The organism is Eubacterium oxidoreducens, from assembly GCF_900104415.1.
Lineage (GTDB): Bacteria > Bacillota > Clostridia > Lachnospirales > Lachnospiraceae > Eubacterium_C > Eubacterium_C oxidoreducens.
Map to the genome: position 1 here is coordinate 113670 of NZ_FMXR01000008.1, position 57671 is coordinate 171340.

The window sequence follows — 57671 nt, forward strand, 5'->3', positions numbered from 1 at the left end:
ATTCGGACAGGAATTTGTCTGCTGAAGCAGACTCGAATCCGGCGCGCAAGACTCGCGAGCGAGTCTTGACATAGATAGTCATATTTAGCGAAAGGATGTTTATTATATGGAAGTTTCAAGCCTAAGCAGTAGTTATTATACATATTCTGATTATACTTCATCGAGTAATTATGCAACGGATGCAGCAGGCGCCACAATTGAGGAAGCAATTACAACCCAGACCAATGGTGCTGTAGCCGGTTCGAATAATATTGCTTCCGCTCAGTCATTGCTCAATGTATCAGATTCTGCTCTTGCAAGTGTTCAGGATTATCTGCAGTCGATTCGGGAGCTGGCAGTACAGGCATCGAATGCGACATTATCTGATTCGGATAAGGCTGCTATTCAGTCTCAGATTGAAGAATATTTGCAAGGTATTTCAGATGTGGCTGGGAATACAACATACAATACACACAATCTTTTGGATGGAACGGATTCGCAGTACAAGATTGCGACGGATTCTAATGGTGGTGAAACAACGATAACAACCGGAAATGCAACGTTGGATGCTCTTGGGCTTACAGGACTGGATGTGACATCTGATGATTTTGATTTATCTGTAATTGATGATGCGATTTCGACAGTGTCTTCTCTGCGTTCACAAGGGGGAGCACAGTATAATGCCCTTAGCTACGCATATAATAGTAATCAGGATAAATTATTACAGCAGGCAAAGGATGCGGATGAGCAGCTAGAGAATATGATTGAAACTTATCAAAGCCGAAAGAAGGAAAACCAGTTAGAACAATATCGGATTCAAATGCAGAAGAAGCAGCAGGAGAATGAGCAACAAACGATAACCAATCTTTTCGTATAATTTAACTCAGTCGGAGAGACGGGGGGAGTAAAATGAAAGAATTAATTACCGTCAATGATGATTTGCTGGCGGAAAGTTTGTTAAGTGAGCTGAAAAAAAGTAACATACCCGGATACATCAGTCATGAGGGTGCCGGGCAATATTTAAAAATACTCACGGGAAATTCCATTTACGGGAAGACAATCTGTGTAAATGAAACGGATTATGAGAGGGCGGTGAAGCTGCTCAAACAACTGAATTTTATAGATTCGACATAGGAAACCTTATCCGTAAAGACAGGAGTTGAAAGAAAAAATATAAATGCGAGACGGCGTATTTTCAGCTGGATTGTTCTTGCTTTTTTGGCGGTAGCAATTACGATTGTAATTTTGTCCGGACGATAAATTCTAGAGAAAGTCCTTCGTTGGAAGGGCTTTTCTTTTGCCTCTGATTTTTTTGTAAAATTAGTCGTTTACTCGGTTTTTGAATGTGATAAATTAAATGGAAGTTGTGCGAGTATGACAGCAAGGAAGATCAGGCCGCAGCCTATTAATTCTTTTGTATTCAATGCTTCACGCAAAATAATCCATCCAAACAAAGCGGCAAATACCGATTCGAGACTCATAAGCAAGGTGGCAACCGTGGGGGAAGTTCTTCGCTGTCCAAGAATCTGTAGGGTATAGGCAATACCGCAAGAAAGAGCACCTGCATATAATATGGTGATTTTGGCATCCCAAATACTTTGCAAAGTTGGTGTTTCAGTAAAGCACATGATGACGAAAGAAATGATTCCGGCAACAAAAAACTGTACACATGAGATGATAATGCCATTGGTATTTTGGTTGGTAAAGTAATCGATTACAATAATGTGAATCGAGAAGCAGATTGCACATATAAAACATAGGAAATCGCCAAGTGTTATTTGAAATCCCTCTTTTATACATAACAGATAAAACCCTGTGATTGCAATGAATATACATAACCAGATGATTTTAGGAAGCTTTTTCTTTAAGATAAATACACTTAATATGGGAACAATAATAATATAAAGTGCTGTGATAAAACCGGCTTTACCTGCAGTGGTCATGCTGATTCCGACTTGTTGAAAATTACTTGCGATAGCCAGTACGATGCCACAGAAGATTCCACCGATTACAGAGCGTTTTGTACGGTCATGACGTTCTTTTACCGATAAAGACTGCTCATAATCACTTGTGTGTCTAAATATTAAAATGATAGGAATCAAAACAATGAATCCTATGAAATTTCTGCTCATATTGTAAGTAAATGGACCAACATAATCCATGCCGGCACTTTGGGCGACGAATGCAGACCCCCATATCAGCGAGGTGATTAAGAGCATGATGTTACCTTGCGTTGTTTTTCTCATGATATTCTCCTACTTGTTTTGGCATAGTACCTATTTTATAATAAATCATAAGAAAAGAAAAGCTAACTTTTGTGGTGGATAGCATTAAGTATAACTTAAAGGAAGGGGAGAAAATGGATACAGCAAGATATCGCGCTTTTCTAACAGCAGCAGAGACCGGAAGTATTCGAAATGCAGCAGATGTGCTGGGGTATACATCATCCGGGGTGTCACAACTGATTAAATCATTAGAAGAAGATCTGCAGTTAATCTTGTTTTTTAGAGGGAAAAAAGGGGTTACGTTGACTTCGGCGGGAGAGATGGTTTTTCCGGTAATTCATAAAATTGTATCGCAGGAGAATCATCTTATGCAGCTTGCGGCGGATCTTAATGGTACGGTATTTGGGACCGTGAATGTTGATACTTATCATTCTCTTGCAGCTGCATGGATGCCGGAGATTATCAGCGCATTTCAGCAGATTTATCCGGAGGTTCGAATTAATCTGTTTGAAGGCACACAACAAGACATTGTAGAACGATTGCTGACAGGAAGAAGCGATGTTGCGATATTTAATGATTCGGCGATGAGTGGTAAGTACGATTGGATTCCACTTAAGGAAGATCCGATGTTGGCGGTTGTGCCGATTACGCATCCGATGGCACAAGAAGAAGTTTTTCCAATTGAGAAATTTGAAGGGGAACGCTTTATCATGCCGGAACATGGCTATGATTTTGACGTGATGAGAATCCTCGCACCTTATAAGATTAAGCCGGATATTTATCTGTCTACATTTGATAGTTATATTGTGCTTGAGATGGTAGAAAAAGAGCTGGGTATCAGCATGGTTAACGGGGCATGTATGAAGGATCGAGAGCAGGATGGAAAATTAAAAGCGCTTCCACTTGAGCCACCAAATAGCCTGGAAATGGGGATTGCCGTAATCTCCCTAAAAGATGCTGCACCTGCAGTTTTAAAATTTATTGAATATACGGAAAAAATTATGAAAGAGCTATAAGAAAATCCGGACTCATTTGCAGATGAGTCCGGATTTTTGCGACTGGGCAAAAGCCTTTGTAAGGATTTGCAAGACGTATGGTTTATGCTCCGACATTTTCTTTTTCCATTTTATTTTTAGCAGAAGAGAGCATCAGTTTAATACGATTAAGCTGGTTGACTTCTGAAGCACCAGGGTCAAAGTCGATTGCGACAATATTGGATTCTGGGAATTCATGTCTTAATTTCTTAATTACACCCTTACCAACAATATGATTTGGCAGACATGCAAATGGCTGCGTACATACGATATTTGGTGCACCGGAATGAATAAGCTCTACCATCTCGCCGGTAAGGAACCAGCCTTCACCGGTCTGATTACCAATCGATACAAATGGTTTCGCGTATTGTGCAAGCGTCTCAATGCGAGTAGGCGGTTCAAAATGAACACTTTGTTCAAAGGCGATTCGTGCCGGTTTTCTAAGCCATTCTGTTGCCTTGATTCCAAGATTGGACATGCGCATGGACTTTTTCGACATACCAAGAATCTTGTATTTAAAGTTGTTGTTATAAAAACAATATAAGAAGAAATCAATGAGGTCAGGTACGACCGCTTCCGCACCTTCTGCTTCTAATAATTCAACCAGGTGGTTGTTGGCAGCCGGCATGAATTTTACAAGGATTTCTCCAACAATTCCGACTCTTGGTTTTTGAATATCAAGAATCGGGAGTTCGTCAAAGTCTTTGATAATGCTTCGCACAAGTTTTTTGAATTTGCGATGTGAAGGAATCTTTTTACTGGTTAAAAATTCAATCACTATTTTTTTCCATTTTTCATGCAACGCATTCGTAGAACCCTTTACGGCTTCGTAAGGACGCATTCTGTAAACGCAACGCATAAATACATCACCGATTGCAGCGCCATACACACACTTGATTGCAAGCGGTAGAGAAATCTTGAATCCCGGATTTCGCTCTAAGCTTGACAGGTTTAGAGAAATAACCGGAACCTCAGGATGACCGATTCGTTCTAATGCACGACGAATGAATCCAACATAATTAGAAGCACGACATCCGCCGCCGGTCTGACTCATCATGATAGCCGTTCTTGATAAATCGTATTTACCGGAGGTGATAGCATCCATGACTTGTCCAACCACCATCATGGAAGGGTAGCAGGCATCATTGTTTACAAACTTTAAGCCTGCATCAATAGCCGCTTTATTATCATTGTCTAGAACTTCTAAGTTGTATCCGCAAGAGTTGAAGGCTGGTGCTAATAAATCAAAATGCATTGGCGACATCTGCGGAGCAAGAATTGTATAATTCTTACGCATTTCTTCTGTAAATATAGAACGACTATAGTTGGCCTGAACTACTTTGCGGTGTTCTTCTTGACGTTCTCTGACTTTGATTGCGGAAATCAGGGAGCGCACTCGGATACGAGCTGCGCCTAAATTATTTACTTCATCAATCTTAAGGCAGGTATAGATTTTGCCGGATTGTACGAGAATATCTCGAACCTGGTCGGTTGTAACAGCATCAAGTCCGCATCCAAATGAATTAAGCTGAATGAGATCTAGATTATCCGTTTTCTTTACATAATTGGCAGCGCAGTAGAGTCTTGAGTGATACATCCACTGATCAAGTACAATCAAAGGTCGTTCGATTTCACCTAAGTTGGAAATAGAATCTTCTGTCAGGATGGCAAATCCGTAAGAGTTAATCATTTCCGGTATACCGTGGTTGATTTCCGGGTCGAGATGATAAGGTCGACCGGCTAGAACGATACCACGTTTATGATTGGCATTTAGATAATTAAGCGTTTCTTTTCCTTTGTCATACATATCCTGACGTGCTTTGTCCATTTCTGCCCAGGCTTTTGCCGCAGCGGCCTTCGTCTCTGAGGCAGGAATATCAAATTCTTTGGCAAATACTTCCTCTAATCGTTCGGAAAGAACATCGAGATTTGTAAATGGCATAAATGGATTTAAGAAACGTACCTGTCCGCTCGTGATTTCATCTACATTGTTTTTGATGTTTTCAGAATAAGAGGTTACAATCGGACAATTATAATGGTTATCCGCATCATCAAATTCCTGTCTTTCGTAAGGGATGGCAGGGTAGAAGATGAAGTCCGGATTGTGCCGGATTAACCATGAAATATGTCCATGTGCCAGTTTGGCCGGATAACACTCTGATTCACTAGGGATAGATTCAAGACCCATCTCATAAATATCTCTCGTAGAAAGTGGTGAGAGAATATAGCGGAATTTAAGTTCGTTAAAGAACGTAGCCCAAAACGGGAAGTTCTCGTACATGTTAAGAACACGTGGAATTCCAACGCTTCCTCTGATGGCAGCTTCTTCGTCTAATGGTTCATAATCAAATATTCGTTTGAGTTTGTATTCGAACAGGTTCGGAAGTTTTTCTTTACTCTTTTCCTGTCCAAGGCCCCGTTCGCATCGGTTACCGGTAATGTATTGACGTCCACCGGAGAATTTATTAATGGTAAGCAGACAGTTGTTGGTACAACCTTTACATCTTGAAAGTTTGGTTTCATATTGCAAGTTGTTGATCTGTTCAATACTTAACATAGAGGAACGAGCGCACTGTTCATGTCGCTCTTTGGCTATAAGCGCAGCCCCAAAAGCTCCCATGATACCGGCGATGTCAGGACGTACGGCTTCGCAGCCGGAAATCATCTCAAAGCTTCGAAGAACGGCATCATTATAGAAGGTTCCACCCTGTACCACAATATTTTGACCAAGGTCGGAAGCATCGGTCAGTTTAATTACTTTGAATAAAGCGTTTTTAATAACGGAATAGGCAAGTCCGGCAGAAATATCTGCAACAGAAGCCCCTTCTTTTTGTGCTTGCTTTACCTTTGAATTCATAAATACAGTACAACGTGTTCCTAAATCAATCGGATTTTTTGCAAATAAAGCTTCTTTTGCAAAGTCTTGAACGGAATAATTCAAGGAATTGGCAAAAGTTTCGATAAAGGAACCACATCCGGAAGAACAAGCTTCGTTTAATTGAACAGAGTCTACCGTTTGGTTTTTAATTTTGATACATTTCATATCCTGACCACCAATATCAAGGATACAGTCAACATCAGGATTGAAAAATGCAGCGGCATAGTAGTGGGCAACGGTTTCTACTTCACCTTCATCAAGCTGCAAAGCAGATTTGATTAATGCTTCTCCGTAGCCTGTTGAGCAGGCATGCACAATGCTGCAATTATCCGGCATCAAGGAATAAATATCCTGGATGGCCTTGATAGAGGTTGCAAGTGGTGAGCCGTTGTTATTGCTATAAAAAGAATATAACAGTTTGCCATCTTCGGAAATCAATGCAATTTTGGTTGTAGTAGACCCGGCATCAATCCCTAAGTAGCAGTTGCCCTCATAAGTAGAAAGATCCTGTGTTTCAACATGATGTTTTCCATGTCTTGTACGGAATTCATCATAAGCGGCATCATCCTTAAATAAAGGTTCCATACGTGCTACTTCAAATTCCATATGAATCGGTTTGGATAATTGGGTTTCTAATTGCGCTAAGGTTGTGGTCTTTTCCTTGTCATAATTAAGAGCCGAGCCCATAGCAGCAAAAAGATGGGAATTATCCGGCATAATGGCATGTTCATCATCTAAATCGAGCGTGCGGATAAATGCTGCTCGAAGCTGCTCTAAGAAATGAAGAGGACCACCTAAAAAGGCTACATGTCCGCGGATTGGCTTACCGCAGGCAAGTCCTGATATTGTCTGGTTCACAATTGCCTGAAAGATAGAAGCAGATAAATCTTCTTTCGTAGCACCTTCATTAATAAGAGGCTGAATATCGGTCTTGGCAAATACACCACAACGAGCAGCGATTGGATAAATCGCTTTGTAATCCTTGGCATACTCATTAACACCGGTTGCATCAGTCTGGAGAAGAGCGGCCATTTGATCAATAAACGAACCTGTACCACCGGCACAGACGCCATTCATTCTTTGTTCGATATTACCATCTTCAAAATATATGATTTTGGCATCTTCACCACCTAGTTCGATTGCAACATCCGTCTGCGGTGCAATGTGTTGAAGCGCAGAAGAGACGGCAATAACTTCCTGAATAAATGGTATATCAAGATGCTTAGCAAGTGTCAGACCTCCTGAGCCGGTAATCATGGCTGCAATTTTTACATCGCCGGTTTTGGCAATTGCTTTTTTGACGAGATCATAAAGCGTTTCGCGAATATTTGCAAAATGACGCTGATAATCAGAAAAAATTAGTTCATTATTCTCATCCAGTAATGCTATTTTTACTGTGGTAGAACCTATGTCTACTCCCAATTTGAATAAAGATTCATTTAACATAAATTTCACCTTTTGTCCTTAACAATAGTTTCTAGTTATGATAAGATTAGTAAATAGCTTTTTTACCAACAGTTTTCAAATCTTACCTATTATACGATACCGTCATAAAAAAAACAAATAAACTTTGTATGAACTAAAGGTAAGACAAATTATAAATGCAGGAGGATTTTGGATGAATTTTCTTAATAAATTAGAAAGAACGTTTCTTGGGAAATTGGCAATTCCTAACCTGATGCGAGTCATTATTGGCGCATACGTGGTTGGTTATATTATTCAGATTATGAATCCGACGTTGGTTACCTATCTTACGTTGGAACCGTATTATATTATTCACGGTCAGATCTGGAGACTGATAAGCTGGATATTGATTCCGCCAAGTCGTGGGATTATATGGGCGATTATTATGATGATTTTTTACTATCAATTAGGCGGAGCATTGGAAAGAACCTGGGGGACATTTCGATTTAATGTCTATATCTGGGGCGGTTTTATTTTTACAATTGCAGGTGCGTTTCTTCTATATGTAATATATGGGTTGACGACCGGATATTCGGTATCTATGGGTTCGTATTTTAGTACGTATTATATTAATATGTCGATATTTTTGGCATTTGCTGTAAGCTACCCGAATATGGAAGTTATGCTATATTTCATTTTGCCGATTAAGATGAAATGGTTATCTATTTTCTATGTTGCATTGGTAGTGTATAATATGTTTACGACAAATTGGGCCGGACGTATGGCAATCTTTATGTCGCTTTTGAATTTCCTTGTATTTTTCCTTCTTACAAGGAATTATAAGCGTGTTTCCCCAAAAGAAATACATAGAAAGCAGATGTATAAAAGACAGACGCGTACGAATCCGCGTGCAACAATTACGAAGCACCGCTGCGTGGTATGTGGAAGAACGGAAAAAGACGATCCAAGTCTGGAGTTTCGATTTTGTTCAAAGTGTAATGGAAATTTTGAATATTGTCAGGATCATCTGTTCACACATCAGCATATTAAATAAAAGAGAGAGGAATTAGTATTCATGGAAAATGAAATGCAGGAAAAGGAAGAAAAGGTTTCTAGAAATTTTATACAGTTAGAAATAGATCATGATCTTGCGGAGGGTAAGTACGATTCGGTATGTACGCGTTTTCCTCCGGAACCGAATGGATATTTGCATATTGGTCACGCGAAGTCGATTCTTTTGAATTATGGATTGGCTAAGGAATTTGGCGGAAGATTTAATATGCGTTTTGATGATACAAATCCGACAAAAGAAAGAATGGAATTTGTAGAGTCTATTAAGGAAGATGTGAAATGGCTTGGAGCTGATTGGGAAGACAGATTGTTTTTTGCATCCGACTATTTTGATACGATGTATGAATGTGCTGTGAAGTTGATTAAGAAAGGCAAAGCCTATGTATCAGAACTTACTCCGGAACAGATGAGAGAGTATCGCGGTGATTTTAAGCATGGCGCGAAAGAAGATCCGGCAGCAAGTAGAAGCGTGGAAGAGAACCTTGCCTTGTTTGAAAAGATGAAAAACGGGGAAGTGGAAGATGGTAAGATGACACTTCGTGCGAGAATTGATATTTCTTCTCCAAATATGAATATGAGAGATCCGGTTATCTATCGTGTTGCACATATGACACATCATAATACCGGAGATAAATGGTGTATCTATCCTATGTATGATTTTGCTCATCCGATTGAGGATGCGATTGAAGGGGTAACACATTCGATTTGTACTCTTGAATTTGAAGATCACAGACCGTTATATGAGTGGGTGGTTCGTGAGACAGAATGGGAACATCCGCCAAGACAGATTGAATTTGCCAAATTGTATCTGGATAATATCGTTACGGGAAAACGTTATATCAAAAAACTTGTAGAAGACGGCATTGTAGACGGTTGGGATGATCCGCGTCTTGTTTCTATTTCGGGACTTAGAAGAAGAGGTTTCACACCGGAATCTATTCAAAAATTTGTAGAATTATCCGGTATTTCAAAAGCTAATTCGGTATCGGATTATGCAATGCTTGAGTATTGTGTACGTGAGGATTTAAAGCCGAAAGCACCTCGTTATATGGCTGTTTTGGATCCGATTAAAGTGATTATCGACAACTATCCGGAAGATGTAACGGAACAGATGGAAGTGACAAATAATCCGGAAAATGAACAACTCGGCAAAAGAACAGTACCGTTTTCACGTGAAATATATATTGATCGGGAAGATTTTATGGAAGAACCACCGAAAAAATATTTTCGTTTATATCCGGGAAATGAAGTGCGTCTTATGAGTGCTTATTTTGTGACATGCACCAGCTTTGAAAAGGATGCAGATGGAAAGGTGACTTGTGTGCATTGTACTTATGATCCGGCGTCTAGAGGCGGCAATTCTCCGGACGGACGAAAAGTTAAAGGAACGATTCATTGGGTAAATGCTGCAACCGCAATCGATGCAACTGTTCGCAATTATGAGAATCTTGTGGACGAGGAAAAAGGCGTATATGACGAAGAGGGAAATCTGAATCTTAACCCGAATTCCTTAGAAGTATTGACGCAGTGTAAGTTAGAGCCGACATTTGCAGGTGCACAATCTTATGATAGTTTTCAGTTTGTAAGACATGGCTTTTACTGTGTAGACGCAAAAGACTCTAAGCCGGATGCGCTTGTATTTAATCGAATTGTATCATTAAAGAGTTCCTTTAAGCTACCGAAATAAGCTTTGTGAACGATGAAAGAGAAGGTGGAAAATGATGTCAGAAGGAATTACTCCGCAGGAAAAAGAAACACAATATATATTTGATAAGAAATATACATGTCCTTGTTGTGATAAGGAATTTATATCAAAAACGCTAAAAAGCGGAAGAGTTCGAAGAGATGAAAGTGATATGGATCTGCGTCCAAAGGCGAAAGGGATTGATATCTTAAAGTATCAGGTAATTATGTGTCCGAATTGCGGATATTCAACCTTGGCACAAAATTATGGTCATTTATCATCTCTTCAGATTAAACTGATTCGCGAAAAGGTCAGTGAAAGTTTTCGTCCAAGACCGGTTGCTAAGACGCCGATTGTTACATATGATATGGCATTGGATGCATATATACATGCCATTAAGTGTTCGGAGGCTCGTTTGGGAAAACAAAGTGAAAAAGCATATCTTTCTTTGATTGTTCATTGGATTTTGGATTCGAAAGCTGAGATGGAAGAAAATGCAGATATGAAGAATATGTTTTTGGAAAAAAGCGAGATTTTCTATCGTTCTGCTTATGACGGATTTGTAAAAGCGATAGCGGAAGAATACTTCCCAATGGCCGGAATGGATGAGACAACGATTGATTATCTGGTGGCATATATGGCATTTCATTTTGGACAACTTGAAGTGGCATCAAAGCTTTTGTCACAGGTTCTTACCAATCAGATGGCGCCAAGGCGATTGAAAGATCGTGCACTGGAATTAAAAGATCGGATTATAGACCAGATTAAAAACGGTAAATAAATAGGACAGAGGATTCTATCAAAGTTGAGTAGATTCCTCTGTCCTTCTGATTATTTATTGTTTTTTTCGATTTCGGCCATCTTCATTGCGCGAACTTTTAATGGGAGTCCGAATAATGTAATGAAGCCTTCTGCATCGTGATGATCATATAAATCACCTGTAGTGAAGCTTGCAAGGGATTCACTGTAAAGGGAATATGGAGAAGTGGTACCGGCTTTAATGATGTTGCCTTTGTAAAGCTTGAATTTAACTTCTCCGGTTACATACTGCTGAGTGGACTCTACAAAAGCCTGTACAGCCTCACGAAGTGGTGTAAACCATTTTCCTTCATATACAATCTGAGCCATTAAATTGCCCATGTCTTTTTTGGTTCTTAAGGTATCGCGATCAAGAACTAATTCTTCTAATTGTTCGTGTGCTTCCATTAAGATTGTACCGCCCGGAGTTTCATAAACGCCACGGCTCTTCATACCTACAACGCGGTTTTCTACAATGTCAACGATACCGATACCGTGTTTTCCGCCAAGTTTGTTGAGGGTACGGATGATATCGGAAACTTTCATTTCTTTACCATTTACAGAAGTTGGTACACCTTTTTCAAATGTCATGGTTACATATTCGCCTTCTTGTGGAGCCTTTTCAGGAGAAACGCCAAGGACAAGAAGATGATCAAAATTCGGCTCAACTGCAGGATCTTCAAGTTCGAGACCTTCGTGGCTGATGTGCCATAAGTTACGATCGCGGCTGTAACTGGTATCTGCTGAGAATGGAAGATCAATTCCATGAGCTTTACAATATTCAATTTCAGCTTCACGAGAATCCATATTCCATTTGTCATCACGCCATGCAGCGATAATCTTAATATCAGGAGCAAGTGCTTTGATACCAAGTTCGAAACGAATCTGGTCATTTCCCTTACCGGTTGCTCCGTGGCAGATGGCAGTAGCGCCTTCAAGGCGAGCCACTTTGACAAGTGCTTTTGCGATTCCGGGACGAGCCATGGAAGTGCCGAGCAGATATTTGTTTTCATAAATAGCATCTGCCTGTACACAAGGAACAATATAGTCATCGCAAAATTCATCTGTGATGTCTTCGATATATAATTTAGAAGCACCGGAGAGCTTTGCGCGTTCTTCTAATCCGTCAAGTTCTTCTTCTTGTCCGCAGTCAACACAGCAGCAGATTACTTCGTAATCATAATTTTCCTTTAACCAAGGAATAATTGCTGTCGTATCAAGACCGCCTGAATATGCTAATACAACTTTTTCTTTTGCCATGATAATAGCCTCACTTTCTTTTTATACATTGATGCATAAAGCATTTGTTTTCTTCGCTTTCATTAATATACCTTATTTAAAAAGGGGATGCAAGGGACAAAATATACATTAAAAATGAATAAATATACAAAAATATGTATAATACTCATAAAGTTGATAAAAACTAAAGCTTGTAGTGATAAGCCCATTGATTTTGAAAAGAATTATATGTATAATTATGCAAGTATATGAAATTAAAAACACAATTATAGGAAAAGAAAGAAGTGACATAATGATGAAAGCAGGAATTATCGGAGCAACAGGATATGCCGGAGCAGAACTTGCAAGACTGCTTTTGGGACATAAAGAGGTAGAATTGATTTGGGCCGGTTCAAGAAGTAATGAAGGAACTGCATATACGGATATTTATCAGAATTTAAGAGGATTTACAAGTCAAGAATGCAAGGGAGACGACATTGAAAAACTTGCAAAAGAAGCGGATGTGATTTTCACCGCAACTCCTCAGGGGTATTTAGGAGGAGTCTTGACGGAAGATATCTTGTCAAAGGCTAAGGTAATTGATTTAAGTGCGGACTATCGTATAAAAGATGTGAAAGTTTATGAAGAGTGGTATAAGATTGAACATAAATCGCCGCAACTTATTAAGGAAGCAGTATATGGTCTTTGCGAACTGAATAGAGAGTCTATAAAAAATGCAAGATTGATTGCGAATCCGGGTTGTTATCCGACTTGCTCATTTTTATCAATCTATCCTTTGTTGAAAGCAAATGTGATTGATCCGAATACCATCATTATTGATGCTAAATCAGGAACAACGGGAGCCGGTAGAGGAGCTAAAGTGGACAATCTGTTTTGTGAAGTCAATGAAAGTATGAAGGCATATGGTGTGGCGACACATCGTCATACACCGGAGATTGAACAGCAGCTTGGCGTGGTCGCAGGTACGGATGTGACAATTAATTTTACACCGCATCTGGTTCCAATGATGCGAGGTATTCTTGTGACGGCTTATGCAACGATGACAAAGAAGCTGACACAAGAAGAAGTTGATGAGCTTTATATGGAAGCATATAAGGATGAATATTTTGTAAGAGTATTAAAGCATACGGTATGTCCGCAGACGAAATGGGTAGAAGGAAGTAATTTTGCCGATGTTACTGCAAAAGTGGATGAAAGAACCGGACGTGTTATTATGATGGGAGCAATTGATAATCTTGTAAAAGGCGCTGCAGGCCAGGCAGTTCAGAATATGAATCTCATGTTTGGATTTGCAGAAAATGAGGGTCTTAAGCAGATTCCGATGTTCCCATAGAAAGGGAGAAACTCTATGGAGTATAAGATCCGAGAAATGAAAAATGAAGACTATGATGAGATCTTTGCACTGTGGGGAACGATTCATGGGTTTGGCATTCGAACGATAGACGATTCAAAAGAAGGCGTAATGCGTTTTATAAAACGTAATCCGACTACTAGTATTGTGGCAGAATCCGATGGCCATATTGTAGGTTCGATTTTGTGCGGACATGATGGCAGATGCGGTTGCTTTTATCATGTCTGCGTTAAAGAAGAATATCGCAAACATGGAATTGGAAAGGCAATGGCAGTATATGCGATGAGAGCATTGCAAAAGGAACACATTAATAAGGTGGATTTGATTGCATTTCGTGAGAACACGGGAGGAAACGAATTCTGGATACATGTGGGCGCTAAAAAACGTGAGGATGTCAATTATTATGATTTTAATTTGAATGAAGAAAATATTACCCGCTTTAACAGCTGATGGAGGTAGATAATGAAGATAATCAAGGGCGGTGTAACTGCTGCGAAAGGGTATTTTGCAGCAGCGGTTGCAGCAAAAATCAAATATGAAGGCCGAACAGATATGGCAATGGTGTATTCAGAAGTTCCATGCGTCAGTGCAGGTACATTTACCAGAAACATTGTGAAAGCAGCGCCGGTAAAATGGGATCGTGATGTGGTTTATTCGCAGGCGAAACCGCAGGTGGTTGTGGTAAATTCCGGGATAGCGAATGCCTGCACCGGAGAAGAAGGTATGGGATATTGTAAAGAGACGGCAAAAGCCTGTGCAAAAGCTTTAAATGTAGACAAAGCAGGTGTGCTGGTTGCCTCCACAGGTGTAATCGGGATGCAACTTCCAATTGATCGTATCTGTAATGGAATAGATGCTTTGGCAAAAGAACTTGATCGTTCTATCGAGGCCGGTAATAAGGCGGCAAAAGCAATTATGACAACGGATACCCATGAAAAAGAAGTAGCGGTCACAATTGAGATTGACGGAAAAGAAGTTACCATTGGTGGCATGAGCAAGGGAAGCGGAATGATTCATCCGGATATGTGCACAATGCTGGGATTTGTTACCAGTGATATTGCAATTGCAAAAGAGTTATTGCAAGAGGCTGTATCGGAGATTGTTGACGATACCTTTAATATGATTTCCGTAGATGGTGACACCTCGACAAATGATACACTGCTGGTACTTGCTAATGGTATGGCAGGAAATGTAGAAATTACGAAAAAAAACGAAGATTATAAGAAATTCTATGAAGCGCTTCGATATGTCAATGAAGAACTTGCGAAGATGATGGCAGGAGACGGTGAAGGCGCAACGGCTCTGTTTGAAGTGAAGGTCATCCATGCAAAAACCAAAGATGAGGCTAAGGTAATCAGCAAATCGGTGATTACCTCATCGCTGACAAAGGCTGCAATTTTTGGACATGATGCAAACTGGGGAAGAATTCTTTGTGCAATGGGATATTCCGGAGCGCAGTTTGATCCGGAAAAGGTGGATCTTACATTTGAAAGTGCAGCCGGCAGTATGCAGATTATTGAAAATGGCGTAGCACTTGATTATTCGGAAGAAGAAGCAACCAAAATATTATCGGAGCCGAAGGTGACGGTTATAGCAGATATTAAGCAGGGCGAGGAAACAGCAACGGCTTGGGGCTGTGATTTGACCTATGATTATGTGAAAATTAATGCGGATTACCGTTCGTAAAAAAGAAAGGACTTTAAATCAATGTCAGACGATACGATGAAACAAGTAATGGAAAAGGCGGAAGTATTAATAGAAGCTCTTCCTTATATTCAAAGATTTAACCGAAAGGTTATCGTTGTAAAATACGGCGGAAGTGCAATGATTGATGAAGAACTTAAGATGCATGTGATTCAGGATGTGACACTTCTAAAGCTGGTTGGATTTAAGCCTATCATTGTACATGGTGGGGGAAAAGAAATCAGTCGCTGGGTCGGAAAAGTCGGAAAAGAAGCCGAGTTTGTCAATGGGCTTCGTAAGACAGATGAAGAGACGATGGAAATAGCAGAGATGGTTCTTGGACGTGTAAATAAATCACTTGTTCAGCAGGTGCAGCAGCTTGGCGTAAATGCAGTCGGAATCAGCGGAAAAGACGGTGGCCTTTTAAAGGTGAAAAAGAAATTGTCCGAGGGACAAGATATTGGATATGTCGGGGAAATAACACAGGTGAATCCGAAAGTGTTGTATGATCTGTTAGAAAAAGATTTTCTGCCGATTGTTTTTCCGGTTGGTCTTGATGACGAGTTTAATACCTATAATATTAATGCTGATGATGCAGCTTGTGCAATTGCAAGTGCAATGAAGGTTGAAAAACTTGCATTCCTTTCTGATGTGGAAGGTGTCTATATGGATCCGAATGATAAGAGTTCCTTGATCTCGGAACTGACTTGCAAGCATGCAAAAGAATTAATGGAAAGCGGCAATATCAGCGGTGGTATGATACCAAAGCTAAACAATTGTATTTCTGCAATTGAAAGTGGTGTGTCAAGAGTTCATATTTTAGATGGAAGAATAGCGCATTGTTTGTTGCTTGAAATATTTACCAATAAAGGAATAGGAACTGCAATTCTGGATGATGAGCAGGAAAAATTCTATCACCCACAGGGAAAGTAAGGAGTATTAATAACATGAATCAACAAAATTATATTGACGAAGTAGAAAAAAGTGTTCTTCATACATATAACCGTTTTCAGATGGTGATTGATCATGGTGACGGTGTTTATCTGTATGATACCGATCAAAATCAATATCTTGATTTTGCTGCAGGGATTGCAGTAATGGCATTGGGATATAATCATAAAGAATATAATGAGGCATTAAAAAATCAGATTGATAAAGTTTTGCATATTTCCAATTTATATTATTCGGTTCCTTTAATGGAAGCTGCAAGTAAGGTTACGAAGGCGGCTGATATGGAACGAATCTTTTTTACGAATTCGGGAACGGAAGCGATAGAAGGTGCGATTAAGGCAGCTAAGAAATATGCATATACAAGAGATGGACATGCCGGTCATGAAATTATTGCCATGCAGCATTCGTTCCACGGACGAAGCATCGGCGCATTGTCGGTTACTGGTACAGAAAAATATCAGATTCCATTTGCACCATTACTGCCGGGAGTGAAATTTGCAACGTATAATGATCTAGAATCCGTAAAAGCGCAGATTACAGATAAGACTTGTGCAATCATTATGGAAACCGTACAGGGAGAGGGCGGTATCTATCCGGCACAGAAAGAATTTATAGAAGGTGTTCGCAAGATTTGTGATGAAAAAGATATTATCATGATTCTCGATGAAGTACAGTGCGGTATGGGACGTTCCGGCAAGTTGTTTGCATGGCAGAATTACAATGTTAAGCCGGATATTATGTGTCTTGCAAAAGCACTTGGATGCGGCGTTCCGGTTGGAGCATTTTTGATGACACAAAAAGTTGCGGATCAATCACTTGCACCGGGAGACCATGGAACGACATATGGCGGAAATCCTTTTGTTGGAGCGGCGGTTTCGAAAGTTATGGATATTATGCAGCGAGATCATCTTCCGGAACATGCAGCGAAAGTTGGAGAATATCTTTATGAGAAGCTTGAACAATTGATGGAGGAAGAAGAATGTATCACTGCACATCGCGGAATTGGATTGATTCAGGGTGTTGAGTGTTCATTGCCTGTAGGTAAGGTCTGTGCAGAAGCTTTAAAGCAAGGCGTTTTAATTATTTCAGCCGGATCGAACGTGCTTCGATTTGTTCCACCGCTTGTTATTGAAGAAAAGCATGTCGATGAGATGATTGTAAAACTGAAAAAGGCACTTGCGATTTGCAAGGAAAATGCATAAAATAAAAATGGTATGTAAGTCCTTTTGAGAACGTTTATAGTGATTGAAAGGATTGAGTTATGAAGAGAAAAATTATAGTTTTATTTATAGTATGCTGCATATTTGCAATGCTAACCGGGTGCTGTGTGACACAAAGTCAGGATGATTTACTGGTTTCACAAACGGAAAGCACGAATCTTTCTGTATCAGGTGAAGATGATGACCAAATAAAGTTATGTGTATATGTGTGCGGAGCCGTAAAAAGTCCGGGTGTGTATACTTTGAAAAAAGGCGCACGTATTTATGAAGCCGTAGAACTTGCAGGTGGTCTTACCGGAAAGGCGCAACAAGATGGGATCAATCTGGCTGAAGAGGTAACGGATGGTCAGATGGTTGTGGTTCCTGTAAAGGAAAAGACTGAGAAAAGTGAGGCTGTAAGCGAGAATACCGCTGATGGCAAGGTGAATATTAATTCGGCAACAAAGGAAGAGCTTATGACATTAAGCGGTATAGGCGAGGCAAAAGCGCAGGCGATTATTACCTATCGTGAGGAAAATGGTTTGTTTTCTGCGGTTGAAGACCTGGTCAATGTGTCGGGAATAGCAGATGGAACTTTAAATAAAATTAAAGATAGTATCAAAGTGAATTAAAGGGGAAGTATCATGGCAAAGAAAGTATTGGTTGTTGATGATGAGAAATTAATCGTAAAAGGAATTCGCTTCAGTCTTTTACAAGACGGAATGGAAGTTGATGTCGCTTATGATGGCGAAGAAGCTTTGGAAAAAGTAAAGAGCGGTTCTTATGACATCATACTTTTGGACGTGATGCTGCCTAAAATGGATGGTTTTGAAGTATGTCAATCAATCCGTGAATTCTCTACAGTGCCGATTATTATGTTGACGGCAAAGGGGGATGATATGGATAAGATTTTGGGCTTGGATTATGGAGCCGATGACTATATTACAAAACCATTCAATATATTAGAGGTGAAGGCCAGAATTAAAGCAATTATGCGTCGAAGCGCATCTTCAGAGAAGAAAGAGCAGGCGACGGATGTTGTGGAAAATGGCAATTTAAGACTCGAAAGAGAAAGCCGCAGACTGTTTATATCAGGGGAAGAAATACGTCTGACGGCGAAAGAATTTGACCTTTTAGAGCTGTTGGTAACCAATCCCAACAAAGTATTTAGCCGAGAGAATCTGTTAGAAATCGTTTGGGGATATGAATATCCGGGCGATGTTAGAACAGTGGATGTTCATGTTAGACGTCTTCGCGAGAAGATTGAGACAAATCCAAGGGAGCCTCGGTATGTACATACAAAATGGGGAATGGGTTATTATTATAAAGGTTAGCGAGAAAAAATAGTATGAAAAGGTTTCAATCGGTTCGAAGATTTTTTCACAGTTTAAGATTTCGAATTATCATTATATTCTTAATATTCTCAGTTGTTCCGGCGCTTGTTATCGAGTCCGGGATTATGAAATCCTATATTAAGACCTCGGTTGCGAACAGGACGGTCTCGATCTTGACAGAGACGAAACTGCTCGCAAATCAGATGGCTTCTTCTGATTATTTTAACAATACTTCCAATGAATTAATCACTACACAGATTAACCAGATGTCAACAATTTACGGCGGGCGAATCATGGTAATTGATGACTCGTTTCGGATTGTTATGGACTCTTATGATATTGATGCCGGAAAGACCATTATTTCCGAAGAAGTAACTAAGAGTTTGCAGGGTGAAGAAACAACAAAGTATGATAAAGAGCATCGTTATATCAAGATAACGGTTCCTATTACCGATACGGAAGAATCGGATGTGATTGGCGTATTTACCGTTAGCGTTTCTACCGATGAGTTTCAAAACACAGCGGATGAGATGACCGGAAATATTGGAATATTTGAAGTTATCATGGTTCTTTTGTTGGTCGTTTTATCTGCTTTTGCCTCAGGAATGCTTGTAGCGCCGATTCGGCGAGTGCAAAAGAGTATGGCAACAATTAGAGCAGGCGTGACAGGGGAAAAGATTAACGTAAAAGGATATATTGAAGCACAAGAAATAGCAGAAACGGTAAATCATCTGATGGAGCAGGTAGATGCTATGGAATCCTCGAGACAGGAGTTCGTATCAAATGTCTCACATGAGCTTAAAACCCCTCTTACATCTATGAAAGTGCTTGCTGATTCGCTTGTCGGACAAGAAGAAGTTCCCAATGAATTGTACAAGGAATTTATGGTGGATATTGCAGATGAAATCGAGAGGGAAAATCAGATTATTAACGATTTGTTATCGCTTGTAAAGCTTGATAAATCTGAAGGTACGATGAACATCGAACTTGTTAACATCAATGAATTGCTTGAGCTTATTATGAAGCGTTTGCGTCCGATTGCAGAAAAGCAAAATGTTGAGCTGGTGCTGGAAAGTTTTCGTCCGGTTAGTGCGCAGGTTGATGAAGTAAAACTGACTTTGGCATTGTCTAATCTTGCGGAAAATGCAATTAAATATAATAATCCGGAAGGCTTTGTACATGTATCGTTAAATGCGGATCACCAATATTTTTATGTTAAGGTGGAAGATTCCGGAATTGGAATACCGCAAGATAGTATCGATCACATTTTCGAAAGATTCTATCGTGTAGATAAGTCCCATTCGAAAGAAATTGGAGGAACGGGACTTGGTCTTGCGATTACCAAAAATGCCATATTGATGCATAATGGTGCAATTCGAGTACATAGTGAAGAAGGAAAAGGGACAACATTTATTGTTCGTATTCCGTTGAATTATGTATCTTAGAAATGAGGAGAAAAGATTTTGAAAAAACTAGGTCTGTTATTCGCATGCATACTTATGATGATTACCATTTTGGGAGGATGCAGCAATTCGGATGAGCAAAGTGAATATGAGATTTCCTATGTCAATATGGACGGAACCACGACATATAAGGTTGGATATGATACGGACACGACGGATGTAGATGAACTCGTGGATGAAATGCTTGGGCTTTTGTCGGAGGATCCGGGGCAGATTGAGTATAAAAATGCGATTCCGTCTTCTGTAACACTGAATTATTACAGCAGAAGCGATGACGAACTGACGATTGATTTTGATGAGGGATACCTTGAGATGGATACGGTAACAGAGGTGTTATGTCGGGCTGCAATTGTACAAACGATGGTGCAGATTGATGGAGTCTCTTATGTTGCAATCACGGTAAATGATGCGCCAATTACAGACGAAGATGGTAATGTCTATGGATTTATGAATGAAGAAGACTTTATTGAAAATCCCGGGGAGCAGATTAATATGTATCAGCAGTCTACGATTACATTGTATTATGCGAATGAAGATGGAGATGGATTGGTCGCAGAGACGGATACGGTATATGAGACCAGTGATATGTCCATGGAAAAGGTCGTAATTGAGCAGCTTATGAAACAGCCGGAGACCAAGGGTCTTCGTTCGGTTATTCCAAGCGGAACGAATCTTCTTGGGGTTTCGGTAATGGATGGAATATGTGTAGTAAACTTTGATAATGGATTTTTAAATCAGGATTATTCCATTGCGGAGAGCGTTGTGATTTATTCGATCGTCAATTCCTTGACGGAGTTGTCTTCCATTTCCAAAGTTCAGATTTCTGTAGACGGAGAGACGGATATCATCTATCGAACCGCATATTCTTTGTCGGAACTTTATGAAAGAAACCTCGATTGCGTACAAGAACTCGAATCTTCCCCGCAGACGGAGGGTGAGGGATATTCAAGTAACAACTAGAGCAGTCTTATGGATTGTGGAAAGTTATCTTCTGGCAGTGATATTGGTTTTATATTGCTGCCCGCAGATTATTTTAGGAGGATGTTTTGCAGTCGGCATTCAGATTCTATGGATGCGCAAACATTCCGTTCATATAAGTCGCCTTATGGGTATTATAATGGTGACGGTCTTTTGCTTTGGAGCAATCAATTGCATTTCTAAAAAAAACAGCATGCAGACAGAACAATTAAATATGCTGCAGGATAAGTGGTGCACGCTTGCGGGAAAAATTGTCGACATTCAGACCAAGGAGGATGAGACAATATATTTGGTGCGTCATGCAACTTTATTATATGCTAAGGAGAAGATTCGAATATCGGGTATTTATGCATATCAACAACAAGTTTTGAAGGAAGAAACAGGTAAGGTTGGAGACTGGATTGTACTTAAGGGATATTACAAAATGCCCCAAAAGGCAATGAATGAGGGAGGCTTCGACGCTGCAAGTTATTATCGCAGTAAACAGATTGATGGATTTTTGTTTCAAGCGGTTTGTGTAAAGAAAAAAGCGGTTTCGGCTCCTATTCGTCAAAATTTGTATGCATTGCGAGAACGTCTTGATAGGGTGTTTTTGAATCTTTTGCCTAAGGCTTATGCGTCTTTGGCACAAGGAATGATTCTTGGCGAAAAACAAAATGTAGATGAGGATATGAAAGCGTTGTATGCCGATGCCGGTATTGCGCATTTGCTTGCTATTTCGGGACTGCATGTGTCGATGGTTGGGAACGTGCTTCGAAGGGGCTTGAAAAGAATGCGTTTGAAGGGAATTTGGGCAGATGCGATTTCTTTTGTTTTTGTAGTATGCTACATTGTTATGACCGGAGGCTCGCCTACCGCAATCAGAGCCGGAATTATGTATGGCATTATGTTACTGGGACCTAGACTGAATGAAGCTTATGATCTGCTTACGGCACTTGCAATCAGTGCTTTTGTGGAACTTGTTTATAACCCTTATATGCTTGCAAGCAGCTCTTTTTTGTATTCCTATATGGCGATTTTTGGCATCATCATACTTGGAAAGCCACTGGTAGAGAATTATAAAAACAGCTTTAAAAGAAAAAAGGGGAGAATGCAAAAATGCAAAGATGTTTTCATTGAAGGGCTTCTTGTTTCAGCATCCATTCAGGTTATGCTTTTGCCACTGCAGATGTATACCTACTATGAAGTGTCTTTATTTGGCACTTTGCTTAATGTGTTGGTTTTGCCGCTTAGCGGTTATCTGATTGGTGATTTGTTTGTGGCGGCCATCGGTGGCATGTTTTGGATTCCGGTTGGAAGGACACTGGCAATTGTAGGAGAGGGAATCTTTTGGCTTTATGAATGGTTATGCAAAGGGAGCTTGGAGATTCCGGGAAGCACGATTGTCACGGGGCAACCAAAACTTTCCACGGTAGTAATCATCTATATTTGCATATTTGGTGTCGGGATTTTGATTCGAAAAAGCAAGATTCGTCAAATGGTTTTACTTGCGGCATGCTATTTCCTATGCAGTTTGGGAAGTGTACAAAAAGTGCCCGAATTTGAAATGGATGTATTATATGTTGGACAAGGAGATGGAATATTTCTTCGCACAGACAAGAAACATACTATTTTTATAGATGGAGGAAGTACTTCGGATCAGGAACTTGGCGAAAGAACACTTTTTCCGTTTTTCAAAGCAAAGAAAATTACAAAGATTAATTACTGGTTTGTATCACATGGTGATGAGGATCATATTTCCGGTTTGAAATATGCAATCACAAATGGTTATCGAATCGAACATCTTGTTGTTGCCAGGCTGCAAAAGAATCAGGAAGCAATCAAAAAACTCACGCAATTGGCCGGTGCGTATGGGATACCGGTTGTGTATATGTCGCAAGGGCAATCCTTTCAATGGGACCGCACAAGGATTACAGCGCTTTATCCGGGAGAAGATGCGGATGTGTCGGATGCAAATGCAGCCTGTCTTGGACTTAAGATCGATGTGGGCGAGTTTTCGGGATTGTTTTTGGGTGACCTTGGAACCTGTGAAGAGGAAGAAATAGCAAGGCAGTATGATTTAAGCAATATTGATTTTTATAAGGTGGATCATCACGGCTCTAAATACTCAAACAGCGAGGTGCTTTTAAGTGAAATGAACCCAAAACTGGCTTGTGTTTCCTATGGGGAGAAGAACCGGTATGGACATCCTCATAAGGAGGCGCTTTTGCGAATCGCACAATATTCGAAAAAAATTCACAAGACAGCGGTGGATGGACAGCTTAAGATTGTGTACTAGATTCATTTTGATTTGGTAGGGAATGTGGTATAATCAAACAATGAATATTTTAAAAAAGTGCGCAGTATTTGGTTTGGCGATGATGCTGATGGTTTCCGGGTTGGCAATCACGCAGCAGGTACAGGCGGCAACTGTAAGCACCGGAAAATTTACAATTAATAATAAACGATACAACGCTTCAAGTGACCAAAGCTCAAGCGGATGGAGATGGGATACGCAGACGGCAACGTTGACGCTGAATGGCTTTACATCTTCTTATGGCCTTGTGTTTGATAATTTGTCTCAGGATGTAACCATCAAAGTGAGAGGTACTAATACGATTACTTCGACTTCGAATACCGCTATCGATTTTAGTGAAACAGATCAGGATGTATCGTTTGTGGGAAAGAAGAATGGAACACTGACCGTAACGGACAATAATAGTGAGATGCTTTTGGTTGTAAAAAATAATCTGACGATTTCGGATATGATACTGAATCTGACAAGTTCCGGGTCGGAAAATTATGTAGGTGTAGTGGTTGGCGGTGCATTGGCGCTTAAGAATATGGGCGGCACCTGGAACTTTGACGATGCATCTATAGGGGTTGGAACTCTCGGCAAGATTACAAAGGAAAATGTTAAATCATCTAAGAAGATTGCCTATTATACGAACGGAGAGGATACGTTGTATACATTTGTTTCGGGAAGCACAACCAAGTATACGGATGAAGACGATTTTATGGATGTCGTTGCAACGTCGATTACATTTACGCAAAAAAAGCCGGTTGTAGGTGTTACATATATTGTTTCCGGGGTGAAATATCTTGTCACATCAGATAGTACGGTTACCGTAAGCGGATGCAGCAGTTCTCTTAAAAAACTTGTGATTCCCAATACCGTGAAGATTGGATCAGCATCCATGAAAGTGACGCAGATTCAACAAAAGGCTTTTGCAACAAATACAAAACTCAAAAGTGTTACGATAAAAGGAAAGTATTTAACTAAGATTGGGAAAAAGGCGTTTTATAAATGCAGCAATCTTAAGACTGTGAAGTTTACCAAGAAAACTTCAGTAAAAATTGCAAGTAAAGCATTTAAAGGAATTTACGCAAAGGCGAAGATTCAGATTGTAAAAAAATCCTATAAAGCGGTTAAGAAAAAAATAAAATCTTCCGGCATCGCATCAACGGTGACGTTTTCGAAGATTTAGGAGGAAGTTAAGATAATGAAATTAGAAGCATTACTAGAACGGATGGAATATGAATTGCTCTTTGGTGATCTTGAAAAAGAGGTTACCGGTGTCTATTATGATTCGAGAAAAGTATCAAACGGTGGTTTGTTTGTCGCAATCAGTGGAACGGTCGTAGATGGGCATTCTTTTATACCAAAAGCCATAGAAGCAGGAGCCAAGGTGCTTGTTGTGGAAAGAGATGATATTGAGGCACCGGCGGATGTGACGATTATAAAGGCGAAGGATAATCGGATTTCTCTGGCGATTTTATCGGCTGCATGGTTTGGCTATCCGGCGGATCGATTGAAAGTGATTGGTGTAACCGGAACAAAAGGTAAGACCACAACAACTTATATGGTAAAGTCGATTCTTGAAAGCGCAGGTTATAAAGTAGGGCTGATTGGAACGATTGAAGCAATTATCGGAGAAGAAAAAATTCCGGCAAGTAATACAACTCCCGAATCTTACATTATTCAGGAATATTTTGCAAAAATGTTAGATGCCGGCTGTGAGATGTGTGTAATGGAGGTGTCTTCGCAGGGACTTATGATGCACAGAACGGACGGATTTACTTTCGAAATTGGAATCTTTACAAATATCGAACCGGATCACATCGGTCCGAATGAGCATAAGGATTTTGATGACTATATGCATTGTAAAGGATTGCTATTTAAACAATGTCGGCTGGGAATTGTCAATGGGGATGATCCGCATTATAAAGATGTGATCGAAGGCCATACCTGTCAGTTAGAGACATATGGACTTAAGGAAGAGAATGATATTTATGCTAAGAATGTGAAACTTCTTCATGAACCGGGATATCTTGGTGTATCTTATGAGGTTTCCGGAAAGCTTGATTTTCCGGTTAAGATTGATTTACCGGGAACCTTTAGCGTATACAATTCATTGACGGCAATTGCGATTTGCCATCATTTCAAAGTGTCTGAGGAAAAGATGCAAAAGGCTTTGGCTAAGGCAAAGGTTAAGGGAAGAATCGAAATGATTAAAGGTTCAGATGAATTCTCCCTTATGATTGATTATGCGCATAATGCCATGAGCTTAAAGAGTCTTTTGACAACATTAAAGGCTTATCATCCAAAACGAATTGTTTGTGTATTCGGTTGCGGAGGTAACCGTTCTAAACTTCGCCGTTATGAAATGGGAGAAGTGTCAGGACAATATGCCGATCTTACCATAATTACATCGGATAATCCACGCGATGAAGAACCGCAGGCGATTATTGAGGATATTAAAATCGGAATGGCTAAGACAGATGGTCAATATGTAGAAATAGCGGATCGTAAGGAAGCAATTCGTTATGCAATAGAACATGGAGAAAAAGGTGATGTAATTGTGTTAGCCGGAAAGGGACATGAAGATTACCAGGAAATTAAGGGTGTGAAATATCCTATGGATGAACGCGTTCTCATTGCAGAAGTATTAGAAGAGTTAAAACGGTAGAAAAGTCAACCGCCTTGAAGCAAATGCAAAGGCAGCCAAATGATAATACAAAGGATAAAGGAGAATCATGCATGGCGCTTTACGCCAACGTTGTAATTGATATATCGATTCAAAAATTAGATAGAACCTTTCAGTATCGGGTGCCAAAAGAGATGATGCAAAGTATTGCACCGGGAATGTGTGTGCAGGTGCCGTTCGGGAAAGGGGATATTTTAAAAAAAGCATACGTCTTAGAACTGACTAATGAGGCTACATACGACGAATCCAAATTAAAATGTATATCGGCTATTTTGACGGATGAAGTTGCAATTGAAAATCATCTGATTTCGCTTGCTGCTTGGATGCGAAAGTATTATGGAGGCACGATGAATCAGGCTTTAAAGACCGTGCTTCCAATTAAATCCAAAGTAAAAGAAAATCAGCAAAAGACGATTCATCTTAAGATGCGACAAGATGAGGCCTTGCATTTTCTTAAAGAATTTAAAAGGAAACATCAAAATGCCAAAGCAAGACTATTAGAAGCTTTGATAGAAAATCCGACATTGCCGCAAGAATTTTTGACTCAGAAATTAAATATTTCTGGTCAGACAATAAGGAGCTTTGAAACAAAGAATTATATTGAGATTGAGACAAGTCGCGTTTACCGAGATCCGATTCAGGCGTTTGGCGATCTGCCTATGGCAAAGCCATTTGTTTTAAATGAACAGCAGCAAAAGATTGTCGATGAGTTTGTTGCGGATTATAAAAGACAGGAATTTAAGACCTATCTTATTCATGGTGTAACAGGAAGTGGTAAGACGGAGGTTTATATGGGAATGATCGATGAAGTCCTTGCAAATGGACGACAGGTCATTGTATTGATTCCGGAGATTGCACTGACCTATCAGACTGTGATGAGGTTTTATAGACGTTATGGAAAAAAAGTTTCTATATTGAATTCTAAAATGTCTGCCGGAGAACGTTATGATCAGTATGAACGTGCCAAGGCGGGAGAGGTGTCTTTGATTATCGGACCGCGTTCGGCACTTTTTATTCCGTTTCAAAACCTTGGGTTGATTGTCATTGATGAAGAGCATGAATCCAGTTATAAAAGTGAAACAGTTCCGCGCTATCATGCAAGAGAAACTGCAATTGCAAGAGCTAAGATGGTAGGAGGGAGCGTTGTGCTAGGTTCAGCCACGCCGTCAGTAGAGAGTTATTATCTGGCTAAGACGGGGCAGTATAAACTGTTTGAACTTACAATGAGAGCGAAGAATCAGCCGCTTCCCCAGACTAGGATTGTAGATCTTAGAGAGGAATTGAAAAAAGGAAATAAACATATTTTCTCGGATGACTTACAACAAGCGATTGCACAGAGGCTAAAAAGACATGAGCAAACGATTCTTTTCCTTAATCGAAGAGGAATGGTGGGGTTTGTCTCTTGCAGAAGCTGCGGTGAAATTATCAAATGTCCACATTGTGACGTTTCTTTGAGTCAGCATAATAATGGAAAATTGATTTGCCATTATTGCGGCTATACCATACCAATGGTTAAGAAGTGTCCGGTATGTTCATCGCCATATATTGGTGGGTTTAAGGCCGGAACACAAAAAATAGAAGAAGAAATCAAGCGATTGTATCCACAAGCAAGAGTGCTTCGAATGGATGCAGATACGACCAGAAAAAAGCACGATTATGAGAAAATCTTATCTGCGTTTTCAAATGAAGAAGCAGATATCCTGATTGGGACACAGATGATTGTAAAAGGACATGATTTTCCAAAAGTAACCCTTGTTGGAGTTATCGCAGCTGATTTGTCGCTTGGGGTAAGTGATTATAGAGCCGGTGAGCGTACGTTTCAGCTACTTGTACAAGCAGTTGGAAGAGCGGGAAGAGGCGAAGCACCGGGGGAAGCGATTATTCAGACTTATCAGCCTGAGCATTATAGTATTTTGGCTGCTGCGCAGCAAGATTATACGGCATATTATGAAAAAGAGATTGGTTATCGCATTTTGATGGATTATCCGCCGGCGTCCAATCTTTTATTTGTGCTTGTGACTTCCAAAAATGAAGCATTGGCTCAAGCGGAGATTACACGAATGTATCGTGCAGTTATTAACAGCAAGATTGAAGGGCTTGGAGTTATCGGACCTGCAGAACCGTCTGTTGCTAAGATAAATGATGTTTATAGAAAGGTGCTTTACCTAAAACATGAAGATTTGGACTTTCTTGTAAAGATTAAGGATGCACTTGAAAAGTTGACAAAACAGGATGTGCAGTATAAAAATATTATGATACAATATGATTTCAACCCCATGAATTTTGGTTAAAGAGTTTATGAGTATAGATATTTAGTGGAGGATAGTTATTATGGCTTTAAGAGAGATAAGAATTTTAGGTGATCCCGTTTTGGAAAAGGTATCACGAGAGGTGAAAGAAATTACACCACGTATTCAAGAGCTCATAGTAGATATGTTAGAGACGATGTATGATGCGGCAGGTGTCGGACTGGCAGCTGTTCAGGTTGGTGTGCTTAGGAGAGTGGTTGTGATTGATTGTGGAATCGATCCATTAACCGGAGAAGAAGCTGAATACGGAGAATGCGCAGTCGTAATGATTAATCCGAGAATTATCGAGACCAGCGGGGAGCAAACCGGTGATGAAGGATGTCTTAGTTATCCTGGAAAAGCCGGTATTGTAACACGTCCGGATTATGTTAAGGCTGTATATTATGATGAAGAAATGAACGAGTGCGAGATCGTTGGGGAAGGGTTGCTGGCAAGAGCGATTTGTCATGAGCTCGATCATCTTGACGGTCATATGTATGTGGAAAAGGTGGAAGGCGAAGTGCATGATGTTCAATATGCAGATCCTTCCGAAGAAGAGGAATAAGTATGAGAGTAATATTTATGGGAACGCCGGATTTTTCGGTAGGAACACTGAAAGCACTTTACGAAGCAGGACATGAGATTGCATTGGTTGTTTCACAGCCGGACAAGGCAAAGGGCAGAGGGAATAAGATGCAGCCGACACCGGTGAAGGAAGCGGCGTTAGAGCTGGGGCTTTCAGTCTATCAGCCAAAACGTGTCAGGGAAGAACAAAGTATAGAATATCTGCGTTCATTTAATGCTGATATAATCGTTGTGGTTGCTTTTGGGCAGATTTTACCAAAGGAAATCTTATCAATGCCAAAATATTGTTGTGTTAATGTGCACGCTTCTTTGCTTCCGAAATATCGCGGAGCTGCCCCGATTCAATGGGCGGTCATTAATGGAGAGAAAGTAAGCGGTGTTACGACGATGCGAATGGATGAAGGTCTTGATACCGGTGATATGATTATGACGAAAGAAGTGCCCCTTGCCCCTGATGAGACGGGGGGAAGTTTATTTGATAGACTTGCTGAAGTTGGTGCACATTTGTGTGTAAAGACACTTGAAGCGATAGAACAAGGAACGGCTGTTTATACGAAGCAAAATCATGAACAGGCGACGATTACGCATATGATAAAAAAGAAAGATGGTCGCATTGATTTTTCCAAATCAGCGATAGAAATTGAACGACTGATTCGGGGGATGAATCCATGGCCGAGTGCATATACGTACTTGAATAATAAAATGCTGAAAGTATGGTCGGCGCAAGCATGTGAAGGCGATGAAAAGGGCGTAGAAGGTGAAATTATCGAAGCTTGTCGGGATGGAATCAGAGTACAAACCGGTGATGGGATACTGATTCTTAAAGAGGTTCAACTGGAAGGAAAGAAACGCATGTCAGCGGATGCATTTCTTCGTGGCTATAAGGTGGAAGCCGGAGAAATCCTTGGAAAGGATGAGCAATAATTGGCAAAGGAAAATATCAGAGCCATATCTTACGAGGCTCTCTATGAAATATTGGAACGAGGAGAGTACTCACATCTTGTAATCAGAGCTGTTTTGGATAAATATGCTTATTTGGAAAAGCGCGATCGTGCATTCTTTACCAGATTGACAGAAGGAACCATTGAGCGATGTGTAGAGCTGGATTACCTGATTGAACAGGTTAGTGCTACTAAGGTAAAAAAGATGAAGCCGCAGATTCGTACCATCATACGAATGGGTGCATATCAGTTAAAATATATGGACGCCGTTCCGGACAGTGCTGCCTGTAATGAAGCGGTCAAACTGGCAAAGAAAAAAGGATTTGCCTCTCTTAGCGGATTTGTAAATGGGGTTCTTCGTAATTTGGCCAGGAAGATGGAGAATCTTAAGTATCCGTCAGATGAGATGGAAGAATTGTCGGTTCGTGCATCGATGCCGTTGTGGCTGGTAGAGCATTTTGTCAAGTCATACGGAATGGAAAAAACAAAAGATATCTTGCATTGTTTTCTTGCAGAGCAACCGACGTCTATTCGGGTTAACATAAGGAAGATAGATCGAAAGACCTTGTTAGAGCGTCTTGCGGATAGAGGAATTTTGTGTGAGCCATCATCTATGCTTGAAGAAGCAGCGTATCTTAGTTCCTATGACAGGCTAAGTGATTTGGATGAATTTGCCAAAGGATTGTTTAGCGTGCAGGATATTAGTTCTATGATGGTTGGAGAATGGATAAATGCAAAGCCCGGCGAAAGGATTTTGGATGTGTGCGCCGCACCTGGAGGAAAAGCGCTTCATGCGTATGAACGTATGGGCGGAAGCGGACAAGTAATCGCAAGGGATCTGACATCGGATAAAGTCGATATGATTTTAGAAAATGCCAAGCGTCTTGGGGCTGATCATCTTACCTGTGAGATTTGGGATGCAACTGTTTTTGATTCGAAGCTTTCCGGCAAGATGGACGCGGTGATTGCAGATCTTCCATGTTCCGGTCTTGGAATAATCGGGAAAAAGACAGATATAAAATACAAAATCACGAAAGAGCAGCTAGATGAGCTTAGTGAATTGCAAAAGGTGATTTTGAAAAATGCGGCCGGATATGTCAAACCGGGAGGTCGATTGGTTTTTAGTACCTGTACCATGAATCCGGGGGAAAATGAGGAAAATGTCAGGTGGTTTGAAGAACAGTTTCCGGAGTTTTCGTTTGTGAAAAAAGAACAGGTATTTCCGAAAAAAGGAATTAGTGATGGATTTTTCATCTCTCTGTTTATTAAGAAGGAAAGAGCATGAGTAAAGTAGATATACGATCTTGTGATAGAAAACAATTACAAGATTATATGGAAAGTCTTGGAGAAAAAGCTTTTCGTGCGAAGCAGTTATATGGATGGCTACATCAGAAAATGGCGAAAGATTACAAAGAGATGGGGAATATACCAAAGTCTCTTAAGGAAAAGCTTGTCAATACCGGTGAATTGACAACGCTTAAGATTAAGACGATGCAAGAATCTAAAATTGATGGCACAAGAAAGTATTTGTTTGAACTGCCGGACGGACATTTGATTGAGAGTGTTTGGATGAAATATAAGCATGGTAACAGTGTCTGTATTTCGTCACAGGTAGGTTGCAAGATGAATTGTTCGTTTTGCGCATCTGCAATCGGAGGATGGGTTCGAAATCTGACTGCCGGTGAGATGTTAGAGCAGATTTATCGAATTTCACGAGACACTCAAAAGAGGGTCTCAAATGTTGTGGTGATGGGAACCGGTGAGCCGCTTGATAATTATGATAATCTTGTAAAGTTTATTCATATGTTATCAGATAAAAACGGGTTGAATATTTCACAAAGATCCATAACGGTTTCTACGTGTGGAATTGTGCCAATGATCAATAAGCTGGCACAGGAAAAGTTGCAGATTACATTGGCATTGTCGCTTCATGCGGCTGATCAAAAACGAAGATGTGAACTTATGCCGATTGCAAACACCTATGAAATTCATGAAGTCGTGGATGCGTGTCGCAATTATTTTGAACAGACCGGGAGAAGGGTTTCCTTTGAATACAGTCTGATTCAAGGTAAGAACGATTCAAAGGAAGATGCACAGTTGCTCGCGAGACTCTTAAAAGGGATGAATTGTCATGTGAATCTGATTCCGATTAATCCGGTTCGAGAAAGAAGTTATGTACAACCGGATATGTCTCATGTGCAGGAATTTAAAAACAACCTTGAAAAATATATGATAAATGTTACTATTAGAAGGGAACTTGGGCGAGATATAGATGGCGCATGTGGACAATTGCGTAAGGGATATCTTGACTCAGTTAAAGAAACCCCACATATCTAAGAAAAGGTGGGAGATAATAAAAGGAAAGGGAAGGTACTGACTATGAAAGTGGCAGCTAGGACGGACATTGGACAGAATCGTGATATGAATCAGGATTTTATTTTTGTGTCAGAAAATCCGGTAGGGAACCTTCCGAATCTTTGCGTGGTTGCTGATGGGATGGGCGGTCATAATGCTGGTGAATATGCTTCACAAAAGACGGTGGAGGTTATGATAGCGCAATTAATGCGAGGCGGTAAGGAATCGATTAAAGAACAGATTAGAAACGCAGCTTATCAGGCAAATCAGACGATTTTAGATGTGGCCAAGTCCGATCAGAAGATGCAGGGCATGGGGACAACACTGGTAGGTGTTGTATGTGACGGTGCGAAAGCTACCGTTTTTAACGTTGGTGACAGCAGGATGTACATCATTCGTTCGAATGGAATCAGTCAAGTGACAGAGGACCATTCACTTGTTCAGGAAATGGTGAACAAGGGTGAAATTACGAGTGCCGATATGAAAGAACATCCTAGAAAAAATATAATTACAAGAGCAGTAGGAGTGCAGGATGAATTGGATGTAGATTTCTTTGACTTAGAACTTAAGGAAGGAAATCTCCTTTTATTGTGCTCGGATGGACTTAGCAATATGTTGAAAGAAGAAGAGATACAGCAGGTTGTATACAATCGGAAGATTTCAATTGAGTTAAGGGTGGAACAATTAGTGCAAATGGCAAATGATAATGGTGGAGCTGATAATATCTCCGTTATCCTGGTTGATCCATTTGCGTAAAGAGGTGTAAATTATGTTAAATGTGGGAACATTTTTGGCAGACAGATATGAAGTCATTGGAAAAATAGGAACCGGCGGAATGTCGGATGTTTATAAAGCAAAAGATCATTCACTTGGAAGAAATGTTGCAGTGAAGGTGCTTAAGGATGAATTCGCAGATGACGTGAATTTTGTTACGAAATTTCGAAGTGAGGCGCAGTCAGCAGCAGGGCTTGAACATCCAAATATTGTAAATATTTATGATGTTGGAAGTGAGAATGGCCTTCATTATATTGTGATGGAGTATGTGGAGGGGATTACCCTTAAGACATATATTGAAAAGAAGGGACAGCTGACTTATAAGGAAGCTGTCAGTATAGCAATTCAGGTGGGCCGTGGAATTGAGGCTGCACATAATAAAAATATCATTCATCGTGATATTAAGCCGCAGAATATTATTATTTCGACGGAAGGTAAAGTAAAGGTTACGGATTTCGGAATTGCGAGGGCGGCTTCTGCAAATACGATTAATTCGGATGTTATGGGATCGGTGCATTATTCTTCACCTGAGCAGGCACGCAATGGATTTGTTGATGGAAAGAGTGATGTTTATTCACTTGGTATTGTAATGTATGAGATGGTTACAGGCCGAGTACCGTTTGATGGGGATACTACGGTTGCTGTAGCAATTCAACATTTGCAGGAAGATATGGTCAGTCCAAGTGCTTATGCGCCGGATCTTCCGATCAGTATTGAAAAAGTAATTTTAAAATGTACGCAAAAGAGCGCTGACAGAAGATATGAGTCAATGGCTGATTTGCTTGTAGATCTTAAGAAAGTTCTTATTTCACCAAACGAAGATTTTGTTACGATGGTTCCTCTTGATAATGATAAGACAAGAGTTATTACCGAAGATGAACTGCGCCAGATTCAAGAAGAAGCTGATCAAACCGATACAGAGCTAACGGACGCAGAGAATGAGGAAGAAGATGAGGATGGCGCTATCAATCCGAGGATGGAGAAACTGATGACAATTCTTGGGATTGTTGCGGCGATTATTATTGTCATTGTAGTGATTTTGATTATTGCTAAACTTGCCGGTGGGTTGAATTTTGGAAGCTCTGATGATGAGGATACAACTACTGCGGTTGAGCAGGAGAATGAAAAAGTTACGATGATAGATTTGACTGACATGTCTTATGATGCAGCAGAAGATGCATTAGAGGAACTTGGTCTTACAATAAAAAATGGAGGAACGGTTTCTTCGGATACGATTGATGAAGGTAATGTTGTTTCTCAAGATGTTGAAGAAGGAGAGGAAATCTCTAAAGGTTCTACCGTAACCGTAACGCTTAGTTCCGGAGCAGGAGAGATTTCAGTGCCGGACGTGACAGGATATGAAGAGTCTTCGGCAATTAATACACTAGAAGATAAAGGACTTAAATATACCAGAGAATATGAATACTCTGACAGCGTTGAATCAGGAAAAGTAATTTCAACGGATCCTGCTGCAGGCAGCTCTGTGAAGGAAGGCGATACGATAACCATTACAATATCGCAAGGTGTGGAAACGGTTCAAGTGCCGGATGTGACAGGAAAAACAAAGAAAAAAGCAAAGGCAGCACTTGAAAGTGCCGGCCTTAAATTGGGAAATGTAACTTCTGAGTATTCGGATTCTGTTGCAAAAGGAAAAGTAATTTCGCAGGGAGTAGCATCCGGTAAATATGTTGATTCCGGAACAAGTGTATCCATTGTAGTTAGCTTAGGACCTGAGACGGTTACGTATTCCTTTAGTACGAAGATTACTTTGCCGGAATCTTCAGACAATGAAGTAAAGTCTGCAAATATTACACTTTATGATAATAGTGGAAATGTCCTTTCATCCTGGAATGGTGTTTCGGCTTCAAAATTCGGTTCAAGTGGATATTCTATTTCCGTATCTGATATTACTTCTTCTAAGAAAGGTAAGTTGGTTATAGAATGGATATTAGAGGATGGATCAACGAGTACGCAGACAGAAAGTGTTACATTTACGAAGGATTAATATGCAAGGTAAGATTGTAAAAGGAATTGCCGGCTTCTACTATGTTCATGTAGTGGGAGCCGGTGTTTATGAATGTAAAGCAAAGGGAATATTCCGAAAAGACAAAATCAAACCACTTGTGGGTGATGTTGTAGAAATCAGTATCATTGATGAAGATCAGATGACCGGAAATGTGGAGGAAATTCTTCCAAGAAAGAATGCGTTGATTCGACCGGCGGTTGCCAATATTGATCAGGCACTTGTTATTTTTGCAGCTCAAAATCCGGATGTAAACTATCATCTGCTTAACACGTTTTTAGTTCGTATGGAATATGCTGATGTTCCATCGGTTATATGCTTTAATAAGGCGGACCTTATCACACGGGAGGAACGATGCTTATATGAGCAATATTTTAAAGGAACCGGATATAAAATCATTTTTACCAGTGCTAAAAAAGAAGAAGGCATAGATGAGATGATGGAAATTCTTCGCAATCGTACGACAACGGTCGCAGGACCTTCGGGTGTCGGGAAGTCTTCCCTGGTCAATCTTATTGCGCCTAAGGCTCAGATGGAGACCGGAGAAATCAGTGAAAAGATTAAAAGAGGGCGCCATACGACGCGTCATGCTCAGTTGATTCACATTGAAGAGGATACCTATATTTTCGACACGCCGGGATTTAGTAATCTGGCGGTTCCGGATATGGAAAAAGAAGCTTTAGAGTCTTGTTTTCCGGAATTTTTACCACATATTGGAAAGTGCCGGTTTACGGGGTGTGCCCATGTGTCAGAGCCGGATTGCGCGGTAAAGGCTGCGCTGGAACAGGAGTTGTTTTCGGTGGAGCGTTATGAAGAATACAAAGTTATGTATGAGGAAATAAAAAGTCGTAAGAGATATTAAGGGATTTGGAGGCTAATATGAATTATTTATCACCATCGCTATTAGCAGCGGATTTTGCTAAATTAGGAGAGCAGGTACAGCTTATTGAGCAGGCAGGGGCTCATTATGCACATATAGATGTTATGGATGGGATGTTCGTACCTAGTATTTCGTTTGGATTACCCGTTATCGCATCCATTCGAAAAGTATCAAAGATTCCATTTGATGTACATCTTATGATCGAAGAGCCGGATCGTTATATTAAGGAATTTGCCGATGCTGGAGCGGATATTATAACGGTTCATGCGGAGGCATGTAAGCATCTTGATCGAACGATTCAGCATATCCACGAATGTGGTTTAAAAGCAGGTGTTGCCCTGAATCCGTCTACACCGCTTGAAGTTTTGCGGTATGTCTTGGAAGATTTGGACCTTGTTTTGGTAATGTCTGTAAATCCGGGATTTGGCGGACAAAAGTATATTCCGTATTCGACAAAGAAGATTAAAGAACTTCGTAAGATGTGCGATGAGGTAAATCCGGATATTATGCTTGAAGTAGATGGCGGTATTAAGACCACGAATGTTCTTGAAGTGATTGGTGCAGGAGCGAATATGATAGTGGCTGGTTCTGCTGTGTTTAAAGACGATGTCACGAAGAATGTTACAGAATTTTTGAAACTTATGAACCAGGATTAAGGAGAAAATGTGAAAGCGGCAATAATTAGCGGAGGAATACTTGATAATAATTTTATACTGTCCTATCTGGATGAGTCATTTGACTGTATGATTGCGGCAGATAAGGGACTCTTGTTTTTCTATGAAACAGGAAAAAAGCCGGATTTGATTATGGGAGATTTTGATTCTATACCATCTAAGATTCTTTCGCATTACCGTGAGACCATGCCGGATCGCATCTTGACATATCCTTCTGTTAAGGATGAGACGGATACAGAACTTGCCATTTTAAAAGCCTTGGAGATGGGAGCTAAGAAGATACACCTTCTGGGCGCAACAGGAGGAAGAGTGGATCATCTTCTTGGAACAATGAAGAATCTTGGACTGGGACTGGATAAAGGAGCAGAGATTTATCTGGTTGACAAGGCGAATCGTATACGGATGATTGCGGAAGGAAAGACCGTTTTGCATAAAAATGATATGTTTGGAACTTATTTTTCTATTATCCCATACGAAAATAGTCTGAAAGGACTTACGATTCGCGGCTCTATGTATGATGTTCAACAGATTACTTTGGAAGGATTCATCTCAAGAGGAGTTAGTAATCAGATGCTAGAAGATGTTGTGGAAATTGAAATTGAAGAAGGGAAAGCGTATCTGATGGAAACTTGTGACTGATTTGGTAAAAGGGATGAGATAAAAAAAACCGACTTTGGTTTCGTAATATATAGTACTTTAGTCTTGACAACTAGGGGAATGGGTACTAAAATCTTAACTATACAGTTGCTTTGTCGACAGGCAATTGTAGGAGTCGAAATCAAGGAGGATTAGTTTATGAGTAGATCAGTTGGAATTAAGTTTTTTGCGGTATTAATGGTAGCTTTTGTTTTTGTGACAGTATCAGGATGTGGGATTTTTGGATAATTTGGTAGTTGTTCTTACTTGTGAGAACGACTGTTGATGAAAGGTTATCTCTATTTTTTATAGTTTCTTTATAGGAGCGACATACGTTTAAGTATGCCGCTCTTTTGTACTGGAAAAAATAAAGGGGATATGCTAGAGTAAAACGGATGAATAAGCAACAGATAAGACGAAATGAAAAGTTAACATGGACGAAGATTATGACAGAAATTTTCCTGATTGGGATGTTAGCGGTGTATCCGTTAATTGAATGGCAGGGATATGAGAAGATTTTGCAGGGAAAGGCAATCTTCTTTTTTATTGCGGTACCTTTATATTTGGTTTTGGCTGTCTTGTTTCGTTATTTTGAAAAATCACTGAAACGAAACCATTATCAAAAGAAGAACGTTGATAGGATAACCGGATGTGGGTTGTTATTTTTGATTGCGCTTACGATTTCGTGGCTATGTGCGCCGCTAAAAGGAGCTGCTTTTTGGGGAACGGATTGCAGATATGTAGGTTATGCAATGCTTGTTTTGATGGTTTTATGCTTCTTTGTTGTTCGAGAGTTAGCTTTTTTAAGGAAGTATGCGTACTATATCATTGGGATAGCTGCCGCTTTTATATTTGTAATCGCCATTTTTAATCACCTTGGATTTAATCCTTTGGGGCTTTGTGAGACATTTGATAATCGAAAGAGTTCTTTTATCTCGACTTTGGGGAATCGTAATACCATGGCAGCGTATGCGTCGTTAATGCTTGCAGTTGCAATTCCGTTGTTTTTGTTTGCTAAGAAAAAAAGGGATAGACGTTTTCTTGGCGTTTTTCTCTTTTTGGGATATATGGCGATGGCGGCGACAAATTCAGATAGTGTGTATTTGGTGCTTGGAGCAGTCTTGGCCATTACATTATATAGATGTCTTAAAACTTATTCGAAATTATTAAAGTGGGCGTACAATGGGATAATCTTAAGCTGCGCTTGGCTTCTTGATTGCTTGTTGAGGAATGTAAGAGGGCAAATGGCGTGGAAAAAAGATGGCGTGCTTCGTTTTATTTTTCGGCATCATGTGATGGAAGTTGTTTTGGTAGCAATGATTATTTTGGTGATAATATGCGTTGTTATGAAAATGAAGCAAAAAGAGACCATACCGAAACCAATCGCGCTTGTTATGGTTATTGTGGTTGTTTGTGTGGTGGCATTTTATATTGTGATGCTGATTGTGAGCGTGCGGATATGGAATCCAATCGAGGCTAAGTATCATCTTGGCGTGTTTAAGAAATTTTTGTATTTTACAGATTCCTGGGGGACGAATAGAGGTCGTATTTGGCGTGCTTGTATCAATACATTTGCCAATATGCCACTGGTTCATAAGATTTTTGGTATGGGATGCGGTATGTCCTATCAAGCATTTGAGACATACGATCATACGAACGTAGCGGATTATTTTTCTGCAACCCTTGTGGATGCGCATAATGAATTTTTGCAGTATCTGATTACGACAGGAATTGTTGGGGTGGTTTCGTATTTTGGTTTTTTATTTATGCTTCTAAAGAATTTTGTGAAACAATCAATCCGAGGAAATGAAACCGCTTTTATAGGAATCTGTTTTATCGGAGGATTTTTGGCGCAGGGGGCTGTAAATAATACACATATTTATATTGAACCTCTGGCGTTTATTATATTAGCGTTGATTACCGGAAAGATTTCTAAATCTGGAGAAAAAATATGGCAAAAGATGTAAAAATGACAGAAATAGACCGTGTTATAAAAAGCGGCGAATTTAAAAAGGTATATCTTTTTTATGGAGAAGAAACTTATCTTCGCAGACAGTATAAAGAAAAGTTTATCTCTTCTTTATTTGATGATAAGGAAGATATGAATTTGAATTATTATGAAGGAAAGAACCTGCTGGTTGGTCAGATTATCGACCAGGCTGAAACGTTACCTTTTTTTGCGGATAAGAGATTAATTGTGATCGAAAATAGCGGCATGTTTAAGTCTGCAAATGATAAAATGGCTGATTATATCAAGGAAATACCAGATCATCTGATTATCTTGTTTGTAGAAGAGGAAGTAGATAAACGAAACAAATTATATAAACGGGTCTTGGAAGTTGGCGACAGTGTTTTGTTCGAGACTCCGGGACAGGAGATTTTGATTCGCTGGATTGGCGGGCGTGTGAAAGCTTCCGGGAAGAATATGGAGCGCGCGGCTTTGCAATTGTTTTTGGAAAAAAACGATGGCAATATGGAAAAAATGGATACAGAACTGGAAAAGCTGATATGCTACTGCCTAAAGAAGGATGTGATTACAAAAGAGGATGTAAATGAAATCTGTAGCGGAATCACAACCGAGCATGTGTTTTTAATGCTTGAAGCAATTGTGGTTAAGGATAAGAAAAAAGCAGTGGCATTATATATGGAATTATTGGAATTAAAGGAAAGCCCAATTGGTGTACTATCTCGCATTAATTGGCAATTTAAACTGTTATGGCAGGTGCGTCAGATGGAGAAAGAAGGGCTTGCAGTAAAACGTATGGCACAACAGCTTAAGTATCGGGATTTTATGATCCAAAAGAATTTGAAATTAGCGAAAAGATTTACGCCGGAACAATTGTTTGATAATCTAGAGTACTGTGCATATCTTGAAGAAGAAAGCAAAAGCGGACGTTTAAGCGATCAGGTGATTGTAGAACTTATGATAGAACATGCTTGTGCGTGATTTGGAGCAATAAAAAAACCATCGACATGACGGGATCGATGGTTTTTTATAATTCTTAGAAATTATTAAGCAATGCTGTTTACAGCCTTTGTTAAGCGGGATACTTTTCTAGCAGCATTGTTTTTATGATAAATTCCCTTTGTTGTAGCCTTGTTGATTTCTGAAATAGCAGCAGGCAAAGCAGCCTTTGCTTCTTCAGCATTCTTAGCAGCTACAGCAGTCTCAACTTTCTTGATTGAAGTCTTAACTTTGGATCTGATAGATTTATTTCTCTCGGTCTTAGTCTGTGTTACAAGAATTCTCTTCTTTGCTGATTTAATGTTAGCCAATGTGTGCACCTCCTCGTCTTATGAATAATTAAAACGATTACATTAAAGCCGGACACGGACGTTCTAATGTAAACATACTCAAATATTATAGGAAATATTAATTATACTGTCAATATATAAAAGCAAATTTCTTTACAAAAAAAAATCGGATTGTTATACTAGTAGAGCAAATAAATGAAAGACAGAAGAATGAGGACAATATGATAGATCAAAGTAAGATTCGAAATTTTTGTATTATTGCGCATATCGATCATGGAAAATCGACATTGGCTGACCGCATTATTGAAAGAACCGGGCTTTTGACAGAAAGAGAAATGCAAGAGCAGGTTCTTGATAATATGGATTTGGAAAGAGAACGTGGAATAACAATCAAAAGCCAGGCTGTTAGAACTATTTATAAAGCGAATGATGGCCAGGAATATATATTTAACCTTATTGATACTCCGGGACATGTGGATTTTAACTATGAGGTTTCGCGCGCTTTGGCAGCCTGTGATGGTGCTATTCTCGTTGTTGATGCTGCGCAGGGAATTGAAGCACAGACAATGGCAAATGTGTATCTGGCACTAGACCATGATCTGGATGTGTTTCCGGTAATCAATAAAGTTGACCTTCCAAGTGCAGAGCCACAGCGTGTGATTGATGAAATTGAAGATGTGATTGGCATTGAAGCACAGGATGCACCTCAGATTTCCGCTAAGACCGGATTGAATGTGGATCAGGTTCTTGAAGCTATTGTACAGAAGATTCCGGCTCCAACAGGGGATGCAGAGCAACCGCTTAAAGCACTGATTTTTGATTCTTTGTATGATTCTTACAAAGGTGTGATTGTATTTTGTCGTATTATGGATGGAACCGTGCGTCCGGGAGATCGGATTCAAATGATGGCAACAAAAGCGCAGGCAGACGTTGTGGAACTTGGTTATTTCGGAGCGGGACAGTTTATTTCGTGTGAGGAATTAAGCGCAGGTATGGTTGGATATATTACAGCAAGTTTGAAAAATGTTGCGGATACTAGAGTGGGTGACACCATTACGCTAGCTTCGCGTCCTTGTCCGCAAGCACTACCGGGATACAAGAAGGTTAATCCAATGGTTTATTGTGGGTTGTATCCGGCAGATGGAGCAAAATATCCGGATCTTCGTGATGCTCTGGAAAAGCTACAACTTAATGATGCAGCATTGCAATATGAACCGGAGACATCCATCGCACTTGGATTTGGTTTTCGATGTGGTTTTTTGGGACTTCTTCATCTCGAGATTGTGCAGGAAAGATTGGAAAGAGAATATAACCTTGATCTTGTAACGACTGCACCGGGAGTTGTATATCGAGTACACAAAACAAATGGAGAAATGATAGAACTTACCAACCCGTCCAATCTTCCTGATCCGGCGGAAATTGATTATATGGAAGAACCGGTAGTAAATGCAGAAATTATGGTAACCAGTGAGTATGTAGGTGCCATAATGCAGCTTTGTCAGGAGCGCAGAGGCGTTTATATCAGTATGGAATATCTTGAAGAGACTCGAGCGCTGATCAAATATATCATGCCACTTAATGAAATAATCTATGATTTCTTCGATGCATTAAAATCTCGTTCGAGAGGATATGCTTCGTTTGATTATGAAATTAAAGGTTATGAGAAATCAGAGCTTGTGAAACTCGATATTTTAATTAACAAAGAAGAAGTAGATGCACTTTCCTTTATTGTATTTTCTGGCAGTGCCTATGAGCGTGGCCGTAAGATGTGTGAGAAGTTAAAAGGAGAGATTCCGCGCCATTTATTTGAAATACCGATTCAGGCGGCTGTCGGTGGCAAAATTATTGCCAGAGAAACCGTAAAAGCTGTACGAAAAGACGTATTGGCAAAGTGTTATGGAGGCGATATTTCCCGAAAGAAGAAATTGCTTGAAAAGCAAAAAGAAGGAAAGAAGAGAATGCGTCAGATTGGTAGCGTTGAGATTCCACAGAAAGCATTTATGAGTGTGTTAAAACTGGATGAGGATTAGAAGATGAATGAGCTTATGCTTTACGTGCATATTCCATTTTGTGTAAAAAAATGCTTATATTGTGATTTCTTATCCTTTCAAGCAGAAACAGCGATGCACAAAGAATATGTTTATCATTTGAAAAAGGAAATCAGACAAAAGGCTAAGCTTGGAAATGGAAGACGGGTGTCTTCCATTTTCTTTGGTGGTGGAACTCCGTCCTCAATCGGTGCTGGTCTTATTTGTGAATTACTAAAGACGCTTAAGGCAGAATTTGATGTGCAGAAAGATGCGGAGATTACAATTGAAGTTAATCCTGCAACCGTAACGGGTAGAGATTTGGAAATTTATCGAAAGGCAGGAATTAACCGGATTTCGATAGGGCTTCAGTCAACGGAGAATGGTTTACTAAAAAAGCTGGGAAGAATTCATACGGTTGAGGAGTTCTTATATAGTTATCAGTTGGCGAAAAAGGCCGGATTTACCAATATTAATGTGGACCTTATGATGGCAATCCCGGGGCAAAGTCTAAAACAGTGGAGGGATACGCTTGAAAAGATTGCGAAGCTGGGAGTGGAGCATATTTCTGCGTATTCGCTGATTATAGAAGAAGGAACGGCATTTTATGAGCGCTATCAAGAAGATCTAAAGCTTCAGCAAGACGGCGAGCAGCCGAGAGAATTGCCGGATGAAGATACCGAACGAAGCATGTATCAAATCACAAAAGAGATTCTCGAAAAATATGGTTTTAAGCGATATGAAATATCGAATTATGCCAAGCCCGGTGCGCAATGCAGACATAACCTGGGATATTGGATTCGACAAGAATATTTGGGATTTGGATTAGGGGCTGCTTCTTTCTTTGACAAATGCAGATGGAAAAACACATCAAAAATCCGGGAATATTTGGAAGATATTTATGAAGATGACCAAGAAGAACAAAAGCTTAGTTTCGAAGAGGAAATGAGCGAGACGATGATTTTGGGCCTGCGTTTAACGCGGGGCGTATCAAAAAAGAAATTTGAAGAAGAATATGGCTGTTCAATCGAAAAAGTATATGGATCAATTAATGAAAAACTAAAAAAAGAAGGTCTTCTTGCGGAAAATGATAAATATCTTTTTTTTACACCAAAAGGTTTTGATCTTGCCAATTATTGTATGGCAAAGTACATATAACTCAGTCGGAGTACAAGCTCCGACTGAGTTAAACGTTCCGCGAGGATGCGCACGGATTCGGACAGGAATTTGTCTGCTGAAGCAGACCCGAATCCGGCGCGCAAGACTCGCGAGCGAGTCTTGACAAAAGACCGCCTTAAAGTTAGATAAATCAATTAGCTCTTTAAGGACGGTCTTTTTATAATGGATAAAAACAGGGTTTTCGTTCTTTGAAAACCGTAAAGTATGTAAATCCCAGACTGGTTAATAACTTTGGTAATTCTTCAAAGCGATAGGCAATGTCTTGGGGCGTGTGAGCATCTGCACCAAGCGTTAGAATCTCTCCGCCTAATTCGCGATAGCGAAGCAGGATATCCTCTCTGGGATTGGGATGTTTTAGGCCGCTTCGATAACCGCCGGTGTTGATTTCGATACCCTTACCTAGTTCAATCAATTTCTTTAAGATGGCGTCGATATGGTCGGAATAGGATTGATAAGAAAAATTCGTATCTTTATTAGGACCATAACGCACGACATAATCAATATGCCCATAGACATCGAAGTTCGAAAAGGCATTGATATTCTCAAGCGTTGCTTCAAAGTATTCTTCGTAAGCTTCTCGTTCTGTACGACCTTCATAGTATTGCGGATAGTAAGGATCCACATGATGCGCAACGTGAGAAGAACCAATGACAAAGTCAAATGGATATTGACTGACAATATCTTGCAAGGTGTCGGCAAGATGTGGCTGAAGTCCAAGTTCGATGCCCAGTCCGATATGAAAATGGCAATCAGATTCAGCTTTTAATCGTTGCATGTATGGAACATAAGATTCTAAATCAAGTAAAAACAAATCATGTTCTTCACCGGGATAGTCAAGATCAAGATGATCGGTAAAGCAAAGCCCGCTTAAAGATTTGATTTTGGCACTTTTTAGCATATCGTGAACAGGAGCAGTAGAATCTCCGGAAAACCGTGTGTGCATATGGCAATCGTAAAGCATATAAAAGCCTCCTGAAATCTGTTAAATATTTGTCTTAAGAACAGCAGCTAGAAGCGTGACGCATTCTTGAAATAAAAAGTGCAGCGTTTGACCTGGTGAAAGCATGTTCCTTGACAGAGTTAAATATATTACACGAATCCAATAAAGTCAAAAATAATCAAAAAGTAAAGTCTAATAAGTTGAATTTTGCAGGTGAATTCGCTAAAATGGATATGAGTATTTGTGCTAACAAGGCAAAGTACAATTTTTTTTTCGAAAATGGAGGACAATAATATGGCAGTGAGAGTAGCGATTAACGGATTTGGACGTATTGGACGTCTGGCTTTCAGACAGATGTTCGGAGCAGAAGGTTATGAAGTGGTGGCTATCAATGATTTGACAAGTCCTAAGATGCTTGCGCATTTATTGAAATATGACTCTTCACAGGGAAGATATGTTAGCTTTGAAGACAAAGATAAAGTATCTGCAGGTGAAGATTCTATTACAGTTGATGGAAAAACAATCAAAATCTATGCAGAAAGCGATGCTTCTAATCTTCCATGGGGAGATCTGAAAGTAGATGTTGTTCTTGAGTGTACAGGATTCTATACATCAAAAGAAAAGGCATCTGCTCATATCAAAGCAGGAGCAAGAAAAGTAGTTATTTCAGCACCTGCAGGAAACGACCTTCCAACAATCGTTTACAATGTAAATCACGAGACATTAAAGGCTGATGATACAGTAATTTCAGCTGCATCATGTACAACCAACTGCCTCGCACCAATGGCTAAAGCATTAAATGATTTAGCACCAATTCAAAGTGGTATTATGAGTACGATTCATGCATATACAGGAGATCAGATGACTCTTGATGGACCACAAAGAAAGGGTGATCTTCGTCGTTCACGTGCAGCTGCAGTGAATATCGTACCAAACTCAACAGGAGCTGCTAAGGCAATCGGTCTTGTAATTCCTGAATTAAATGGCAAATTAATCGGTTCAGCACAACGAGTTCCTACACCAACAGGTTCTACAACAATTCTGATAGCTGTTGTGAAAGGTAAAGTTACCGTAGAACAGGTTAATGATGCTATGAAGGCGGCAGCTAATGAATCTTATGGATACAATGATGAATTAATCGTATCTAGTGATATTGTAGGAATGAGATATGGCTCATTATTTGATGCAACTCAGACTATGGTATCTCCAATCGAGGGAACAGATTATACACAGGTACAGGTTGTTTCCTGGTATGACAATGAGAATAGTTATACAAGCCAGATGGTTCGTACAATTAAGTATTTCTCAGAATTAAAATAAGGACAGAATTTTGGGTCCGGCCTAAAGAGGGCCGGGCCTTTATTGTTTCACATTAGGTGAAGGAGGATATTATGCTTAACAAATTAACAATTGATGATATAGAAGTAAAAGGAAAACGGGTATTGTGCCGTTGTGACTTTAATGTGCCGCTTAAAGATGGTGTGATTACGGATGAGAATCGTCTTGTTGCTGCATTGCCAACCATTCAAAAGCTTGTCAAAGATGGAGGAAAAGTTATACTTTGCTCACATCTTGGCAAACCGAAGGGAGAAGCCGTTCCTTCTCTTTCACTCGCTCCGGTTGCAAAAAGACTTTCCGAACTATTAGGACAGGAAGTTAAATTTGCAGCAGATGATGCGGTCGTAGGGGAAAACGCTAAGGCGTGCATTGATGCAATGAAAGATGGCGATGTGATTTTGCTGGAAAATACAAGATATCGCGCAGAAGAGACCAAGAATGGGGAAGCCTTTAGTAAAGATTTGGCTTCCATCTGTGATGTGTTTGTAAATGATGCATTTGGAACAGCGCATAGAGCGCATTGTTCGAATGTTGGTGTAGCTGCACTGGCACCGGTAGCAGCGGTAGGATATCTTATGCAAAAGGAAATTGACTTTCTTGGAAATGCAGTAAATTCACCAAAGCGTCCGTTTGTTGCAATTTTGGGAGGTGCAAAGGTTGCGGATAAACTAGGGGTTATTTCTAATCTGTTAGAAAAATGCGATATCCTGATTATTGGTGGCGGTATGGCTTATACCTTTATGAAAGCAAAGGGTTATGAAACAGGAACTTCTCTTGTGGATGAAGAGAAGATTGATTATTGTAAGGAAATGCTTGAAAAAGCTGAAAAACTTGGCAAGAAGCTTCTTCTTCCAATTGATACAGTGGTTGCAAAGTCTTTCCCTGATCCAATTGATAAACCAATTGATGTGAAAGCAGTAGCATCTGATGCAATTGAGGCAGATCAAATGGGATTGGATATCGGTCCTAAGACTGCTGAGTTATATGCACAGGCAGCGGCAGAAGCGAAAACAGTTGTTTGGAACGGACCTATGGGAGTCTTTGAAAATCCGACCTTGGCGAAGGGAACGATTGCGGTAGCTAAGGCTCTTGCAGATACGAATGCAACAACCATTATTGGAGGCGGAGATTCTGCGGCAGCTGTGAATCAGCTTGGCTTCGGAGATAAGATGTCTCATATTTCCACGGGTGGCGGAGCATCGCTTGAATTCCTTGAAGGTATTGAACTTCCGGGAATTGCAGCAGCAAATGATAAATAAAGGAGACAAAAACATGGCAAGAAGAAAAATTGTAGCAGGAAATTGGAAAATGAATAAAACACCATCACAGGCAGTAGAATTAGTAAATACATTAAAACCGCTTGTACAAAGTGATGATGTTGACGTGGTATTTTGTGTTCCGGCGATTGATATTATTCCGGTATTAGAAGCAGTGAAAGGGTCAAATATTAAAGTTGGCGCTGAAAATATGTATTTTGAAGAAAGCGGAGCATACACCGGAGAAATTGCACCGGATATGCTTACAGATGTTGGAGTAGAATATGTAATTCTGGGTCATTCAGAAAGAAGAGAATATTTTGCAGAAACGAATGAAACCGTAAATAAGAAAGTATTAAAGGCATTTGAACATGGATTAAAGCCGATTATTTGCTGCGGTGAGACTTTAAAGCAGCGTGAACAAGGTATTACGCTCGATTGGATTCGTCAGCAGATTAAAATTGCACTTTTGGGAGTGTCAGAAGAACAGGCAAAGCAGGTTGTGATTGCTTATGAACCAATCTGGGCAATCGGAACAGGAAAGACGGCAACAACAAGTCAGGCACAGGAAGTTTGCGGAGCAATTCGTGAGTGCGTTGCTCAGCTTTATAATCAATCTGTGGCAGATGAGATGAGAATCCAGTATGGTGGATCGGTAAATGCTGCAAATGCAGCGGAATTGTTTGCGCAGCCTGATATTGATGGTGGACTTGTCGGAGGAGCATCTTTAAAGCCGGACTTTGGTAAGATTGTTCATTATGATAAGTAAATAATAGGAATGAAGGTAGTTAAAAAGGGCAACCGGATAATTGGATTGCCCTTTTCCAATGGGTGAAGATGAACAAAAAATGGATACTGACAATGGTCGTAATCTGCGGCCTGATTGTCTGTGGTGTTAGTGGTGGAGCAGCATTGCTAAGTGGGGATACAATGTCTGCTGAAGAAACAAAAGCAGCTGATCGAATCAGTAAACAGGTAAATGCAAGATTAGATAAGGAAGACGTGTTTGATGGTATTGACCTGAATGCACAAATTGATTTGATTTTAGATCATGCAACGAAGAAATCTTTGAAGGGATATCCGATAGATGATTCGTTTTTGTTGTGGGTATATGCTAATTATGGAAAATCGGTAATCGTTGATCTTGCACAGGAATTTACATCCGGCGAGAAAATAACCGCAGCAGTATGGGAAGAAATGACCGGTGCATCCATTCATGCGCTTTGGAGTCTGTATTGTGAAGATACGGGGTTATACATGTCTTCTCAGGAAAATGTATATATAAAAGATACGAATAGTTCAAACGAAGTAGTATTTGATTTTGCAGGCGATATATCCTTTACGGAAGATGCTGAAAGCGAAGTGTATTCGGCTACAAAAGATTATTTGGATGCGAATGATGGAGACATTACTACTTGTTTTTCGAAAAAATTGTTAAATGAAATGCAGTCGGCAGATATTATGATGGTGAATGCAGAGTCATGTTTTAGCACAAGGGGAACTGCTGTTTCGGGAAAGGCGTATCATTTTCGATCGAATCCCAAAAGTGCTAATTATTTTCTTCAAATGGGTGTTGATATTGTGAATCTTGCGAATAATCACGTTTATGATTATGGAAAGCGAGGATTTATAGATACGCTAAATACCATGGAGAAGATGAATTTACCTTATGTAGGAGCCGGTAGAAATCTAAACGATGCTTCGGAACCTGTATATTTTGTTGCAAATGGAAAGAAGTATGCAATTTGTTCGGCTACGCAGATTGAACGTACCGCAAAATATACAAAGGAAGCAACTTCAAGATCACCGGGGGTACTCAAATGTCTCAATCCAACTTTGTTTGTAGAGTACATAAAGAAGGCAAAAAAGAATGCTGATTATGTGATCGTTTATGTTCATTGGGGAACCGAGCACACTTCGGCATACGGGGCTGATCAGCAATCCTTGGCGATGCAATTTGTAGAGGCCGGAGCTGATGTGATTATAGGCGGACATACACATTGCCTGCAGGGGATTCAATACATAGATGATGTGCCGGTTATCTATTCACTTGGCGACTTTTGGTTTTCAAATGAGACTAAGATGACAGGAATTGCACAGGTTGTATTTGATGCAGATGGGCTAAGTGAATTTAATTTTATTGCCTGTGAACAAAAGAATTGTGTTACGAAGATGGTGAAAGGCGAAAAAAAGGCGAAAGTAATTTCGCACATGAATGCTATTTCGACTGGTGTGACGATTGAGTCAGATGGTAGTGTTAATCAAAATTAAATATATTTACGGAGGAATATGTTATGGCAAAGAAACCAACCGTGCTTATGATTTTGGATGGTTTTGGATTGAATGATAAAACAGAGGGAAATGCTGTATATGCGGCAAATACACCCAATATTGATGGATTGATGAAAAAATATCCGTGGGCAAAAGGAAATGCCAGTGGTTTAGCTGTTGGATTACCGGACGGTCAGATGGGAAATTCTGAGGTAGGACACATGAATATGGGAGCCGGCAGAATTGTATATCAGGAACTTACAAGAATTACAAAAGAAATTGAGGATGGGGACTTCTTTATAAATGAAGAACTAAAAGCAGCGTTTGACCATGTAAAGAAGAACGATAGTGCCATACATTTATACGGTTTATTATCTGATGGTGGTGTGCATTCACATAATACTCATCTATATGGACTTTTGGAAATGGCGAAACGAGAAGACGTTAAAAAAGTATATATTCATTGCTTTTTGGATGGTCGCGATACGGCACCGACGTCCGGCGAAGGATATGTAAAAGAATTGCAAGAGAAGATAAAAGAAATTGGCGTTGGTGAAATCGCATCTATATGTGGACGTTATTATGCGATGGATCGTGATAACAGATGGGAACGGGTTCAAAAGGCATATGATATGCTGACAAAAGGAATCGGACAGGAAGCAACAGATCCGGTAAAAGCTGTTTTGGATTCTTATGCAAAGGATATTACAGATGAGTTTGTTGAGCCGATTGTCATAACGAATGGCGGGGAACCGATTGCTACAATCAAAGATTCAGATGCGGTTATTTTCTACAACTTCAGACCGGATCGGGCAAGACAGATAACAAGAGTCTTTTGCGCAGACGATTTTGATGGTTTTGAACGCGGCAAACGACTGGATGTAAAATATGTATGCTTTACAGAGTATGATGTTACAATTCCAAATAAATCAATTGCTTTTAAGAAAGTTAAATTAAAAGAAACTTTTGGGGAATATCTTGCAAAGCATGGTCTTAAACAGGCCAGAATCGCAGAAACAGAAAAATATGCACATGTAACATTTTTCTTTAACGGAGGCGTGGAAAAACCAAATGAAGGTGAAGATCGTATTTTGGTTAATTCACCGAAGGTTGCCACCTATGATTTGCAACCGCAGATGAGTGCGTATGAAGTATGCGATCGTTTGTGCGAGGCGATAACATCACAAAAATACGATGTAATTATTATTAATTTTGCCAATCCGGATATGGTTGGACATACGGGAGTGATTGAGGCTGCTGTAAAAGCCGTAGAAGCAGTGGATGAATGTGTGGGAAAAGCATATGATGCGCTTATGAGCGTAGATGGTCAGATGTTTTTATGTGCTGATCATGGAAATGCAGAACAACTCATAGATCCTGATACAAAGGAAAGTTTTACGGCGCATACGATTAATCCGGTTCCATTTGTCCTTATTAACTATAAGAGTGGATATGGATTAGAAGAAGGTGGACGCCTTGCAGATATTGTTCCAACTCTGATTGCGATGATGGGAATGGAACAGCCAAAGGAAATGACGGGGCATTCGCTGTTGAAGAAACTATAAATAGTGTCACCCGATGTAGGTGCGCATGAAAAAAATAGCACGTTATGCATTATGCGTAACGTGCTAAAATATCATAAATGTCAATCGGTGAATTCTCAAATTCGCCGCCGTACTGAAAGTGTTCATTATCAATAGCTTCACTTCGTATGATTTTAACGACAGTGATAATCGGTGTTTCGCTTAATGTGAAATCAAGCCGTGCATTAAAATAATAATTTTCCGGTAAGACACATTCTGAAATAAAGCCAATACCTGTTTCGGAGATATCATTCACAGTAATTGGTGCATCCAGATTTGAAATCTTAATATTATCCTGACCATATAAATCGCAGATACTCAAAGATAATGAGATCGGCAATCTTTCGTAATCTCTTTTGTTAAACATGTTCTATCAACTCCTTAATTCTAGCATGAGCATGTATCATAAGTACCATAAGTGTCTTGTGATTTCCTATCTAATATACCGCATTTTTATGAGTTAGTCAAATAGAAATGGTTAAAAAGTCCTATACACTAAAAGATATTATGTACAAAATGTTATTAAAATATGGAAAATATTTCTACATGGAGCATAGATAAAGATGCAGGTGATACAATTGACTTTGTTAAATTGAATGTATTATACTAATTCTGTTCGATTTAAGAAGATGATTTATAATCAAAAAAGGATATTATCATGAAATATAACGATGTAATTAGTCATGAACAACCGGATAGCGGGCTGCATGAAGAATGTGGTGTGTTCGGGATGTATGATTTTGATGGAAAAGATGTTGCGTCATCTATTTATTACGGATTGTTTGCATTGCAGCATCGAGGACAGGAAAGCTGTGGTATTGCAGTATGTGATACGGAAGGACCGAAAGGAAAGGTTGACTCTTTTAAAGGAATGGGATTGGTTAATGAGGTTTTCACACATGAGAATCTTGCGAAACTTCATGGAAATCTCGGAGTTGGCCATGTGCGGTATTCCACAGCCGGCGCATCAACAAGAGAGAATGCCCAGCCGCTTGTATTGAATTATGTAAAGGGAACATTGGCGCTGGCTCATAATGGCAATTTGATTAATGCGAATGAGTTAAGAAACGACTTGGCTTATACGGGGGCAATCTTTCAGACTACGATTGATTCAGAAGTGATTGCTTATCATATTGCAAGGGAACGACTTAAGACAAAATCCGTGCAGGAAGCGGTATTAGAAGCCTGTCAGAAGATAAAAGGTGCATATTCTTTAGTCGTTGCAAGTCCGAGAAAATTAATCGGAGCTAGAGATCCGTTTGGATTTAAACCGCTTGTAATCGGTAAGAGAGATAATGCATATATTATTACATCGGAAACGTGTGCACTCGAAACGCTTGATGCAGAGTTTGTAAGAGATGTTGAGCCTGGTGAAGTTGTGACGATTACTGCAGATGGAATTGCATCTGATAGAACGATGTGTTTACAAGCAAAGGAACAGGCACGTTGTATATTTGAATATATTTATTTTGCAAGACCGGATAGTCATATTGATGGGATAAGCGTATATAATTCCAGAATTCTGGCAGGAAAGTTTCTTGCAATAGACAGTCCGGTGGATGCGGATTTGGTCGTTGGGGTACCGGAGTCCGGTAATGCTGCAGCACTGGGTTATGCAATGCAGTCAAATATTCCATACGGCACTGCCTTTATAAAAAACGGCTATGTTGGTCGTACTTTTATCAAACCGCAACAAAGTTCGAGAGAATCGGCTGTACGGATTAAGTTAAATGTATTAAAAGAAGCTGTAGCCGGGAAGAGAGTTGTCATGATTGATGATTCGATAGTAAGAGGAACGACTTCGGATCGCATTGTCAATATGTTAAAAGAAGCAGGTGCTAAAGAGGTGCATGTAAGAATCTCATCGCCGCCATTTTTGTGGCCTTGCTATTTTGGAACGGATATTCCGGAGAGAGAACAGTTAATAGCATATAATAGAACGGTGGAAGAAATCAGACAGATTATACAGGCTGACTCGCTCGGTTATCTAAAAGTTGAGCGATTAGAAGAACTTGTAGGTGGTTTATCCATTTGCAAAGGATGCTTTACCGGAAAGTATCCATTAGACCCGCCAAAAGAAGATATTCGTGGAGAATTTGACAGATAGGAGATAAAATATGAGTTACGATCGTTATGAAAGTCCGTTATCACAAAGATATGCAAGTGAACAAATGCAGTATATCTTTTCACCTGAAAAGAAATTCCGTACCTGGAGAAGACTTTGGATAGCACTTGCACAAACAGAAAAAGAATTAGGTCTTAATATTACACAAGAACAAATCGATGAATTAATCAGCCACAAGGATGATATTAATTTTGAAGTGGCAAGAGCAAGAGAAAAACTTGTTCGTCATGATGTTATGTCTCATGTGTATGCATATGGACAGCAGTGTCCAAAAGCTGCCGGTATTATTCATCTTGGTGCAACTTCTTGTTTTGTTGGTGATAATACGGATATCATTTTGATGTCAGAAGCATTGCAACTTGTCCGAAAAAAATTAATTAATGTTATCGCTAAACTTTCGCAATTTGCAGATGAATATAAGGCGCTTCCAACGCTTGGATTTACGCATTTTCAACCAGCTCAGCCTACAACGGTTGGTAAGAGAGCAACACTTTGGATTCAGGAATTTATGATGGACTTAGAGGATCTTGATTATGTTATGGGTTCATTAAAATTGCTTGGTTCAAAAGGAACAACGGGAACACAGGCGAGCTTTTTGGAATTGTTCCATGGTGATTTTGAAAAGGTTAAGAAATTAGATCCGATGATTGCTGAGAAGATGGGATTTGATGGATGTTATCCGGTATCTGGTCAGACATACTCAAGAAAGGTTGATACCAGAGTATGTAACGTTTTGGCAGGAATTGCGGCAAGTGCACATAAGATGTCAAATGACATTCGACTTTTGCAGCATTTAAAAGAAGTGGAAGAACCTTTTGAAAAGAATCAGATTGGCTCTTCAGCGATGGCATATAAGAGAAATCCGATGCGTTCGGAAAGAATTGCGTCACTTTCCAGATATGTAATGATTGATGCGCTTAATCCGGCAATAACGTCGGCTACACAATGGTTTGAAAGAACTTTAGATGACTCTGCAAATAAGAGAATCTCAATTGCAGAAGGATTTTTGGCAATTGACGGAGTTCTTGATTTGTGTATCAATGTGACAGATGGATTGAAGGTATATGATAAAGTAATCACACGACATCTGATGAGTGAGCTTAGTTTTATGGCGACGGAAAATATCATGATGGATGGAGTGGAAAAAGGCGGTAATCGTCAGGAACTTCATGAGAAGATCCGTCAGCTTTCTATGGAAGCCGGTAAGACAGTAAAAGAGCAAGGACTTGATAATAATTTACTGGATCTTATAGCGGCAGATCCGACCTTTGATTTGACATTAGAAGAACTTGAAAAGAATATGATTCCTTCTAATTATGTTGGATGCGCACCAATGCAGGTGGATCTGTTCCTTGAGCAGGTAGTGAAACCGGTTTTGGATGCGAATAAAGAATTGTTGGGAGTAACTGCTGAAATTAATGTATAAATCATGTTGTAATTTTTGACTTGGTATGCTATCATATTTTAGTTGTTATGTATACTTGATAGGAGGGTATCGATTTGGATACGTTAAAAATAATCTTAATTATTGTTTTAATTGCAGTATGTGCAATCGGCAGTATTATAATTCTTATGCAAGAAGGAAAACAGAACGGACTTGGTGCATTGAGCGGGTCTATGACAAGTAATGATTCTTATTGGAGTAAGAATAAGGGTCGTTCTAAGGAAGGAACGTTGGTAAAGATTACGACATTATTTGTTGTTTTGTTTATGGGAATTTCCTTAGTATTAAGCATGGGATTCTTTAACTAGAGGTATACAAAAGGCGATTGTATGATGACAATCGTCTTTTTTTTTGAGTTTGGAAGGAAAGAAATGGATAATTTTATCAGACAAAAAAATACGATCTATGATTTTATTTGCGATCCGATTTATAAACCTATGAAAGCGAAAGAGATTGCTATGGTTCTTGGAATCTTAAAAGAACAAAGAACGCAGCTTCATGCGGTACTTGATGCTCTTGTAGAAGATGGAAAAATCGAATTATTGACAAATGGAAAATATAAAAAAAGTTCACAATGCTTTTATTGCGGAGTTTATACGGCGCATCCGAAAGGTTTTGGTTTTGTTACAGTGGAAGGACTTGACGAAGACTTGTTTGTGGCTGCAGAGGATGCCGGTGGCGCATTTCATATGGATGAAGTAAAGGTGAAAGTAAAAAATGCACCGGCTGGGAAGCGTATGGAGGCCCGTGTAGTAGAAGTACTTTCACATGGTCTTACAAGAATTGTGGGAACATATGAAGCTGTAGAGGGTTTTGGGTTCGTGCGTCCGGATAATGAACGGTTTTTAAAGGATATTTTTATCAGTGAGAAAGATGCAGCCGGCGCAGTAGATGGTCATAAAGTGGTTGTGGAGATCAAAAGCTATGGGGATGAACGCCATAAACCGGAAGGTAAAATAGTTGAGATATTAGGCCATAAAAACGATCCCGGAGTAGATATTTTGTCGATAGCAAAAGATTATGATTTTCCAATGGAATTTGCTCCTAAAATACTTACGCAGGCAATAAATGTTGCGAAACCGGTAAGTGAAAAAGACATGGAAGGACGCAGGGATCTTCGTCAATTGCCAATGGTTACAATCGATGGAGAAGATGCAAAGGATTTAGATGATGCAGTATCACTGGAAGTGGAAGATGATTGTTATCATTTGGGAGTTCATATTGCGGATGTGACAAATTATGTGCAGGAAAACAGCGCACTTGATAAAGAAGCGCTAAAACGAGGAACCTCGGTTTATCTCGTAGACCGGGTGATTCCTATGCTTCCGCATACATTATCAAATGGAATCTGTTCTTTGAATGAAGGAGAAGAACGATTGGCGCTTAGTTGTCTTATGACTTTCGATAAGAAGGGGAAATTATTGGCACATGAAATTACGGAATCTGTAATCTGTGTAAATCATAGGATGACCTATACGGTTGTAAATGAAATTGTTACAAATCATAACCCGGAGTATATGGAAAAATATGCTGACTTTGTGGTAACATTTGAAAAGATGTTGGAACTTGCAACGATTCTTAGAAAGAAAAGAAGAGCAAGAGGTTCTATAGATTTTGATTTTCCGGAGACCAAGGTGATTCTTGATAAGCAGGGCAAGCCTGTTGAAATACGTCCTTATGATAGAAATCCGGCTACAAAGATCATTGAAGATTTTATGTTGGCTGCGAATGAGACGGTTGCAGAACATTATTTTTGGCAGGAATTACCGTTTCTTTATCGTGTACATGAACAACCGGATAAAGAAAAGATTACGAGCCTTTCTGAATTCTTGCGAGGGTTTGGCGTTTATTTAAATACAACTAGGGAAAATATTCACCCCAAAGAGTTACAAAAGATTCTCGATAAGATAGAAAATACCCCGCAGGAAAGTTTGATTAGCAGATTGACGCTTCGTTCTATGAAACAGGCAAAATATAATCCGCAATGTCTTGGTCATTTTGGCTTGGCGGCAAAATATTACTGCCATTTCACTTCGCCGATACGTCGTTATCCGGATCTTCAGATTCATAGAATTATCAAAGAGAACCTTCGCGGGCGATTAAAGCAAGAACGGATAGAACATTATGAATCTATCTTGGATAAAGTTGCACAAAATACCAGCAAGACGGAAAGGCGCGCGCAGGAAGCAGAACGAGAAACAATTCGTATGAAGCAGGCGCAGTATATGTCTGAACATATTAATGAGATATTTGAAGGCGTGATTTCGAGCATTACTTCGTTCGGCATCTATGTAGAGCTTGAAAATACAATCGAGGGTCTCGTTCATGTAACAAAGCTTATGGATGATTATTACTACTATGATGAAGAGAAACATAGAATGATTGGAGAAAATAACCAGAAAGAATATAGACTTGGTCAGAGTGTTCGAATCAGAGTGGCAGATACAGATGTTATGAGGCATACGATTGATTTTTCGATGGTGTGCGAGGAGGAAACATAAAGGAGCAGACATGGGAAAGAACGCAACGAAACTAATTGCAAATAACAAAAAAGCTTTTCATGATTATTTTATTGAAGAAAAGTTTGAGGCAGGCATTTGTCTTGCGGGAACAGAAGTTAAGTCCCTAAGACAAGGAAAATGCAGCATCAAAGAAGCGTATATTCAGATTAAAGATGGTGAAATTATAATTTATGGTATGAATATATCGCCATATGAAAAGGGGAATATTTTCAATAAGGATCCTTTAAGAGAAAGAAAATTGTTAATGCATAAAAGTGAGATTCATAAGCTTGCCGGGAAAATCAAAGAAAAAGGCTATACGCTTGTACCATTACAGGTGTATTTTAAAGGCAGCCTT

The 57671-nt window shown here is 39.8% G+C and carries 48 protein-coding genes (1 of these 48 only partly in view); 42 read left to right on the forward strand and 6 right to left on the reverse strand.

All coding sequences use genetic code 11. The features are described from left to right. Nucleotides 1-106: 106 nt before the first annotated feature. Both BLS20_RS05910 and BLS20_RS05915 read left to right on the forward strand, forming a co-directional pair. On the forward strand, nt 107-856 hold the full coding sequence (locus BLS20_RS05910) for a flagellin (RefSeq protein ID WP_090173232.1): 750 nt from the start codon (nt 107-109) through the stop codon (nt 854-856). Nucleotides 857-888: 32 nt separating this feature from the next. After that, entirely contained in the window at nt 889-1113 is a 225-nt protein-coding gene (locus BLS20_RS05915; RefSeq protein WP_090173235.1) for a putative signal transducing protein, read from the forward strand. A gap of 194 nt (nt 1114-1307) precedes the next feature. Here the strand turns inward: BLS20_RS05915 and BLS20_RS05920 are convergent, their stop codons facing one another. Then, nucleotides 1308-2225, reverse strand: a complete 918-nt coding sequence (locus BLS20_RS05920) for a DMT family transporter (RefSeq protein ID WP_090173237.1) — start codon at nt 2223-2225, stop codon at nt 1308-1310. A gap of 113 nt (nt 2226-2338) precedes the next feature. On the opposite strand from BLS20_RS05920, the gene BLS20_RS05925 reads away from it, so the two are divergent. Then, nucleotides 2339-3220 (forward strand): LysR family transcriptional regulator, encoded by an 882-nt coding sequence (locus tag BLS20_RS05925; RefSeq protein WP_090173239.1) that lies wholly within the window; start codon nt 2339-2341, stop codon nt 3218-3220. Nucleotides 3221-3302: 82 nt separating this feature from the next. On the opposite strand, the gene BLS20_RS05930 is transcribed toward BLS20_RS05925, so the two are convergent. Beyond that, a complete protein-coding gene (locus BLS20_RS05930) occupies nt 3303-7562 on the reverse strand; it encodes a 2-hydroxyacyl-CoA dehydratase (protein WP_090173241.1) in 4260 nt (1419 codons plus the stop codon). Between the two features lie 172 nt (nt 7563-7734). Here BLS20_RS05930 and BLS20_RS05935 point away from each other — a divergent pair, with 172 nt between their 5' ends. The 3 genes from BLS20_RS05935 to BLS20_RS05945 are packed head-to-tail and all read left to right on the forward strand — an operon-like array spanning nt 7735 to nt 11056. Then, nucleotides 7735-8574 carry a rhomboid family intramembrane serine protease gene (locus BLS20_RS05935; RefSeq protein ID WP_090173243.1) on the forward strand — a complete coding sequence of 280 codons (840 nt, stop codon included), beginning with the start codon at nt 7735-7737 and terminating at the stop codon, nt 8572-8574. Between the two features lie 21 nt (nt 8575-8595). Then, complete coding sequence (locus BLS20_RS05940) at nt 8596-10278, forward strand: glutamine--tRNA ligase/YqeY domain fusion protein (protein WP_090173245.1); 1683 nt, start codon at nt 8596-8598, stop codon at nt 10276-10278. Nucleotides 10279-10309: 31 nt separating this feature from the next. Continuing rightward, nucleotides 10310-11056, forward strand: a complete 747-nt coding sequence (locus BLS20_RS05945) for a DUF2225 domain-containing protein (RefSeq protein ID WP_090173247.1) — start codon at nt 10310-10312, stop codon at nt 11054-11056. A 50-nt stretch (nt 11057-11106) separates the two neighbouring features. On the opposite strand, the gene BLS20_RS05950 is transcribed toward BLS20_RS05945, so the two are convergent. Continuing rightward, nucleotides 11107-12333: an argininosuccinate synthase gene (locus BLS20_RS05950; RefSeq protein WP_090173249.1), complete on the reverse strand. Its 1227-nt coding sequence runs from the start codon at nt 12331-12333 to the stop codon at nt 11107-11109. Between the two features lie 271 nt (nt 12334-12604). Here BLS20_RS05950 and argC point away from each other — a divergent pair, with 271 nt between their 5' ends. The 24 genes from argC (at nt 12605) to holA (ending at nt 40341) form a co-directional block, all read left to right on the forward strand. Further along, complete coding sequence (gene argC / locus BLS20_RS05955; protein WP_090173251.1) at nt 12605-13645, forward strand: N-acetyl-gamma-glutamyl-phosphate reductase; 1041 nt, start codon at nt 12605-12607, stop codon at nt 13643-13645. 15 nt (nt 13646-13660) lie between these two features. Then, nucleotides 13661-14113, forward strand: coding sequence for a GNAT family N-acetyltransferase (locus BLS20_RS05960; RefSeq protein ID WP_090173253.1), 453 nt, complete (start codon nt 13661-13663; stop codon nt 14111-14113). Nucleotides 14114-14125: 12 nt separating this feature from the next. Continuing rightward, nucleotides 14126-15349, forward strand: a complete 1224-nt coding sequence (gene argJ, locus BLS20_RS05965) for a bifunctional glutamate N-acetyltransferase/amino-acid acetyltransferase ArgJ (RefSeq protein ID WP_090173256.1) — start codon at nt 14126-14128, stop codon at nt 15347-15349. A 21-nt stretch (nt 15350-15370) separates the two neighbouring features. Further along, nucleotides 15371-16279, forward strand: coding sequence for an acetylglutamate kinase (gene argB, locus BLS20_RS05970; RefSeq protein ID WP_090173258.1), 909 nt, complete (start codon nt 15371-15373; stop codon nt 16277-16279). A gap of 14 nt (nt 16280-16293) precedes the next feature. After that, the gene (locus BLS20_RS05975) at nt 16294-17499 is read left to right on the forward strand and encodes an aspartate aminotransferase family protein (protein ID WP_090173260.1); all 1206 of its coding nucleotides are present in this window, start codon (nt 16294-16296) and stop codon (nt 17497-17499) included. Nucleotides 17500-17558: 59 nt separating this feature from the next. Further along, nucleotides 17559-18128 carry a helix-hairpin-helix domain-containing protein gene (locus BLS20_RS05980; RefSeq protein WP_090173261.1) on the forward strand — a complete coding sequence of 190 codons (570 nt, stop codon included), beginning with the start codon at nt 17559-17561 and terminating at the stop codon, nt 18126-18128. Between the two features lie 12 nt (nt 18129-18140). After that, a complete protein-coding gene (locus tag BLS20_RS05985) occupies nt 18141-18830 on the forward strand; it encodes a response regulator transcription factor (protein WP_090173263.1) in 690 nt (229 codons plus the stop codon). 14 nt (nt 18831-18844) lie between these two features. Beyond that, a complete protein-coding gene (locus BLS20_RS05990) occupies nt 18845-20275 on the forward strand; it encodes a sensor histidine kinase (protein WP_090173265.1) in 1431 nt (476 codons plus the stop codon). A gap of 18 nt (nt 20276-20293) precedes the next feature. Then, nucleotides 20294-21253 (forward strand): GerMN domain-containing protein, encoded by a 960-nt coding sequence (locus tag BLS20_RS05995; protein WP_242870539.1) that lies wholly within the window; start codon nt 20294-20296, stop codon nt 21251-21253. Next, nucleotides 21228-23549 carry a DNA internalization-related competence protein ComEC/Rec2 gene (locus BLS20_RS06000; RefSeq protein ID WP_176762313.1) on the forward strand — a complete coding sequence of 774 codons (2322 nt, stop codon included), beginning with the start codon at nt 21228-21230 and terminating at the stop codon, nt 23547-23549. The genes BLS20_RS05995 and BLS20_RS06000 overlap by 26 nt, the downstream gene beginning before the upstream one ends. A 40-nt stretch (nt 23550-23589) precedes the next feature. Further along, nucleotides 23590-24738: a leucine-rich repeat protein gene (locus BLS20_RS06005; RefSeq protein ID WP_176762314.1), complete on the forward strand. Its 1149-nt coding sequence runs from the start codon at nt 23590-23592 to the stop codon at nt 24736-24738. Nucleotides 24739-24753: 15 nt separating this feature from the next. Beyond that, nucleotides 24754-26220 carry a UDP-N-acetylmuramoyl-L-alanyl-D-glutamate--2,6-diaminopimelate ligase gene (locus BLS20_RS06010; RefSeq protein ID WP_090173270.1) on the forward strand — a complete coding sequence of 489 codons (1467 nt, stop codon included), beginning with the start codon at nt 24754-24756 and terminating at the stop codon, nt 26218-26220. Nucleotides 26221-26291: 71 nt separating this feature from the next. Further along, nucleotides 26292-28529: a replication restart helicase PriA gene (priA, locus tag BLS20_RS06015; protein WP_090173272.1), complete on the forward strand. Its 2238-nt coding sequence runs from the start codon at nt 26292-26294 to the stop codon at nt 28527-28529. A 40-nt stretch (nt 28530-28569) separates the two neighbouring features. Next, a complete protein-coding gene (gene def / locus BLS20_RS06020; protein ID WP_090173274.1) occupies nt 28570-29091 on the forward strand; it encodes a peptide deformylase in 522 nt (173 codons plus the stop codon). A gap of 2 nt (nt 29092-29093) precedes the next feature. Then, a complete protein-coding gene (gene fmt, locus BLS20_RS06025) occupies nt 29094-30035 on the forward strand; it encodes a methionyl-tRNA formyltransferase (RefSeq protein WP_090173276.1) in 942 nt (313 codons plus the stop codon). Beyond that, nucleotides 30036-31337 carry a 16S rRNA (cytosine(967)-C(5))-methyltransferase RsmB gene (rsmB, locus tag BLS20_RS06030; RefSeq protein ID WP_090173278.1) on the forward strand — a complete coding sequence of 434 codons (1302 nt, stop codon included), beginning with the start codon at nt 30036-30038 and terminating at the stop codon, nt 31335-31337. It abuts the gene before it with no gap. Next, complete coding sequence (gene rlmN, locus BLS20_RS06035) at nt 31334-32389, forward strand: dual-specificity RNA methyltransferase RlmN (protein ID WP_090173280.1); 1056 nt, start codon at nt 31334-31336, stop codon at nt 32387-32389. Before rsmB ends, rlmN begins: the two co-directional genes overlap by 4 nt. 42 nt (nt 32390-32431) lie before the next feature. Further along, the gene (locus tag BLS20_RS06040) at nt 32432-33163 is read left to right on the forward strand and encodes a Stp1/IreP family PP2C-type Ser/Thr phosphatase (protein WP_090173282.1); all 732 of its coding nucleotides are present in this window, start codon (nt 32432-32434) and stop codon (nt 33161-33163) included. A 13-nt stretch (nt 33164-33176) separates the two neighbouring features. Then, nucleotides 33177-35186 (forward strand): Stk1 family PASTA domain-containing Ser/Thr kinase, encoded by a 2010-nt coding sequence (gene pknB / locus BLS20_RS06045; RefSeq protein WP_090173284.1) that lies wholly within the window; start codon nt 33177-33179, stop codon nt 35184-35186. 1 nt (nt 35187) lies between these two features. Then, a complete protein-coding gene (rsgA, locus tag BLS20_RS06050; RefSeq protein WP_090173286.1) occupies nt 35188-36066 on the forward strand; it encodes a ribosome small subunit-dependent GTPase A in 879 nt (292 codons plus the stop codon). A 17-nt stretch (nt 36067-36083) separates the two neighbouring features. After that, nucleotides 36084-36740, forward strand: coding sequence for a ribulose-phosphate 3-epimerase (rpe, locus tag BLS20_RS06055; RefSeq protein ID WP_090173288.1), 657 nt, complete (start codon nt 36084-36086; stop codon nt 36738-36740). A gap of 9 nt (nt 36741-36749) precedes the next feature. Beyond that, on the forward strand, nt 36750-37397 hold the full coding sequence (locus BLS20_RS06060) for a thiamine diphosphokinase (RefSeq protein ID WP_090173290.1): 648 nt from the start codon (nt 36750-36752) through the stop codon (nt 37395-37397). Nucleotides 37398-37789: 392 nt separating this feature from the next. Beyond that, nucleotides 37790-39361: an O-antigen ligase family protein gene (locus BLS20_RS06065; RefSeq protein ID WP_090173292.1), complete on the forward strand. Its 1572-nt coding sequence runs from the start codon at nt 37790-37792 to the stop codon at nt 39359-39361. Further along, nucleotides 39346-40341, forward strand: a complete 996-nt coding sequence (gene holA, locus BLS20_RS06070; RefSeq protein ID WP_090173294.1) for a DNA polymerase III subunit delta — start codon at nt 39346-39348, stop codon at nt 40339-40341. Before BLS20_RS06065 ends, holA begins: the two co-directional genes overlap by 16 nt. A 65-nt stretch (nt 40342-40406) precedes the next feature. On the opposite strand, the gene rpsT is transcribed toward holA, so the two are convergent. Continuing rightward, a complete protein-coding gene (gene rpsT / locus BLS20_RS06075; RefSeq protein ID WP_090173296.1) occupies nt 40407-40670 on the reverse strand; it encodes a 30S ribosomal protein S20 in 264 nt (87 codons plus the stop codon). A 200-nt stretch (nt 40671-40870) separates the two neighbouring features. On the opposite strand from rpsT, the gene lepA reads away from it, so the two are divergent. Then, complete coding sequence (gene lepA / locus BLS20_RS06080; protein ID WP_090173297.1) at nt 40871-42679, forward strand: translation elongation factor 4; 1809 nt, start codon at nt 40871-40873, stop codon at nt 42677-42679. Between the two features lie 3 nt (nt 42680-42682). After that, nucleotides 42683-43834, forward strand: coding sequence for a radical SAM family heme chaperone HemW (gene hemW / locus BLS20_RS06085; protein ID WP_090173299.1), 1152 nt, complete (start codon nt 42683-42685; stop codon nt 43832-43834). Nucleotides 43835-44012: 178 nt separating this feature from the next. Here the strand turns inward: hemW and BLS20_RS06090 are convergent, their stop codons facing one another. Next, nucleotides 44013-44816 (reverse strand): histidinol-phosphatase HisJ family protein, encoded by an 804-nt coding sequence (locus BLS20_RS06090; RefSeq protein WP_090173301.1) that lies wholly within the window; start codon nt 44814-44816, stop codon nt 44013-44015. 273 nt (nt 44817-45089) lie between these two features. On the opposite strand from BLS20_RS06090, the gene gap reads away from it, so the two are divergent. From gap to gpmI, 5 genes are all read left to right on the forward strand, one after another. Next, the gene (gene gap, locus BLS20_RS06095) at nt 45090-46115 is read left to right on the forward strand and encodes a type I glyceraldehyde-3-phosphate dehydrogenase (protein WP_090173303.1); all 1026 of its coding nucleotides are present in this window, start codon (nt 45090-45092) and stop codon (nt 46113-46115) included. A gap of 71 nt (nt 46116-46186) precedes the next feature. Next, the gene (locus BLS20_RS06100; RefSeq protein ID WP_090173305.1) at nt 46187-47392 is read left to right on the forward strand and encodes a phosphoglycerate kinase; all 1206 of its coding nucleotides are present in this window, start codon (nt 46187-46189) and stop codon (nt 47390-47392) included. Between the two features lie 13 nt (nt 47393-47405). Continuing rightward, complete coding sequence (tpiA, locus tag BLS20_RS06105) at nt 47406-48158, forward strand: triose-phosphate isomerase (protein WP_090173307.1); 753 nt, start codon at nt 47406-47408, stop codon at nt 48156-48158. 68 nt (nt 48159-48226) lie between these two features. After that, nucleotides 48227-49660 carry a CapA family protein gene (locus BLS20_RS06110; protein ID WP_090173309.1) on the forward strand — a complete coding sequence of 478 codons (1434 nt, stop codon included), beginning with the start codon at nt 48227-48229 and terminating at the stop codon, nt 49658-49660. 23 nt (nt 49661-49683) lie between these two features. After that, nucleotides 49684-51225 carry a 2,3-bisphosphoglycerate-independent phosphoglycerate mutase gene (gene gpmI / locus BLS20_RS06115; protein ID WP_090173312.1) on the forward strand — a complete coding sequence of 514 codons (1542 nt, stop codon included), beginning with the start codon at nt 49684-49686 and terminating at the stop codon, nt 51223-51225. A 49-nt stretch (nt 51226-51274) separates the two neighbouring features. Here gpmI and BLS20_RS06120 read toward each other — a convergent pair whose 3' ends face one another. After that, complete coding sequence (locus tag BLS20_RS06120; protein WP_090173314.1) at nt 51275-51610, reverse strand: PilZ domain-containing protein; 336 nt, start codon at nt 51608-51610, stop codon at nt 51275-51277. A 291-nt stretch (nt 51611-51901) separates the two neighbouring features. Here BLS20_RS06120 and purF point away from each other — a divergent pair, with 291 nt between their 5' ends. From purF to smpB, 5 genes are all read left to right on the forward strand, one after another. Beyond that, on the forward strand, nt 51902-53350 hold the full coding sequence (gene purF / locus BLS20_RS06125; protein WP_090173316.1) for an amidophosphoribosyltransferase: 1449 nt from the start codon (nt 51902-51904) through the stop codon (nt 53348-53350). Nucleotides 53351-53360: 10 nt separating this feature from the next. Next, a complete protein-coding gene (gene purB, locus BLS20_RS06130) occupies nt 53361-54794 on the forward strand; it encodes an adenylosuccinate lyase (RefSeq protein ID WP_090173317.1) in 1434 nt (477 codons plus the stop codon). A 74-nt stretch (nt 54795-54868) separates the two neighbouring features. Continuing rightward, a complete protein-coding gene (gene secG, locus BLS20_RS06135; protein ID WP_090173319.1) occupies nt 54869-55120 on the forward strand; it encodes a preprotein translocase subunit SecG in 252 nt (83 codons plus the stop codon). A 63-nt stretch (nt 55121-55183) separates the two neighbouring features. Next, complete coding sequence (gene rnr, locus BLS20_RS06140) at nt 55184-57313, forward strand: ribonuclease R (protein WP_090173365.1); 2130 nt, start codon at nt 55184-55186, stop codon at nt 57311-57313. A 10-nt stretch (nt 57314-57323) separates the two neighbouring features. Then, nucleotides 57324-57671, forward strand: the 5' portion of a protein-coding gene (smpB, locus tag BLS20_RS06145) for an SsrA-binding protein SmpB (protein ID WP_090173321.1). Its footprint extends 117 nt past the window's final position; only the first 348 of its 465 coding nucleotides appear in the window; the start codon lies at nt 57324-57326; its stop codon lies beyond the right edge, outside the window.

Excerpts from the sequence above, each read along its gene's own strand:
- BLS20_RS05910 (WP_090173232.1), top strand. The coding sequence starts at position 107 with ATGGAAGTTTCAAGCCTAAGCAGTAGTTATTATACATATTCTGATTAT.
- BLS20_RS05915 (WP_090173235.1), top strand. The coding sequence starts at position 889 with ATGAAAGAATTAATTACCGTCAATGATGATTTGCTGGCGGAAAGTTTG.
- BLS20_RS05920 (WP_090173237.1), bottom strand. The coding sequence starts at position 2,225 with ATGAGAAAAACAACGCAAGGTAACATCATGCTCTTAATCACCTCGCTG.
- BLS20_RS05925 (WP_090173239.1), top strand. The coding sequence starts at position 2,339 with ATGGATACAGCAAGATATCGCGCTTTTCTAACAGCAGCAGAGACCGGA.
- BLS20_RS05930 (WP_090173241.1), bottom strand. The coding sequence starts at position 7,562 with ATGTTAAATGAATCTTTATTCAAATTGGGAGTAGACATAGGTTCTACC.
- BLS20_RS05935 (WP_090173243.1), top strand. The coding sequence starts at position 7,735 with ATGAATTTTCTTAATAAATTAGAAAGAACGTTTCTTGGGAAATTGGCA.
- BLS20_RS05940 (WP_090173245.1), top strand. The coding sequence starts at position 8,596 with ATGGAAAATGAAATGCAGGAAAAGGAAGAAAAGGTTTCTAGAAATTTT.
- BLS20_RS05945 (WP_090173247.1), top strand. The coding sequence starts at position 10,310 with ATGATGTCAGAAGGAATTACTCCGCAGGAAAAAGAAACACAATATATA.
- BLS20_RS05950 (WP_090173249.1), bottom strand. The coding sequence starts at position 12,333 with ATGGCAAAAGAAAAAGTTGTATTAGCATATTCAGGCGGTCTTGATACG.
- argC (WP_090173251.1), top strand. The coding sequence starts at position 12,605 with ATGATGAAAGCAGGAATTATCGGAGCAACAGGATATGCCGGAGCAGAA.
- BLS20_RS05960 (WP_090173253.1), top strand. The coding sequence starts at position 13,661 with ATGGAGTATAAGATCCGAGAAATGAAAAATGAAGACTATGATGAGATC.
- argJ (WP_090173256.1), top strand. The coding sequence starts at position 14,126 with ATGAAGATAATCAAGGGCGGTGTAACTGCTGCGAAAGGGTATTTTGCA.
- argB (WP_090173258.1), top strand. The coding sequence starts at position 15,371 with ATGTCAGACGATACGATGAAACAAGTAATGGAAAAGGCGGAAGTATTA.
- BLS20_RS05975 (WP_090173260.1), top strand. The coding sequence starts at position 16,294 with ATGAATCAACAAAATTATATTGACGAAGTAGAAAAAAGTGTTCTTCAT.
- BLS20_RS05980 (WP_090173261.1), top strand. The coding sequence starts at position 17,559 with ATGAAGAGAAAAATTATAGTTTTATTTATAGTATGCTGCATATTTGCA.
- BLS20_RS05985 (WP_090173263.1), top strand. The coding sequence starts at position 18,141 with ATGGCAAAGAAAGTATTGGTTGTTGATGATGAGAAATTAATCGTAAAA.
- BLS20_RS05990 (WP_090173265.1), top strand. The coding sequence starts at position 18,845 with ATGAAAAGGTTTCAATCGGTTCGAAGATTTTTTCACAGTTTAAGATTT.
- BLS20_RS06005 (WP_176762314.1), top strand. The coding sequence starts at position 23,590 with ATGAATATTTTAAAAAAGTGCGCAGTATTTGGTTTGGCGATGATGCTG.
- BLS20_RS06010 (WP_090173270.1), top strand. The coding sequence starts at position 24,754 with ATGAAATTAGAAGCATTACTAGAACGGATGGAATATGAATTGCTCTTT.
- priA (WP_090173272.1), top strand. The coding sequence starts at position 26,292 with ATGGCGCTTTACGCCAACGTTGTAATTGATATATCGATTCAAAAATTA.
- def (WP_090173274.1), top strand. The coding sequence starts at position 28,570 with ATGGCTTTAAGAGAGATAAGAATTTTAGGTGATCCCGTTTTGGAAAAG.
- fmt (WP_090173276.1), top strand. The coding sequence starts at position 29,094 with ATGAGAGTAATATTTATGGGAACGCCGGATTTTTCGGTAGGAACACTG.
- rlmN (WP_090173280.1), top strand. The coding sequence starts at position 31,334 with ATGAGTAAAGTAGATATACGATCTTGTGATAGAAAACAATTACAAGAT.
- BLS20_RS06040 (WP_090173282.1), top strand. The coding sequence starts at position 32,432 with ATGAAAGTGGCAGCTAGGACGGACATTGGACAGAATCGTGATATGAAT.
- pknB (WP_090173284.1), top strand. The coding sequence starts at position 33,177 with ATGTTAAATGTGGGAACATTTTTGGCAGACAGATATGAAGTCATTGGA.
- rsgA (WP_090173286.1), top strand. The coding sequence starts at position 35,188 with ATGCAAGGTAAGATTGTAAAAGGAATTGCCGGCTTCTACTATGTTCAT.
- rpe (WP_090173288.1), top strand. The coding sequence starts at position 36,084 with ATGAATTATTTATCACCATCGCTATTAGCAGCGGATTTTGCTAAATTA.
- BLS20_RS06065 (WP_090173292.1), top strand. The coding sequence starts at position 37,790 with ATGAATAAGCAACAGATAAGACGAAATGAAAAGTTAACATGGACGAAG.
- holA (WP_090173294.1), top strand. The coding sequence starts at position 39,346 with ATGGCAAAAGATGTAAAAATGACAGAAATAGACCGTGTTATAAAAAGC.
- lepA (WP_090173297.1), top strand. The coding sequence starts at position 40,871 with ATGATAGATCAAAGTAAGATTCGAAATTTTTGTATTATTGCGCATATC.
- hemW (WP_090173299.1), top strand. The coding sequence starts at position 42,683 with ATGAATGAGCTTATGCTTTACGTGCATATTCCATTTTGTGTAAAAAAA.
- BLS20_RS06090 (WP_090173301.1), bottom strand. The coding sequence starts at position 44,816 with ATGCTTTACGATTGCCATATGCACACACGGTTTTCCGGAGATTCTACT.
- gap (WP_090173303.1), top strand. The coding sequence starts at position 45,090 with ATGGCAGTGAGAGTAGCGATTAACGGATTTGGACGTATTGGACGTCTG.
- BLS20_RS06100 (WP_090173305.1), top strand. The coding sequence starts at position 46,187 with ATGCTTAACAAATTAACAATTGATGATATAGAAGTAAAAGGAAAACGG.
- tpiA (WP_090173307.1), top strand. The coding sequence starts at position 47,406 with ATGGCAAGAAGAAAAATTGTAGCAGGAAATTGGAAAATGAATAAAACA.
- BLS20_RS06110 (WP_090173309.1), top strand. The coding sequence starts at position 48,227 with ATGAACAAAAAATGGATACTGACAATGGTCGTAATCTGCGGCCTGATT.
- gpmI (WP_090173312.1), top strand. The coding sequence starts at position 49,684 with ATGGCAAAGAAACCAACCGTGCTTATGATTTTGGATGGTTTTGGATTG.
- BLS20_RS06120 (WP_090173314.1), bottom strand. The coding sequence starts at position 51,610 with ATGTTTAACAAAAGAGATTACGAAAGATTGCCGATCTCATTATCTTTG.
- purF (WP_090173316.1), top strand. The coding sequence starts at position 51,902 with ATGAAATATAACGATGTAATTAGTCATGAACAACCGGATAGCGGGCTG.
- purB (WP_090173317.1), top strand. The coding sequence starts at position 53,361 with ATGAGTTACGATCGTTATGAAAGTCCGTTATCACAAAGATATGCAAGT.
- rnr (WP_090173365.1), top strand. The coding sequence starts at position 55,184 with ATGGATAATTTTATCAGACAAAAAAATACGATCTATGATTTTATTTGC.